Here is a 57,671-nt window from a genome sequence, read left to right on the forward strand (position 1 = left end):
TTACAAAAGAATGAGCTAGACGAAGCGACTTGGAAAGGTCTGCCATAGCAGGTAATAGCCCTGTAGTCAAAAGTTCATTCCCTCTTGAATGTATCCTGAGTACGGCGGAACACGTGAAATTCCGTCGGAATCCGGGAGGACCATCTCCCAAGGCTAAATACTACCTAGTGACCGATAGTGAACCAGTACCGTGAGGGAAAGGTGAAAAGCACCCCGGAAGGGGAGTGAAATAGATCCTGAAACCGTGTGCCTACAAGTAGTTAGAGCCCGTTAATGGGTGATAGCGTGCCTTTTGTAGAATGAACCGGCGAGTTACGATTACGTGCGAGGTTAAGTTGATAAGACGGAGCCGCAGCGAAAGCGAGTCTGAATAGGGCGAATTAGTACGTGGTCGTAGACCCGAAACCAGGTGATCTACCCATGTCCAGGGTGAAGGTGAGGTAACACTTACTGGAGGCCCGAACCCACGCACGTTGAAAAGTGCGGGGATGAGGTGTGGGTAGCGGAGAAATTCCAATCGAACCTGGAGATAGCTGGTTCTCTCCGAAATAGCTTTAGGGCTAGCCTCGTGATTGAGAATACTGGAGGTAGAGCACTGTTTGGACTAGGGGGGCATCTCGCTTTACCGAATTCAGACAAACTCCGAATGCCAGATATTTATACACGGGAGTCAGACTGCGAGTGATAAGATCCGTAGTCAAAAGGGAAACAGCCCAGACCACCAGCTAAGGTCCCAAAGTAATCGTTAAGTGGAAAAGGATGTGGCGTTGCTTAGACAACCAGGATGTTGGCTTAGAAGCAGCCATCATTTAAAGAGTGCGTAATAGCTCACTGGTCGAGTGACGCTGCGCCGAAAATGTATCGGGGCTAAACGATTCACCGAAGCTGTGGATGCATACTTTGAGTATGCGTGGTAGGAGAGCGTTCTAAGTGCGCTGAAGTCAGACCGGAAGGACTGGTGGAGCGCTTAGAAGTGAGAATGCCGGTATGAGTAGCGAAAGACGGGTGAGAATCCCGTCCACCGTATGACTAAGGTTTCCTGAGGAAGGCTCGTCCGCTCAGGGTTAGTCGGGACCTAAGCCGAGGCCGATAGGCGTAGGCGATGGACAACAGGTTGATATTCCTGTACCACCTCCTCACCGTTTGAGAAATGGGGGGACGCAGTAGGATAGGGTAAGCGCGCCGTTGGTTGTGCGCGTCCAAGCAGTAAGGTGTGTATGTAGGCAAATCCGCATACTTTAACATTGAGCTGTGATGGCGAGTCCGTATGGACGAAGTTCCTGATTTCACACTGCCAAGAAAAGCCTCTATCGAGGTGAGAGGTGCCCGTACCGCAAACCGACACAGGTAGTCGAGGAGAGAATCCTAAGGTGTGCGAGAGAACTCTCGTTAAGGAACTCGGCAAAATGACCCCGTAACTTCGGGAGAAGGGGTGCTCTTGAGCGTGTTAAAGCGCATGAGAGCCGCAGTGAATAGGCCCAGGCGACTGTTTAGCAAAAACACAGGTCTCTGCAAAACCGTAAGGTGACGTATAGGGGCTGACGCCTGCCCGGTGCTGGAAGGTTAAGAGGAGTGGTTAGCGCAAGCGAAGCTGCGAATTGAAGCCCCAGTAAACGGCGGCCGTAACTATAACGGTCCTAAGGTAGCGAAATTCCTTGTCGGGTAAGTTCCGACCCGCACGAAAGGCGTAACGATCTGGGCACTGTCTCAACGAGAGACTCGGTGAAATTATAGTACCTGTGAAGATGCAGGTTACCCGCGACAGGACGGAAAGACCCCGTGGAGCTTTACTGTAGCCTGATATTGAATTTTGGTACAACTTGTACAGGATAGGTAGGAGCCAGAGATCCCGGAGCGCCAGCTTCGGAGGAGGCGTCGGTGGGATACTACCCTGGTTGTATTGAACTTCTAACCCATGCCCCTTAGCGGGGTAGGAGACAGTGTCAGGCGGACAGTTTGACTGGGGCGGTCGCCTCCTAAAGAGTAACGGAGGCGCCCAAAGGTTCCCTCAGAATGGTTGGAAATCATTCGTAGAGTGTAAAGGCATAAGGGAGCTTGACTGCGAGACCTACAAGTCGAGCAGGGTCGAAAGACGGGCTTAGTGATCCGGTGGTTCCGCATGGAAGGGCCATCGCTCAACGGATAAAAGCTACCCCGGGGATAACAGGCTTATCTCCCCCAAGAGTCCACATCGACGGGGAGGTTTGGCACCTCGATGTCGGCTCATCGCATCCTGGGGCTGTAGTCGGTCCCAAGGGTTGGGCTGTTCGCCCATTAAAGCGGTACGCGAGCTGGGTTCAGAACGTCGTGAGACAGTTCGGTCCCTATCCGTCGTGGGCGTAGGAAATTTGAGAGGAGCTGTCCTTAGTACGAGAGGACCGGGATGGACATACCGCTGGTGTACCAGTTGTCTTGCCAAAGGCATCGCTGGGTAGCTATGTATGGACGGGATAAGTGCTGAAAGCATCTAAGCATGAAGCCCCCCTCAAGATGAGATTTCCCATTACGCAAGTAAGTAAGATCCCTCAAAGACGATGAGGTAGATAGGTTCGAGGTGGAAGTGTGGCGACACATGGAGCTGACGAATACTAATCGATCGAGGACTTAACCACATTATTACCGAATATTTTAACTTTCAATGAACCGTTTATCCAGTTTTGAAAGAATAATCTTTCAACAAAAGCACATCTATGTGCAAGTGAAGTGATGATGGCAAAGAGGTCACACCCGTTCCCATACCGAACACGGAAGTTAAGCTCTTTAGCGCCGATGGTAGTTGGGGGCTTCCCCCTGTGAGAGTAGGACGTCGCTTCGCAAATCAAAAAGCCTAAGCATTATGCTTAGGCTTTTTTTGTTATAGAGTAAATTATAAAATTTGCCTGTGAAAAACGTTTAAATAAGTAAATGCAACGTCTAGGCGCAAGACCCAACCATTGAAGTTCGCTTTGATTCCTTGGGAAAAGGCAAAGAGTGCCTTCACTTCGGATCCTCTAGCGCTTGTCTAGGCTAAGCAGGCGCTTTAGTGCTTCTGTTTTTTGCCTAGAAAATATAACCTCTCAACCAACGCTGCTCGTTTATATTGAAGTAAGGATGATACATTATGCAACATTGAACGCAAGGTATTTTGCGCCCTTTTCTTATTTTCCCCTAGTTTCGCATTTAGTAATATCCCCTAATGACCAATGAATATAAGTAGTCCATACTATTTAAATATACTAATTAAAACGCTAGGTTAGATACCCGTGTACCTTCAGTAACTCCTCCTAAAGGTACCAAATCCATATGTTGCGAAGTAGAAGTCAGCAACGAACCTAAAAGTATTTGGGGCATTTTTTATGACAGTAGGACGTATAAGCACACCTAAATTAAGCAGCTATAACTAATCTAAAGATAACTTCATATACACCTCGTAAGACTTAAAATAACAACAATGCTATAAGCACAGACTGTTTACAAAAGGTATAAAACAGTAAGTACTAATTAAACCTCTGAAAAAATATTTAAAACCCTTGATTGAAAGGATTGAGCTTTACTTATAATAGTATAGATTTAAAAGGCTTAAGTTCGTCCGTTAGTTCTTCCTGTCAATGAGAACAGTTCTTTAAAAACTAGTAAAAATTCTCTTGTTCAAGAATACACTCATTTATGTCACATAACCATTTAAATAAACAATATGTTTGCGCTTAACAGGGAAACAGCGTAGAATGACTATTTATACAATTAAACGACGATAAAGTATTTAACTCGAATAGTCTGAATTATTTTACTTTTTAGAGATTCTTGACACTTACATGCGACGTTGTTAACCTTACAATAATATTCTTTTACGTAGGAGGAATTTTTAAAATGTGGGAAACGAAATTTGCCAAAGAAGGTTTAACATTTGATGATGTACTATTAGTACCAGCACATTCAGAAGTATTACCTAAGGATGTAGATTTATCTGTACAGTTAACAAAGAAAATTAAATTAAATATTCCAATGATTAGTGCTGGGATGGATACAGTTACTGAGGCTAAAATGGCAATTGCGATGGCTCGCCAAGGTGGCATTGGGGTTATCCATAAAAATATGAGTATTGAACAACAAGCAGAAGAAGTTGAAAAAGTAAAGCGCTCAGAAAATGGCGTTATTACAAATCCATTCTTCTTAACACCAGAACACCAAGTATTTGATGCGGAGCACTTAATGGGTAAATACCGTATTTCAGGTGTTCCTATCGTAAACAATATGGACGATCAAAAATTAGTAGGGATTATTACAAACCGTGACCTACGTTTTATCTCTGATTATTCTTTAAAAATTGATGATGTAATGACGAAAGAAGATTTAATTACAGCAGCGGTTGGTACGACGCTAGAAGATGCGGAAAAGATTCTTCAACAATATAAAATTGAAAAATTACCAATCGTTGATGAAGACGGTAAATTAACAGGGTTAATTACGATTAAAGATATTGAAAAAGTAATCGAATTCCCTAATGCAGCAAAAGACAAACATGGTCGTTTAGTAGTTGGAGCAGCTGTTGGTGTATCTAAAGATTCAATGCCACGTATTGCGAAACTTGTAGAAGCTCAAGTAGATATTATCATCATCGATACAGCTCACGGCCACTCACAAGGTGTACTTGATACAATTAAATCAATCCGAGCAGCTTACCCAGAACTTGAAATTATTGCAGGTAACGTAGCGACGGGCGAAGGTACTCGCGCATTATTTGAAGCAGGTGCAGACGTCGTTAAAGTAGGAATTGGACCTGGTTCTATTTGTACAACACGTGTTGTTGCAGGTGTTGGGGTTCCTCAAATTACAGCCATTTATGACGCAGCAACTGTTGCTCGTGAATACGGCAAATCAATTATCGCAGATGGTGGTATTAAATACTCAGGCGATATCGTAAAAGCTCTTGCAGCTGGTGGACATGTTGTCATGCTTGGTTCACTTCTTGCAGGTACTTCTGAATCTCCAGGAGAAACTGAAATCTTCCAAGGACGTCGTTTCAAAGTTTATCGTGGAATGGGTTCACTTGGCGCAATGGAAAAAGGTTCAAAAGACCGTTACTTCCAAGAAGATGCAAAAAAATTAGTTCCTGAAGGTATTGAAGGACGTTTACCTTACAAAGGGCCTTTAGCTGATACAGTTCACCAATTAATTGGTGGTATTCGTGCAGGTATGGGGTACTGTGGTACAGGTAACTTACAAGCTTTACGTGAAGAATCACAATTTATTCGTATGACGGGTGCTGGTCTTCGTGAATCTCATCCGCATGACGTTCAAATTACAAAAGAATCACCAAACTACTCAATCCAATAATTACATGCAACTTCAGCATGCTACTATCGTCTAAATTAGGTGATAGTAGTGTGTTTTTTATTTGGAACAACGCGCCACTTATCTGCTTTGTATGATAAAATGGCGGAGATGAGAAAAATTAAATGAATTTGGAGGTAGCTTTGTGAAAAAAGTGAGCAAAAAGTCGATTATTAGCCTTTTTATAATTCCGATGATGTTACTAAGCATGTTGGCGATAGCACCTGCTACAACAAATGCGGAAACAGATTTAGGCTTAACAGTAGATGCAGCGATATTAATTGATGCAGACTCTGGAAAAATTTTATATGAACAAAATGCAGGAACGCCTTTAGGAATTGCTAGTATGACGAAAATGATGACTGAATACTTATTACTTGATGCAATTAAGGCGGGAACAATCACTTGGGAGCAACAGTATCGTGTAACAGAGTATACATACAAGATGTCACAAGATCGTGCACTTAGTAATGTACCGCTTCGTACTGACGGGACCTATTCAATCCGTGAATTATATGAAGCAATGGCGATATACTCTGCGAATGCTGCTACTGTAGCAATTGCTGAAACAATTGCAGGAACAGAAACAGAATTCCTTAAATTAATGAATAAAAAAGCAGAAGAGTTAGGGCTTGAAGGCTTTAAATTTGTTAACTCAACTGGTTTAAATAACGCAAATCTTTTCGGTATGCATCCAACTGGCACAGGTGAAAAAGACGAAAATGTTATGCCAGCCCGTTCAGTAGCGAAATTAGCTTACCACTTATTAAAAGATCACCCGGAAGTATTAGATACCTCAAGTATTACAAAGAAAACATTCCGTGAAGGAACAGAAGATGCGATTAATATGTCAAACTGGAACTTCATGCTACCAGGTCTTGTATTTGAGTACGAAGGTGTAGACGGGTTAAAAACAGGAACAACAGATTTTGCAGGACATAACTTCACTGGTACAGCAAAACGCAATGATACACGCTTAATTGCAGTAGTAATGAAAGCCGTTGATTCAAAAGGTGTCGGCTCTTATAAAGCGCGTTTTGATGCGACAGCTAAACTATTCGACTACGGGTTTGGGCAATTCTCGAAACAAGAAATTATGCCAGCAAACTATACATTTGACGATACAAAAACATTACCTGTAATAAAAGGTAAAGAAAATAATGTAAAGATTGCAGTAAAGGATCCGATTTCATTTATGGTTAAAACAAATGAAAAAGATTTATATGCACCAAAGCTTGCGCTGGATGTAGAAAAAGTTGAAGCTGAAGTAGAAGAAGGCACTGTGGTTGGTAAAGTAGTAATTGAACGCTCAGAAGGCACAGATTACGGTTTTATTGATGGTTCTGAATTTACAGCAGATGTTGTAACAACAGAGAAAGTAGAACGCGCTAGCGGCATTTCGTTATTCTTCCAAGGGATCGGCAGTTTCTTCGGTAATCTATGGAATGGCATTTTTGGATTTGTTGGCGGTATGTTTTAATTATTATCTAAAAATAGGAAACACATAATTCTCAAATTGAGAGTTATGTGTTTTTTTTATTGGACAAAATATTCACGTATCTAAAACGTCATACAGTAGTTTGAGGGAGTGAGTACATGTGTGGAATAACAGGATGGGTAAATGTTGCGCATCCATTAAGCGCTACGGATGACATTGTTCGTATGACGAAAGCTTTGGGGCATCGTGGACCAGATGATCAGCAAATATGGGCGAGCTCCCATGTGCAACTTGGACATCGGCGATTAGCCGTTATTGATTTAGAAGGTGGAAGGCAGCCAATGCACAAGTCCGTTGCACAAAAAAACTACACCATTGTATATAACGGGGAGCTATATAATACAAGTGAGGTGCGGGAAGAGCTTTTAAAACGGGGCCATACATTTACGACAGTGTCTGATACGGAGGTATTACTGACGGCGTTTATTGAATGGAAGGAACGCTGTATGGATTTCATTAATGGTATTTTCGCATTTGCTGTGTGGGATGAAGCTGAAGAGACGTTGTATATGTTCCGGGATCGGCTTGGGGTAAAGCCGTTTTTTTATACACAGCTCGGGGAAGGGTTATTATTTGCTTCTGAAATAAAGGGGTTACTAGCGCATAGACAGGTGCAACCTACAGTGGATCATTTTGGTTTAGCAGCATTACTTAGTTTAGGACCATCACGTCAGCCAGGTCATGCCATTTTTAAAGGCATACATGAACTCAAGCCTGCGCATGGGATGAAGTATAACCGAGACGGGCTCAAGATTTGGCGCTACTGGGACGTCCCGGTACAGAAGCATTCACATAGTGAGGAAGAAACGATTGTAATGGTTCATGATTTAGTGACGGATGCAGTGATGCGACAATTAGTAAGTGATGTACCGCTATGTACACTGTTATCAGGAGGCCTTGATTCGTCTATTATTACTGCAATTGCGTCAAAGCACTATGAAACGCAACACAAAAATCTGCATACGTATTCGGTTGATTATGAAGGCAATGAAAATTATTTCTCAAAAAATGCCTTTCAAACATCGCAGGATGCGTACTGGATTAGTATTATGCAGCAGGCGTTTAAAACCGTTCATCATGATGTTGTATTGCAACAAAAGGATCTGCTTGCGTTGTTACAAGAGGCGATGCGTTTTAAAGATTATCCAAGTATGGCGGATATTGATAGCTCCCTACTACTGTTTTGTCGTGAAATTAAAAAGGATTTTACGGTGGCACTATCGGGGGAATGTGCAGATGAATTATTTGGTGGGTATCCTTGGTTTCATGCACAGACGGGGGGATTCCCCTGGATTCGTTCTATCGATGAACGACAAGCAATTCTACGCCCCGTATGGCAAAAGCGTTTACAGTTGAAGACATTTATGCATGACCGATACGAGGAAGCGAAACGGGGAATGCCTGAATTTGGGGAGGATATTGCCCGCCAGCAGTTATTTTATTTGAATCAGCAGTTTTTTATGCAGACATTGCTAGAGCGTAAGGACCGCATGAGTATGGCAACCGGGTTAGAGGTCCGTGTGCCGTTTGCAGACCACCGATTAGTTGAATACGTATGGAACATCCCGTGGGAGATGAAATGTGTTGGTGGGCAGGAGAAGGGGATTTTACGGCGTGCGTTTGCGGGAGTATTGCCCAAAGAAATTATTGAACGTAAAAAAAATCCGTATCCTAAAACATATCACCCTGCGTATACAAAGGGTGTCCAGCAATTGTTAGCAAATGCGTTACAAGGAGAATCTATTTTATATGAGTTATTCAACAAACAGCAGCTGCTAGACCTAATGGATTCAGGTGGCAAAACGTTTGGCATTCCTTGGTTTGGCCAATTGATGGCTGGCCCGCAGCTGCTTGCTTATTTTGTTCAGCTTCACCATTGGTTTGAAGATTACAACATTCAGCTTATTGAATGATGTAAGCTCTTATTCCGCAGCAAAGCAGGCCATGAGCGTATGAATGGCTTGTTCAATTTCCTCAAGTAGAATGCCGCCAAAACCAATCAGGAACGTCGGGTGCTCGTAATGAATGGGTTTAATTAAATAATCATCAATGGAATATAAATGAATACCAGCTTCTTTTGCGCGCTGTTTCAGTTCGGTACTTGATTTTTCATGTGGTACCGAAATTAAAATATGCATGCCGGCTACATCCCCCGTAATCGTAATACTAGGATAATTTTTTGTTAATACTTGAATCAGTTTGTCATGCTTTTTACGATAAATTTTACGCATACGATTTAAATGCTTTGAAAAATGTCCGTCTTGCATGAAATTGGCTAAAATATGTTGATCAAAGCGGGGCACTGTTGCCGAATAATAGCTAAAAATTTCTTTATATCTCGGAATGAGTGCAGCAGGTAGCACAAAATAGGCAACGCGAAGTGAAGGCATTAAGGACTTCGTAAAGGTGCTCATGTAAATCACTTTATCGTTTTGATCTAAGCCTTGCAGTGCTGGAATTGGTTTACCTATATACCGAAATTCACTATCATAATCATCTTCAATAATGTAGCGATTGTCTAGCCCAGCTGCCCATTTAAGGAGCTGGGTTCTTCGCGCTGCGGATAACACAGCCCCAGTAGGGAACTGATGAGAAGGTGTAATATACACAAGGTTGGCCGCTGTTTGCTCAAGCTCATCAACTACAAGTCCATCCTCGTCAACAGCAACCGGTAGTGCACGGTTATTTAAATGGATGCGGGGAATAGCCGAGTAGCCAGGATTTTCGATTGCAAGTTTAGAATCATCATCAAATAGCCGTAAAATCATGGGCAGTAAATGTTCCGTCCCAGAACCAATAACAATTTGTTCTGGGGTACATAAAATACCACGGGACTGGTATAGATACATCATAATTTGCTGGCGCAGTTCACGTTCCCCTTGGCGGTGCCCAACTTGCAGCAGCTCTTTAGAAGATTCATCAATGACCTCTTTAGCATATTTTCGCCAAATTGCAAAAGGAAAAGCGTCTTCATCAATTTTACCAGGCGTAAAATCATAAACGTACTGTTCGACTAGTGGTGAGGCAGTAATCGAGAGCGGTGCTGCTTTTTCGACATAAGGGAGCTCGTCTAAAGCCTCTACGAAAAATCCGACGCGTGGTTTGGAGCTTATATATCCTTCAGCAAGGAGCTGCGCATAGGAAAGCTCTACGGTCGTTTGACTAATATTTAAAAAGTCCGCGAGCTGACGTTTTGATGGGAGTTTCGTACCCATCGCAAGTTGCTGATGGATAATCGCTTCTTTAATGCCGATATAGAGCTGCTCGTATAGTGGTTTATTATTATTTTTATCAAGTGTTAGTAAAAATGAGTTCATGATACCTTCTCCTGACCATGATATTTTAAATCAAATATACCCTTCTAAAGAGGTCAGTGCAACAGTAGAAATGAATGAATACTTGCAAAAATAAGTACCTTATAGTACAGTATGGTTAAATTTATAAGTGAATTCGATGATAGGAAGTAGTAACAAGCGCGTTTTTTTTAGAGAGTCAGCGGGTGGTGGAAGCTGATAAAAACACTTGCGAATCCGCCCTGGAGTTGCCTGACTGAATTTGTAGTAGGTCGTGGCCGGTTGAAAAGCCGTTATGTGATAAGTGGAATAGGCAGCAGTCTATTCAATTAGGGTGGCAACGCGGGTAGCTCTCGTCCCTTTCCAGGGGATGGGGGCTTTTTTGTGTTTTATTCCACTAGCACATTACTGTACGAAAGTATCGGAAGTATCATCAAATCAAAACCATTGGAGGAATGTAATATGTTAGACATTAAACGTGTCCGAGACAATTTTGAAGAAGTTAAAAATATGCTTCTTACGCGTAACGAAGACTTAGGAAACTTAGATGATTTCGAAGGGTTAGATGCAAAACGTCGCGAGTTAATCGCAAAAACAGAAGAGTTAAAAGCGGAGCGCAATAAAGTATCTGAGCAAATTTCAGTAATGAAACGTAACAAAGAAAACGCGGACGAAGTAATTGCTCGTATGCGACAAGTTGGGGATGAAATTAAAGAGCTAGATGCGCAGTTAAATGAAGTAGAAGACCGTTTCAAAGATATCATGATGCGTCTTCCAAACATTCCACATGCGTCTGTTCCAGTTGGTACAACGGAAGATGATAACGTAGAAGAATATACATGGGGCGACGTGCCGACATTTGATTTTGACATTAAAGCGCACTGGGATATTGCAACAGATCTTAATATTGTTGATTTTGAGCGCGGCGCAAAAGTAACAGGTAGCCGCTTCTTATTCTACCGTGGTCTAGGTGCACGTTTAGAGCGCGCATTAATGAGCTTTATGATGGATTTCCATTCTGATGAGCACGGCTACACAGAAATGCTACCGCCGCAAATCGTGAACCGCGCTAGCTTAACCGGGACAGGACAATTACCAAAGTTTGAGGAAGATGTATTTAAACTAGAAGGGTTAGATTACTTCATGATTCCAACAGCGGAAGTACCTGTAACAAACTACTACCGTGATGAAATTTTATCAATTGACGACTTACCACAAGCATTCACTGCTTACAGTGCAAACTTCCGCTCTGAAGCAGGTTCTGCAGGTCGTGATACACGTGGGCTTATCCGTCAGCACCAATTCAATAAAGTGGAATTGGTACGCTTTGTAAAACCAGAAGAATCTTATGAGCAATTAGAGTTACTTACTGGTCACGCAGAAAAAGTATTACAACTTTTAGGCTTACCATACCGCAAGCTAAAAATGTGTACAGCGGACTTAGGTTTCACTGCTGCGAAAAAATATGATTTAGAAGTATGGATTCCAGCGCAAAATATGTACCGCGAAATCTCTTCTTGTTCAAACTTTGAAGATTTCCAAGCACGTCGAGCAAACATTCGCTTCCGTCGTGAGCCAAACGCAAAACCAGAATACGTGCACACATTAAACGGTTCAGGTCTTGCTATCGGACGTACAGTGGCTGCCATTTTAGAAAATTATCAACAAGCAGACGGTTCTGTAGTCATTCCAGAAGTACTGCGACCATATATGGGCGGAAAAGAAGTAATCGTAGCGCCAGTAAAATAATAATGTAAAAAGTCTCGGATACGTATCATGGCTATTGTATTTGAATAGCGTCTGGCACGAGGCATTTAAACCAAATCAAGTGAAAGTAATCGGTGTAGTGGCACCGGCTACTGGTATAAGTTTCAAACCTGCAACGGGTGAAAATCCTTTTGGAAAAATTAAGCCAAAATAAAAGATGCTGCATGTAGTTAGTCTACGCGCGCATCTTTTTTCGTATAAAACGGTATGTACATAACGAGCCAAACAAGGATCATTACGCCAGCTAGTCCTTATAAAAATGCCAATACGGCATAAATGAAGCGATGGACTCCATTAGGAATAAGCATCCATCACTAATAAAAACAACTGCTTTAATAGCTCTAGCAGTAGTAACACATAAAAAATGATTTTTTGTGTTTTCTTTTGCCAAGCATCCACCATATGTTAATAACAATAGGTTAGCAAGATGGTGGCAAAAATTATGCCAATTACCCAGGAAATATGCACACCATCAAACATTGAAAAGCCGCTTCTTTCCATTAGCTACACCTCATATAGATAGATTTTGTTATTCTGTTTTAGAATCTTCGAAACTTTGAGCTAATTTACGTGCTTTTTTTTCTGCTTTTTTCCGTTCGCGTAATGCACGGAAAAAGTCGGTTAACACTTGCCCGCATTCATCCGCTAGCATACCTTCCATTACATCACATTCATGATTAAAACGGGAGTCGTTTAGTAGGTGGTAGAGTGAATCAACACAGCCAGCTTTGCTATCCCGTGCTCCGTACACAACGCGCGGCACACGGGATTGTAATATTGCTCCAGCGCACATCGGACAAGGTTCAAGTGTTACATAAAGCGTCATTTCCTCCAAGCGCCAGCTTCCAATTTTTTTGCAGGCTTCCTGAATTGCCATTAACTCGGCATGCATCACAGCATTTTGGGTTGTTTCTCGTAAATTATGTGCTCTTGCTATAATTTTATCGTTATAGATAATGACTGCGCCAATCGGAACTTCACCGAGTGCACCGGCCTTTTTTGCCTCTATCAATGCCTCTTGCATAAAAAGGCGATCTTTCTCAAAAATATTCATATTCACCGCTCCTTACATGCTAGTGTAGCATCTCATTTTGCGAGAAGCGAGAGGCAGACGTATTATAGGGTGTATTGACTATAAAAGGGGTCAATGGAGTAAGCGGGTTAGTTATACTAGAGCCCTATGTATGAACAGCAGCATTAACGATGTACAGAGAGAATGAATTAATAATAGCTAATAATTTTGCGTTTTTGGAGTAACAAGGAATTGTGGTAATTTAAATTGTTTGTTTTGTTGTCGAATTCCTACTGTGTTACAATGAAAAGCATTGATTAAATAAAGATTGGGAGGGCTTCTGTTGTCTGTTCCATTTATTACAGTAGAAGGTCCGATTGGAGTTGGCAAAACGTCATTATCAAAGGCGGTTTCCGAAACATTTGAGTACCATCTGTTAAAAGAAATTGTTGATGAAAATCCGTTTTTAGGGAAGTTTTATGAAAACATTGATGAGTGGAGCTTTCAAACAGAAATGTTCTTCCTTTGCAATAGATACAAGCAACTATCGGATATTAAACATTTAATTTTAGGTCAGCAGTCGCCTGTCGTAGCTGATTATCATATTTTCAAAAACTTAATTTTTGCGAAGCGTACATTAAAGCCTTCCGAATATGACAAGTATGAAGCGATTTATAAAATTTTAACGGCGGATATGCCTCGACCGAATATGGTCATTTACTTGCATGCTAGCCTAGATACATTAATGCAGCGTATCGCCATGCGTGGCCGTGAATTTGAAAAATTGATTTCATGGGAATATATGGAACAGCTAGCTGCAGATTACCACGAATTTATTCAGCATTTTGAGAAGATGCATCCAGAAATCCCAGTTATCCAGCTAAATGGAGATGAGCTAGATTTTGTGAAAAACTCACAAGATTTACAATCCGTTTTACAAGTAGTAGAAGAAACGTTACAACAAAGGAGTTTGCGTTAACAATGAATTTACGAGAAAAGTATGGTATCCCTGCTAACGCAGTCATTACCATTGCGGGAACGGTAGGGGTCGGAAAATCAACCATGACAAAGGCGCTTGCAGAAGGGTTAAACTTCCGCACATCGTTTGAAAAGGTGGATACAAATCCATATTTAGATAAGTTTTATGATGATTTTGAGAAGTGGAGCTTCCACCTGCAAGTATATTTTCTAGCAGAGCGCTTTAAGGAGCAAAAACGTATTTTTGAATACGGTGGTGGATTTATTCAAGACCGCTCCATTTATGAAGATACAGGCATTTTTGCAAAAATGCATTTTGATAAAGGGACAATGAGCCCAACGGATTATGAAACCTATACAAATCTTTTTGAAGCAATGGTGATGACACCTTACTTCCCGCACCCTAATTTACTTGTATACTTAGAAGGTCCTGTAGAGGATATTATCGGCCGTATTCAAGAGCGTGGACGTGAGATGGAGCAGCAAACACCACATGACTACTGGTATGAAATGCACAGTCGTTACGAGGAATGGATTAATAACTTTAATTCTTGCCCAGTACTGCGTATTGATATTAATGATTACGATCTAATGAAAAATCCAGAACAAGTGGAATCAATTATTGAGCGTATTGGCTACATGCTGGCGCAAACATCGCATTTACGAAAATAGGATGTAAAAATAAATGTTTAGCACATAAAAACGCTGTAAGGAAAATTTTATAACTTGCATCGAAATCCAAGCGGCAAACTTTAGATCAACCACTTATGTATATAATTTACAAGCTCACTAATATTATTGTTAGTGGGTTTCTTTTTATTTGTGGATAAGAAAGTATACCTTTCCCATCCACATAAGTAAGGACACCCACTCGACCTATTTTGAGTGAGTTGTGTCTTTCTAATATACGTAAAAGAAAAGGGGGCGCTTAATATGAACGTAGCGATTTACTGTGGATCACGAGTAGGTAAAAAGGAAATATATCGGACCGCGGCAGCGGAGTTAGGAAAAGAACTTGCAAGGGCGGGGCATGGGATTGTGTATGGCGGATCTAATGTAGGTCTGATGGGCGCGGTGGCTGATGCAGCATTAGAACATGGTGGCCAAGTAATTGGCGTGATGCCGGAGTACTTACAAAAACGTGAGATTGCGCATCTAGGTCTTACTGGGATCCATTTTGTGGATTCAATGCATACGCGCAAACAGAAAATGGTTGATTTATCTGATGCCTATATCGCACTTCCGGGGGGCTGCGGCACGCTAGACGAATATTTTGAAGTATTTACGTGGGCGCAAATTGGTCTACACTACAAACCAGTTATTTTATATAATATTGACGGTTTTTATGATGCGCTCATTTTGCATTTTGAGAAAATGATTAATGACGGGTTTGTGGAGCCAGAACATCGAGTACTTTTACATGTTGCGACAAGCGCAGAAGAAGTACTGAACATACTTGTATAAAAGAGAAAAGGCTGCATTAAAAGTAGGGAATTCACTTTTTGATGCGGCCATTAACGCATTTATTTTACAATCCACATAACAACAAGAAGAGGCAGAGAGACCAGTAGTAACACCCAAAAACTCCATAAAATTTGTTTGCCGGTCGACATATTTTTCGGTTTTAGGCTAATAGACTCGTATAACTCGTTCATCGCGCGTTGCTCTTTCTGAAATAGCATTATCTGAAATTTCGTGTAGTCTTCGATATAGGATGCGGGATTTTCGTAATGAAAGCGAATGGCGCGAATATCATCTGTTACCTCCCGTTCTTTATGCATGTAAATAATTGTTGGGGCTAAACCTCCAGTTAACTTAGCAATTACATCAATCTCAAAAGTTGCCATTTTATAAATCGTTTTCCCGTCTTCATTAATTTCTTCTTTAATCAATCGATTATTCATACCTCTACCCCTTTCCAACGCAAATATAGTATTCCCTAAATGGTTAAATATGTAACCTATAAGCGAAAAAAACATTGCCATGAAAAAGTGTTATCCTATATTATTTTAATAATTACAAATTTTTGTTCATTTGTAAAAGAATATGAATAGGGGATGGAGAATTGACGACAACAATAATTGAAGAACGTTTTTTAGCATTGCCAACAACGGCAATTTCCGATGCAACGGGCGGTCATACAAATGTATCCGCGGGAATTAAACCACTGGCAGATCATTTTAAAATTGCGGGTCGTGCGTTAACGGTGCGTTTACCAGACGGGGAGAATGGTGCGGTACTAGAAGCGATTAGCAAGGCAAATAAAGGGGAAATATTAGTTATAGATGCAAAGGGCAATACAAACCGCGCCGTAGCAGGGGATTTTGTTATGCAACTAGCACAAGGGGTAGGAGTACAAGGCTTTATCGTAGACGGGGTTATTCGTGATTTAGCAGCGGCGCGGGCTATTGATTTTCCTGTTTTTTCACTCGGGACAACGGTAGCAGCAGGCAATAAATTCGGCGGTGGTGCAGTAGGTGTACCTGTTTCTGTTGGCGGTGTTGTCGTGCATCCTGGTGACCTTATCATAGGTGACATTGACGGAGTAATCGTAATACCTCAGGCAGACGCTGAAAAAGTAGCGGTAGCAGCAGAGGCCAAGGTAGCAAAGGACGAAGCGCGCGAGCAGGAAGCGCTCCATAATGGTGAACAATCAATTCGTGCTTATCTAGCAAAAGTTGTGAAATAATAAAAAACGTGAGACCGCACGAGCGATCTCACGTTTTATTTTATGCTTTTTGGCCAAGTTCTTCGGCTACGTAAGCATCAAATTTCTTCTCGTCAAAGCGTTTTTCCCATTTCGCCATAACAAGTGCTGATAATGTATTACCAACAACGTTAACAACAGTACGCATCATGTCGAGGATACGGTCGATCCCTGCGATAAACGCAAGACCTTCTATTGGAATTCCTACTGTGCCTAATGTTGCAAGCAGTACAACGAATGATACGCCTGGAACACCAGCAATCCCTTTAGAAGTAACCATTAAAACAAGCATTAACGTAATTTGATCCATAATCGAAAGATCAATGCCATACATTTGCGCAATGAATAATGCAGCAATTGCTTGGTAAAGTGTTGAACCATCTAAATTAAATGAATAACCTGTTGGAATAACGAAAGAAACGATATCTTTCGGTGCACCCATTTTTTCTGTTTTTTCCATCAAACGTGGAAGTACAGCTTCAGAACTTGCTGTTGAGTAAGCTAGAATAAGCTCGGCTTTAATTAATTTAATCATTGTTAAAATATTTATACCAAAAATACGCGCTGTTATTCCGAGTATTACAAAAATGAAGAAGAACATTGCTGCGTATACTAAGATGGCTAATTTACCTAAAGGAATTAAGGATGCTAAACCGAATTTAGACACCGTTACTCCGATTAAGGCGAATACACCAAATGGAGCAAATTTCATTACTACATTTGTAACGTAGAACATTGCATCTGCAACGCCCTGGAAGAATGCTAAAACTGGTTTCCCTTTGTCACCAATGGCTGCAACACCTAGACCGAATAATACCGAGAAGAAGATGATTTGTAGCATATTCCCACTTGCCATCGCCTCGATCACGTTTGTTGGTACGATGTCTACTAAAATATGGAATGGACCTTGATCTCCAACCGTTTCCGATGTGCTCACATAACTTGAAATATCACCTTCTGATAATTCATTCATGTTAATACCAGCACCTGGCTGGAATAGGTTTGCTGCTAATAAACCGACAATAATAGCAATTGTCGTAATGACTTCAAAATAAAGTAGTGTTTTTCCGCCTAATCGACCTAGTTGCTTCATATCCCCCGTGCCAGCAACTCCGACAATTAATGTCGAAACAATAATCGGTACAACAATCATTTTTATTAAATGAAGGAAGACATCCCCGATAGGTTGTAAATAGGTTGAGACTGCGGCGTTACCATAGAAGATGGCGCCGACAGTAATCCCTAATACAAGCCCGATTACTATTTGGACCGCTAAACTAAGTTTAATCTTTTTCAAAATTTAATTCCCCCTAACTTAAATTTAGGACTAGCCTAATTTCAGTATAAACAAACATTACAAAATCCGACAAAATCCGACTAATCTGCTTTGCTAATTATTTCAGAATATAAAACTTGAATGAATTTTTTGATGTTTACTTTTGCCTTACGATGCTCGTTTTTTTCTATTTGATGCATTAAATGACGAATATCTGTAAAGTCAAAATAACGTGGTGCATAGTATTCAAACTCGGAATTTGTATAGTCTACAATGCCAAGGTTAGCTAAGTTAATCATCCCTGCTAAAATCGTGCGACGTATACGCTGTTCAATCGCCTTACTTTCCTTCACAAGTTCATCGGGTGTTGTTTTTGTGAGCATCGCCACTTTTTCATAAATTTCCTTTAACGGAGGAAGTGGTGCAATTTTATGTTTTTCGAGCAGTAGGTGCTCGATTATTGTAATAATGTCTTCACTGCCAACCTCTCCAACAATTCCGATATCATTTAGGATGGACTGAATATGATCGCGTGTCGTTTTTTTCGTATGCTTCACATCCGGTACCTCAAAAAGTGTAAGTGACTGGCGAATGGCTTTAATAGAATTTTTCAAACGATGCTGTTCTTCTGTTTTTTGTAGTACCATTTGCACTTCAATTTTATTTATAGGCTTATGAATAAAAAATTCGACCCCTTTTTCATAACTTTCTGCGACCATTTCTTTATTTACTACTTGTGAGATCATAATAAAATTTCCTTCGAAACGGTTTTCATGCAATCGTTCTATTGTTTCTATGCCGTCCAGTTTCGGCATGAGTAAATCAATCAACACGAATTCAGGCTGAGTCATCAGAATTTGTGGAATGGCGTCTTGTCCGTTCTTTGCTTCGCCGATGACTGTCCCGAGTGCGCACTCATTAATAATATTAGCTAGCATTATGCGACTTGCGCGGTCATCGTCTACGATAAAATAGCGCATTACTTAGTTGCCTCCTTAGAACATAATTTTTTCGTTGGGACCGTCACGGTAAAGGTTGTCCATTCAGCGCTTATGACAGTAATATTCCCTTGAAGTCTTGAAATAATCGTTTGGACATGTGAAAGGCCAATTCCTGTAGAAGCGATACCTGCTTCGTTAAATTTAGATGTAAATCCAGGGTCAAAAATAACCGACAGCATAGATGCCTTAATCCCTTGTCCGTCATCCTTTACAACAAAGGTCGTCTTCTGCGGTGTAGAATGGATGGTTAGTTCAATCGAACCTACTTGCTCAATCGCTTCTACTGCATTTGCCACTAAATTATTCAACAAGGCTAGTAAGGCAATGTGTTCGTGTGTTCGCATATCTGTAGAACAAGCTGTCGTAAATGAAATTCGTTTATTTAACAGGTTCGCATAGTTTTCGTTTGCTTCAACAACAAAACGAATTAAATCTGACAATAAAAAAGTATCGGAGCGTTTAGTAGTAACAATTTTAGAAAGTCCTGCATAAATCCGTTCGGTGTCTTTTTTTATTTCGTGAATTTCTTGAGAAATGCGCAGGAGTTCACTGCTAAAACTAGTGTCAACCGGCTTTAACTGTTTATATAATTGAAAACTGTCGGCCGTAATTTGTTCAATTTGCGCCATCGATTTTTGTAAATATAAAGATTCCACATATAATTCGGAGTGAATATTAAGTAGCTGTTGCATCTGCTTCTTTTGTTCAGAAACGGTAATCGTGCTATAAAAGCCAACGACGAAAAAGCTTCGTAAAAAAGCAACTGCTACAAATAATAAAAATTCATCGTAAGTAGCCCGCTGCTGCGTGATAAAGAGTGTCATCGTTAATTGTTCCATCGTATTTGCTAGTACTTCAAAGGCAATGCCGTAAAGTCCAAGCATAAACGGATGTGATTTAATTTGCTCAATATTGATTGTTTTTAAGCAGACTGCAAAAACAATATAGAACAATGCGGCCGGGAAATGCTCTACCCACTGTTGGGAGATTGGGTTTCCGGTATAAAGCGTATCGACAAGGGCTCGAAAAGCAACGACGGTGAACCCTGTAATAATACCTGTTTTTATAATGGGGACTGGTTGGATGAGTAATGCCAAAAAGAATATAATGCTCCCTAGTCCAAATCGGAAAGGGGCATCCTCAAATGGCATAATCTTTAACTCGCTTCCAAGGGCAGTTAATAAAGCAATAAATAAGATAATAACTAAAGTGCGAGAGGATTTTGAGATTGGCTGTTTTGTTTCCAGTGTAAATTCCTCCCTTAATAGCATCCAAATATCTTTATTTTAAATAATCAAACATCGTTTTGTACAAGCAAAGCACTTGGGAATGCAAAAAAGTACTATAACCGATGAAGGTTATAGTACTTTTATTGAATGTTTCATTTTTTGCAATAAAAAATCCGTTACTTAGGCAACGGTTACGATTCTAAACTATGCGCTTTTGAAAAAATGGAGGAGGTAGAGGGATTCGAACCCCCGCGCGGTTTAACCCGCCTGTTAGTTTTCAAGACTAATCCCTTCAGCCGGACTTGGGTATACCTCCAAAATGTCTTGCTTATGTCTTATCGACTTGTATTAATTTATCATGGATTAAAAAGTGAGTCAAGACTATTTCAAGACTTTTTAAAAAAAAATTATTATTTTGTTTTGCTTCTATGTAATAGTAATTCCAAGGCAATAATGGGGGGATATTATTAATAAATGGAATGTTTTTATGATTGTTGTGACATTTCATTGCATTTTTAGAGCACACTTAGTATACTAAGTATTGCCGTGCTAGATGGGGAGGTAGCGGTGCCCTGTAACTTGCAATCCGCTCTAGCAAGATTGAATTCCTTTTCTGAGGCTGTCCGTATTGTTTGGTCTGCCTTTTGCACGTAGTGTTGACGGTTGGGTCCTGCGCAATGGGTACCCACGAACCATGTCAGGTCCGGAAGGAAGCAGCATTAAGTGGTTTAACCCATGTGCCGCGGGGTCGCCTAACTTGAGCTGGCGACAAGAGTTACGCTTATGTGCGGCTGTCGAAGAAAGGTGCACGGCATTAAATTGCCAATTCAAAGCGCGTCCACCAAATTTGGTGGACGCGCTTTTTTTAGTGGTTAAGAAAGAATAACGTCCTTAACTGAATAATGAACATCTTCTCGCCCTATTTTAGAGCGGGATGTGTCCTTCAAATGGTCTTTACAAAAGAGTTTAGACACTGTTTATGGTATAATTAAGCTATTGAATTTATTTAAAGAATGGGGAGATAACAGTTGACGTACCAAGCATTTTATCGCGTTTATAGACCGCAATCTTTTCGTGAAATGTCCGGTCAAACACATGTGAAAAGAACGCTTCAAAATGCTCTCCTAGCTAGTAAAACGACGCACGCCTATCTATTTTCCGGTCCGCGTGGAACAGGGAAAACGAGTACAGCTAAAATTTTCTCAAAAGCATTAAACTGTGAGAATGCACCAGCGAGTGAGCCGTGTAATGAGTGCGCAACGTGTAAAAGCATTGCAGATGGTTCGCACACGGATGTAATCGAGTTTGATGCGGCGTCTAATTCACGGGTAGAAGAGATGCGTGACATTATCGAAAAGGTACGCTTTGCCCCGGCAAGCGCGCGTTTTAAAGTGTATATTATTGATGAGGTGCATATGCTTTCTACAAGTGCATTTAATGCGCTTTTAAAAACTTTAGAAGAACCCCCAGAGCATGCGGTATTTATTTTGGCGACAACAGAGCCCCATAAGCTACCCGCAACAATTATTTCTCGTTGCCAACGCTTCGACTTTAAGCGACTTTCTTCTGCCGATATTTTAGATCGTATGAAAATTGTATTAGAAGATATTGCGCTTCCCTATGAGGAACAGGCGTTAAAAGTGATTGCGCAATCTGCTGCTGGTGGGATGCGTGATGCGCTAAGTTTACTAGATCAGGTAGTATCATTTAGTGGTGACGCACTGCAACTAGAGGATGCACTCCTTGTCACGGGTTCAGTTAGCCAAGATGTATTTTATGACATTATAACATCCTTGCAAAATAAGGATGTGGCGCAAGTAATTTCCTTATTAGAAGGTTTAATTGCGGATGGTAAGGAACCACTCCGTTTGGCGGAAGATTTAATTACATTTTTCCGCGACTTACTCCTTATGCAAACGAGTGGGGATTTAGAGGAATTACTAGAGCTAGTAGCACCAGAGGAAAAATTTACGCAGCTTGCGCATGGATTTTCGGCGGATACATTGTACGGGTTTATCGATATTTTGGCGAAAACGCAACAAGAAATGCGTTTCTCGCACCATACAAAGATTTATTTAGAAACCGCGTTATTGAAAATGGCTCAGCATTCGAGCGCGGGGAACGTTTTGGTAGGTGTTGTCGGTGCGAATCCTGCACTCGAGGAAAAAGTTATAGCGCTTGAAAATATGGTGCGCCAGTTAACGCAACAACTTCAGAACGGGGTGTCGTCAGTCGCGCAGGCAAAGGAAGCACCACGTCCGCGTTCAAAATCACCGAACGGCTATAACCCGCCGTCTGGTCGTATTCAAGAAGTACTGAAGACAGCGACTAAGTTAGATATTAAAAAAATTAAATCCGCGTGGGCGATGGCGCTAGGTCAAATGCAAAAATCACAATCCGCGTTACTAGCCGAAGCGGAACCAGTTGCCGCATCTACAAGTGCTTTTGTGTTAAAATTCAAGTATGATATTCATTGTCAAATGGTAGCTGAAAACAAAGCACTGACATCGCTGTTTACGCAAATTTTATCAGCGGAGCTCGGTACCTTATATGAAGTACTTTGTATTCCGGAAGGTGCATGGTTAACGTTACGTGAAAGTTTTATCCGTGACAATGGCTTGGATCAAAGAAAAGCCCAGCAGGCACCGCAAGCTGATGGAAGTGTGGACATAAGTGAACCTCTTTACGAAGAGCCGTTTATTGATGATGTACAGCAACTAGCCTCACAGGACCCGATTGTGCTTGAGGCCGAAAAAATGTTCGGTAAAGATTTTGTTGACGTTGTCGAAGATTAATTTAACTATTTTGAGGAGGAATTGAACTATGCGTGGTATGGGGAATATGCAAGGTATGATGAAAAAAATGCAAAAGATGCAAAAAGAAATGATGGAAGCACAAGAAGCGTTAAACGAACAACAATTTGAAGGTACAGCTGGCGGCGGTATGGTGAAAGTGGTCATGAACGGTCAACGCCAAGTACTTAATGTAAACTTAGATGAGTCTGTAGTAGACCCTGAGGATATCGAAATGCTACAAGATTTAATTGTTGTAGCAACAAACGAAGCGCTGAAAAAGGTAGAGGACACTACTGCTTCAACTATGGGTAAATTCACTCAAGGGATGAATCTGCCATTCTAGGGGGCAACACGTTATGCACTATCCTGAACCAATATCAAAGCTAATTGATAGCTTTATGAAATTGCCAGGCATTGGACCAAAAACAGCTGCCCGTTTAGCTTTTTTTGTTTTAAAAATGAAGGAAGATACAGTACTTTCTTTTGCAAAAGCTTTAGTTGATGCAAAACGTAATTTGATGTATTGCTCGCAATGTGGTCATATTACAGATATTGATCCGTGCCATATTTGTTCGGATAAGCAACGAGACGTTTCAACAATTTGTGTCGTACAAGATCCGAAAGATGTCATTGCGATGGAGAAAATGCGTGATTATCATGGGCTATACCATGTACTTCACGGTGCAATCTCGCCGATGGACGGGGTAGGGCCGGAGGATATTAATGTAGCTGCTTTACTAACGCGTCTTCATGATGAACGTGTACAAGAATTAATTTTGGCAACGAACCCGACAATTGAAGGGGAAGCGACGGCTATGTATATTTCACGTCTAGTAAAACCTTCTGGTATTCGTACAACGCGGATTGCGCACGGATTGCCTGTAGGTGGCGACTTAGAATATGCGGATGAAGTAACGTTGTCAAAAGCGTTAGAAGGCCGACGTGAATTATAAGGTGAGGGAATTACATGTTATTTTCTCGTAAAGGTAAGTTAAAGAAAGAATTCGACGAAAGACTCGTCGCAACGATTAAAGAGACAAAAGATGAATGGAATAACGCTAAGGTTATTGAAGAACTAATGGATGATTATAGTTTAGATGTAATCTCAGAACGAAAAAAAGCGGAAAGCATTCACTTTTACTTATTTAAAGAAGCACGTATTCGTCGCGTACTAATTAAATAGAAATAAGAGCAACAACAGTAGCATATGCTCCATTAGGAAGTAAGGAAAGGATGGCGTGATGCAGACACTTATCGTAAGTGGAATCTGTTTGTTGCTCTTTTTGATTATTATAATAGGAAGAAACGTTGGATTCGGCGTGCTTGTTGAAAGATTTGCTGTGCTTTGGTTTAAGGTTGCGTGTGCAATTGTGTTACTGTATGTCGCTAATTTGAGCTTAAGTAACTACGGTTTTATTGTACCGATAAATGGATTTTCTACTTTGACAATAGCTTTTCTAGGGCTCCCAGGTGTTCTGTGTGTATTTTCTTTAGTAATTATTAATAAATAAGTTCGATAAGTTATTGACAACAACCATTCAATTTGATAAGATATAAAAGTTGCAGTTGAGAAACACAACGAAAAACATTTTTAAAAAAGTTGTTGACACAACGTTTAACAACGTGATATACTAAAGAAGTTGTCGCCGATAAGATGATAACGAAATGAACCTTGAAAACTGAACAAGCAAAACGTTAATTAAAACAACGTTTCGACGCACTGACATCTGTTAGTGGAGATCGAAACAAAAACATAGATATCAACTTTTAGTTGATACGCTAGCAAAGCAAATGAGCTTTCAAACTAACTTTTATGGAGAGTTTGATCCTGGCTCAGGACGAACGCTGGCGGCATGCCTAATACATGCAAGTCGAGCGAATGATGAAGAAGCTTGCTTCTTCTGATTTAGCGGCGGACGGGTGAGTAACACGTGGGTAACCTACCCTATAGATTGGGATAACTCAGGGAAACCTGGGCTAATACCGAATAATACATTTCCTTTCATGAGGAGATGTTAAAAGATGGTTTCGGCTATCACTATAGGATGGGCCCGCGGCGCATTAGCTAGTTGGTGAGGTAACGGCTCACCAAGGCAACGATGCGTAGCCGACCTGAGAGGGTGATCGGCCACACTGGGACTGAGACACGGCCCAGACTCCTACGGGAGGCAGCAGTAGGGAATCTTCCACAATGGGCGAAAGCCTGATGGAGCAATGCCGCGTGAGTGAAGAAGGATTTCGGTTCGTAAAACTCTGTTGTAAGGGAAGAACAAGTAGCGTAGTAACTGGCGTTACCTTGACGGTACCTTATTAGAAAGCCACGGCTAACTACGTGCCAGCAGCCGCGGTAATACGTAGGTGGCAAGCGTTGTCCGGAATTATTGGGCGTAAAGCGCGCGCAGGTGGTTCCTTAAGTCTGATGTGAAAGCCCACGGCTCAACCGTGGAGGGTCATTGGAAACTGGGGAACTTGAGTGCAGAAGAGGATAGTGGAATTCCAAGTGTAGCGGTGAAATGCGTAGAGATTTGGAGGAACACCAGTGGCGAAGGCGACTATCTGGTCTGTAACTGACACTGAGGCGCGAAAGCGTGGGGAGCAAACAGGATTAGATACCCTGGTAGTCCACGCCGTAAACGATGAGTGCTAAGTGTTGGGGGGTTTCCGCCCCTCAGTGCTGCAGCTAACGCATTAAGCACTCCGCCTGGGGAGTACGGTCGCAAGACTGAAACTCAAAGGAATTGACGGGGGCCCGCACAAGCGGTGGAGCATGTGGTTTAATTCGAAGCAACGCGAAGAACCTTACCAGGTCTTGACATCCCATTGACCATTATGGAGACATAGTTTTCCCTTCGGGGACAATGGTGACAGGTGGTGCATGGTTGTCGTCAGCTCGTGTCGTGAGATGTTGGGTTAAGTCCCGCAACGAGCGCAACCCTTATTCTTAGTTGCCATCATTTAGTTGGGCACTCTAAGGAGACTGCCGGTGACAAACCGGAGGAAGGTGGGGATGACGTCAAATCATCATGCCCCTTATGACCTGGGCTACACACGTGCTACAATGGACGGTACAAACGGTTGCCAACCCGCGAGGGGGAGCTAATCCGATAAAACCGTTCTCAGTTCGGATTGTAGGCTGCAACTCGCCTACATGAAGCCGGAATCGCTAGTAATCGCGGATCAGCATGCCGCGGTGAATACGTTCCCGGGCCTTGTACACACCGCCCGTCACACCACGAGAGTTTGTAACACCCGAAGTCGGTGAGGTAACCTTTATGGAGCCAGCCGCCGAAGGTGGGATAGATGATTGGGGTGAAGTCGTAACAAGGTAGCCGTATCGGAAGGTGCGGCTGGATCACCTCCTTTCTAAGGATAATTACGGAAGATTTCATCTTGGATGAAATCACAATTAACGTTTTGCTGTTCAGTTTTGAAGGTTCATTCTTAAATGAATGATATACTTCAAAACTTGTTCTTTGAAAACTGGATAAAACGACATTGAAAGCAATGAAATAAATCAAGTAATAAACTGTAAGTTCTTAAGTCTTACCTTCGGGTAAGCAGTAACTAATCTTTATGGTTAAGTTATTAAGGGCGCACGGTGGATGCCTTGGCACTAGGAGTCGATGAAGGACGGCACTAACACCGATATGCCTCGGGGAGCTGTAAGTGAGCTTTGATCCGGGGATTTCCGAATGGGGGAACCCACTATGTTTAATAGCATAGTATCTACGCGTGAATACATAGCGCGATGAGGACAGACGCAGGGAACTGAAACATCTAAGTACCTGCAGGAAGAGAAAGAAAATTCGATTCCCTGAGTAGCGGCGAGCGAAACGGGAATAGCCCAAACCAAAGAGCTTGCTCTTTGGGGTTGTAGGACATTCTATACGGAGTTACAAAAGAATGAGCTAGACGAAGCGACTTGGAAAGGTCTGCCATAGCAGGTAATAGCCCTGTAGTCAAAAGTTCATTCCCTCTTGAATGTATCCTGAGTACGGCGGAACACGTGAAATTCCGTCGGAATCCGGGAGGACCATCTCCCAAGGCTAAATACTACCTAGTGACCGATAGTGAACCAGTACCGTGAGGGAAAGGTGAAAAGCACCCCGGAAGGGGAGTGAAATAGATCCTGAAACCGTGTGCCTACAAGTAGTTAGAGCCCGTTAATGGGTGATAGCGTGCCTTTTGTAGAATGAACCGGCGAGTTACGATTACGTGCGAGGTTAAGTTGATAAGACGGAGCCGCAGCGAAAGCGAGTCTGAATAGGGCGAATTAGTACGTGGTCGTAGACCCGAAACCAGGTGATCTACCCATGTCCAGGGTGAAGGTGAGGTAACACTTACTGGAGGCCCGAACCCACGCACGTTGAAAAGTGCGGGGATGAGGTGTGGGTAGCGGAGAAATTCCAATCGAACCTGGAGATAGCTGGTTCTCTCCGAAATAGCTTTAGGGCTAGCCTCGTGATTGAGAATACTGGAGGTAGAGCACTGTTTGGACTAGGGGGGCATCTCGCTTTACCGAATTCAGACAAACTCCGAATGCCAGATATTTATACACGGGAGTCAGACTGCGAGTGATAAGATCCGTAGTCAAAAGGGAAACAGCCCAGACCACCAGCTAAGGTCCCAAAGTAATCGTTAAGTGGAAAAGGATGTGGCGTTGCTTAGACAACCAGGATGTTGGCTTAGAAGCAGCCATCATTTAAAGAGTGCGTAATAGCTCACTGGTCGAGTGACGCTGCGCCGAAAATGTATCGGGGCTAAACGATTCACCGAAGCTGTGGATGCATACTTTGAGTATGCGTGGTAGGAGAGCGTTCTAAGTGCGCTGAAGTCAGACCGGAAGGACTGGTGGAGCGCTTAGAAGTGAGAATGCCGGTATGAGTAGCGAAAGACGGGTGAGAATCCCGTCCACCGTATGACTAAGGTTTCCTGAGGAAGGCTCGTCCGCTCAGGGTTAGTCGGGACCTAAGCCGAGGCCGATAGGCGTAGGCGATGGACAACAGGTTGATATTCCTGTACCACCTCCTCACCGTTTGAGAAATGGGGGGACGCAGTAGGATAGGGTAAGCGCGCCGTTGGTTGTGCGCGTCCAAGCAGTAAGGTGTGTATGTAGGCAAATCCGCATACTTTAACATTGAGCTGTGATGGCGAGTCCGTATGGACGAAGTTCCTGATTTCACACTGCCAAGAAAAGCCTCTATCGAGGTGAGAGGTGCCCGTACCGCAAACCGACACAGGTAGTCGAGGAGAGAATCCTAAGGTGTGCGAGAGAACTCTCGTTAAGGAACTCGGCAAAATGACCCCGTAACTTCGGGAGAAGGGGTGCTCTTGAGCGTGTTAAAGCGCATGAGAGCCGCAGTGAATAGGCCCAGGCGACTGTTTAGCAAAAACACAGGTCTCTGCAAAACCGTAAGGTGACGTATAGGGGCTGACGCCTGCCCGGTGCTGGAAGGTTAAGAGGAGTGGTTAGCGCAAGCGAAGCTGCGAATTGAAGCCCCAGTAAACGGCGGCCGTAACTATAACGGTCCTAAGGTAGCGAAATTCCTTGTCGGGTAAGTTCCGACCCGCACGAAAGGCGTAACGATCTGGGCACTGTCTCAACGAGAGACTCGGTGAAATTATAGTACCTGTGAAGATGCAGGTTACCCGCGACAGGACGGAAAGACCCCGTGGAGCTTTACTGTAGCCTGATATTGAATTTTGGTACAACTTGTACAGGATAGGTAGGAGCCAGAGATCCCGGAGCGCCAGCTTCGGAGGAGGCGTCGGTGGGATACTACCCTGGTTGTATTGAACTTCTAACCCATGCCCCTTAGCGGGGTAGGAGACAGTGTCAGGCGGACAGTTTGACTGGGGCGGTCGCCTCCTAAAGAGTAACGGAGGCGCCCAAAGGTTCCCTCAGAATGGTTGGAAATCATTCGTAGAGTGTAAAGGCATAAGGGAGCTTGACTGCGAGACCTACAAGTCGAGCAGGGTCGAAAGACGGGCTTAGTGATCCGGTGGTTCCGCATGGAAGGGCCATCGCTCAACGGATAAAAGCTACCCCGGGGATAACAGGCTTATCTCCCCCAAGAGTCCACATCGACGGGGAGGTTTGGCACCTCGATGTCGGCTCATCGCATCCTGGGGCTGTAGTCGGTCCCAAGGGTTGGGCTGTTCGCCCATTAAAGCGGTACGCGAGCTGGGTTCAGAACGTCGTGAGACAGTTCGGTCCCTATCCGTCGTGGGCGTAGGAAATTTGAGAGGAGCTGTCCTTAGTACGAGAGGACCGGGATGGACATACCGCTGGTGTACCAGTTGTCTTGCCAAAGGCATCGCTGGGTAGCTATGTATGGACGGGATAAGTGCTGAAAGCATCTAAGCATGAAGCCCCCCTCAAGATGAGATTTCCCATTACGCAAGTAAGTAAGATCCCTCAAAGACGATGAGGTAGATAGGTTCGAGGTGGAAGTGTGGCGACACATGGAGCTGACGAATACTAATCGATCGAGGACTTAACCACATTATTACCGAATATTTTAACTTTCAATGAACCGTTTATCCAGTTTTGAAAGAACAATCTTTCAATATAAGCACATCTATGTGCAAGTGAAGTGATGATGGCAAAGAGGTCACACCCGTTCCCATACCGAACACGGAAGTTAAGCTCTTTAGCGCCGATGGTAGTTGGGGGCTTCCCCCTGTGAGAGTAGGACGTCGCTTCGCAAATCAAAAAGTCTAAGCATTATGCTTAGGCTTTTTTTGTTGTAGAGTAAATTATATAGGTCCAATACTAAATGTTAAAATATTGATATAATTTGACAAAAAAGAACGTTACACCCAAAGGTCTTATACTTTAGTTGCTGAAACAAAAGGTAAGATGGGGTTACATGTACATGCATTCTATCATCAGTTCCCCAGGAGTTGAAGACACGATAATTTTAAAGACAGAGGTGTGTGGGGGGCGGTATCTGTTCCAGCTTAGTCAAAGGTCAGTTCCTTAGGACATGGCTAAACCCAATTTGGATAGTTGATACTACGCACATTCGTACAAAGCAAGAATGGCTGTATTGAGCGAGTGTGGGGGAATTAAACTGAAGTAAGTTCGTTGTGTGGAAAATAGATCAATTGAAAAGGAAGTGGGTTCTAAAGGCAATAAAAGATGCCCTTATTTCATTGTCTATTCCTTACTCTTTCTCACTAAGTAGCTTCAATATTTGTTTCAGATTCAAAGCGAATATTATTGTAGCACCTTGAATTTCCATGCCAAATAAACCCGCTGATTGGGCCGTATTGTACTCGAGGGAATTTTTCAATTCACTATTTTTTGCTTCAATTTTATACTGATTTCGGGCATGCTCTTTAAATTCCTCTGTCTCTTGGTAAGCAGCTTGTTCTTCGTATCCAGTCGATTTGATGGTGATGGAATACGATTTGCTATTGGCGATTCCTTATAACAGTCCTCCTTCAATGGACCCATTTTATACTTTTTGATGTCAAAATAAAACGTCAGCGATTGCTTCGTATTTTGACCTTTCTTCGCTGTACGCGCTTTTCTCGTCGCCATGTGACCTGTTGGACATACAAACATGCCGAAATCTTTATTAAAATCAAATTCTTTTTGTTTCGTACGTCCTCTGGTTATAAGGATTGGATTTAGTTTTGCGATTAATTGAGGCTGTTCTTGATTTGTATCAACTAAGTTATCTTTTTCTTAATAGGCATTGTCACCAATTACTATCTAAACTTTCATTCCAGTTGCTTTACGTTTCTTGATTAATTCTTGTAAATAATGTCCATCACTTTTTTCAACTGTTGTAATAGTTGCTGCTGTAAAATTCGTTCATCACTCCTCGCAATATGCGTTTTGTAGCCAAAGAAAGACAAATCGATTGCTGTATGACCAACACGTGTCTCTGTATCTGCCGAGTATTAGAGTTGATATTAATAGTCATCCACAATTTCTTTTAATGTATTGAGACGTTCTTTCGCAGCTGGTACTTGTGCTGCTTATGGTTCTTTTTCAAGCATTTTTTCAATTATCAAGTCGAATAAGCCCACATCTTTTTGACGCAGCCGCCAGAATTTTGTGAGAGAGCTTGAATTAATGACGTCATCTTCTAGCGCTAAATCTAAGAAATATTTAAAGGACATATCGTATCTAGAACGCTCTACTAAATCAACGTCTGATGCATCATGAATCGCTTTCAATAATAGGTATTTAAACATATTGATCGGCGGGATCGCATTTCCACCGTTATCCAAATAGTATTTAGTTTTCAGCTCCCCTAGAATAAATGAAACATCCACGAGTTCATTAATTTGGCGCAGCATGTGATCTTTTGGCACGACGATTTCATAAATCGGCATGTATGGACTTAGGTTAAGGGTTTCTTGATTTAAAATTATGGGGCGCACCACCTGTCTTCACTTTATTTTAGTATACAGAAAAAGGGTGTTTCTTAGAGAGGAAAAGAAAGTTATCTTCCTAGTAAGCAGATACTAGTTGATTGGAGTGGAAGGCGGCGACTCCAGGTTTAAAGTAGGATGGACGAATTGCTGGGAATTTTGAAGCTAAACGTTTTAATCTTTTTTTCTGATTACGCCTATTTTTACATATCGGTAAATTTAAATAATACGTAAAAAGGCAGCAACAGTTTGACTTACTTGTAATAGATAATGTTCATTTGAACCGTAAAAAGTCATTCAAGGCAGTTTTGCTAAGGATTTACATGTGCCCGCTGATGTATCCTGCGGGTCCGATACGCCATAAAAGCAAATGGAAAAACGTCGTCGCGTCAACCAATTTACGGATTAAGAAGGTAGGGAAATAAGTTCTCATAATTTTACTAGACACCACAGCTGAAGAAATGGGTAGAATGTAAAAACCACGTTGGATAATGGAATCACTTTTTCTTTGGATTAAGTAAGCTTTAAACTAAACCGAGTTATTTAGTACGACTACAAATGTGGTGTTTAATCTCCTGATTTATAGCTAAGATTTCCTTGGAGGAGCAAATCTATATTTTAATGCTATAAATTTCTTTGTTATGCTCATGTTTAAAATAATAGTATTCATATTCATCAATCCCTCAATTACTTAAATAAACAACTTGTTCACTTTTCATAAAATTAATCGAACTTCCCTTCGGATACTTGTGGAGGACCCTATACGTTATCTTGATGATTAAAATGTACAGGAGGGAGTTCGTTTATATTTGGTATAAAAAGAACAAAAAAGCATTGACGTTTAGTAGAGTCGATGATAAGATATAAAAGTTGCAGTTGAAAAACACAACGAAAAACATTTTTAAAAAAGTTGTTGACACAACATTTAACAACGTGATATACTAAAGAAGTTGTCGCCGATAAGACGATAACGAAATGAACCTTGAAAACTGAACAAGCAAAACGTTAATTAAAACAACGTTTCGACGCACTGACACCTGTTAGTGGAGATCGAAACAAAAACATAGATATCAACTTTTAGTTGATACGCTAGCAAAGCAAATGAGCTTTCAAACTAACTTTTATGGAGAGTTTGATCCTGGCTCAGGACGAACGCTGGCGGCATGCCTAATACATGCAAGTCGAGCGAATGATGAAGAAGCTTGCTTCTTCTGATTTAGCGGCGGACGGGTGAGTAACACGTGGGTAACCTACCCTATAGATTGGGATAACTCAGGGAAACCTGGGCTAATACCGAATAATACATTTCCTTTCATGAGGAGATGTTAAAAGATGGTTTCGGCTATCACTATAGGATGGGCCCGCGGCGCATTAGCTAGTTGGTGAGGTAACGGCTCACCAAGGCAACGATGCGTAGCCGACCTGAGAGGGTGATCGGCCACACTGGGACTGAGACACGGCCCAGACTCCTACGGGAGGCAGCAGTAGGGAATCTTCCACAATGGGCGAAAGCCTGATGGAGCAATGCCGCGTGAGTGAAGAAGGATTTCGGTTCGTAAAACTCTGTTGTAAGGGAAGAACAAGTAGCGTAGTAACTGGCGTTACCTTGACGGTACCTTATTAGAAAGCCACGGCTAACTACGTGCCAGCAGCCGCGGTAATACGTAGGTGGCAAGCGTTGTCCGGAATTATTGGGCGTAAAGCGCGCGCAGGTGGTTCCTTAAGTCTGATGTGAAAGCCCACGGCTCAACCGTGGAGGGTCATTGGAAACTGGGGAACTTGAGTGCAGAAGAGGATAGTGGAATTCCAAGTGTAGCGGTGAAATGCGTAGAGATTTGGAGGAACACCAGTGGCGAAGGCGACTATCTGGTCTGTAACTGACACTGAGGCGCGAAAGCGTGGGGAGCAAACAGGATTAGATACCCTGGTAGTCCACGCCGTAAACGATGAGTGCTAAGTGTTGGGGGGTTTCCGCCCCTCAGTGCTGCAGCTAACGCATTAAGCACTCCGCCTGGGGAGTACGGTCGCAAGACTGAAACTCAAAGGAATTGACGGGGGCCCGCACAAGCGGTGGAGCATGTGGTTTAATTCGAAGCAACGCGAAGAACCTTACCAGGTCTTGACATCCCATTGACCATTATGGAGACATAGTTTTCCCTTCGGGGACAATGGTGACAGGTGGTGCATGGTTGTCGTCAGCTCGTGTCGTGAGATGTTGGGTTAAGTCCCGCAACGAGCGCAACCCTTATTCTTAGTTGCCATCATTTAGTTGGGCACTCTAAGGAGACTGCCGGTGACAAACCGGAGGAAGGTGGGGATGACGTCAAATCATCATGCCCCTTATGACCTGGGCTACACACGTGCTACAATGGACGGTACAAACGGTTGCCAACCCGCGAGGGGGAGCTAATCCGATAAAACCGTTCTCAGTTCGGATTGTAGGCTGCAACTCGCCTACATGAAGCCGGAATCGCTAGTAATCGCGGATCAGCATGCCGCGGTGAATACGTTCCCGGGCCTTGTACACACCGCCCGTCACACCACGAGAGTTTGTAACACCCGAAGTCGGTGAGGTAACCTTTATGGAGCCAGCCGCCGAAGGTGGGATAGATGATTGGGGTGAAGTCGTAACAAGGTAGCCGTATCGGAAGGTGCGGCTGGATCACCTCCTTTCTAAGGATAATTACGGAAGATTTCATCTTGGATGAAATCACAATTAACGTTTTGCTGTTCAGTTTTGAAGGTTCATTCTTAAATGAATGATATACTTCAAAACTTGTTCTTTGAAAACTGGATAAAACGACATTGAAAGCAATGAAATAAATCAAGTAATAAACTGTAAGTTCTTAAGTCTTACCTTCGGGTAAGCAGTAACTAATCTTTATGGTTAAGTTATTAAGGGCGCACGGTGGATGCCTTGGCACTAGGAGTCGATGAAGGACGGCACTAACACCGATATGCCTCGGGGAGCTGTAAGTGAGCTTTGATCCGGGGATTTCCGAATGGGGGAACCCACTATGTTTAATAGCATAGTATCTACGCGTGAATACATAGCGCGATGAGGACAGACGCAGGGAACTGAAACATCTAAGTACCTGCAGGAAGAGAAAGAAAATTCGATTCCCTGAGTAGCGGCGAGCGAAACGGGAATAGCCCAAACCAAAGAGCTTGCTCTTTGGGGTTGTAGGACATTCTATACGGAGTTACAAAAGAATGAGCTAGACGAAGCGACTTGGAAAGGTCTGCCATAGCAGGTAATAGCCCTGTAGTCAAAAGTTCATTCCCTCTTGAATGTATCCTGAGTACGGCGGAACACGTGAAATTCCGTCGGAATCCGGGAGGACCATCTCCCAAGGCTAAATACTACCTAGTGACCGATAGTGAACCAGTACCGTGAGGGAAAGGTGAAAAGCACCCCGGAAGGGGAGTGAAATAGATCCTGAAACCGTGTGCCTACAAGTAGTTAGAGCCCGTTAATGGGTGATAGCGTGCCTTTTGTAGAATGAACCGGCGAGTTACGATTACGTGCGAGGTTAAGTTGATAAGACGGAGCCGCAGCGAAAGCGAGTCTGAATAGGGCGAATTAGTACGTGGTCGTAGACCCGAAACCAGGTGATCTACCCATGTCCAGGGTGAAGGTGAGGTAACACTTACTGGAGGCCCGAACCCACGCACGTTGAAAAGTGCGGGGATGAGGTGTGGGTAGCGGAGAAATTCCAATCGAACCTGGAGATAGCTGGTTCTCTCCGAAATAGCTTTAGGGCTAGCCTCGTGATTGAGAATACTGGAGGTAGAGCACTGTTTGGACTAGGGGGGCATCTCGCTTTACCGAATTCAGACAAACTCCGAATGCCAGATATTTATACACGGGAGTCAGACTGCGAGTGATAAGATCCGTAGTCAAAAGGGAAACAGCCCAGACCACCAGCTAAGGTCCCAAAGTAATCGTTAAGTGGAAAAGGATGTGGCGTTGCTTAGACAACCAGGATGTTGGCTTAGAAGCAGCCATCATTTAAAGAGTGCGTAATAGCTCACTGGTCGAGTGACGCTGCGCCGAAAATGTATCGGGGCTAAACGATTCACCGAAGCTGTGGATGCATACTTTGAGTATGCGTGGTAGGAGAGCGTTCTAAGTGCGCTGAAGTCAGACCGGAAGGACTGGTGGAGCGCTTAGAAGTGAGAATGCCGGTATGAGTAGCGAAAGACGGGTGAGAATCCCGTCCACCGTATGACTAAGGTTTCCTGAGGAAGGCTCGTCCGCTCAGGGTTAGTCGGGACCTAAGCCGAGGCCGATAGGCGTAGGCGATGGACAACAGGTTGATATTCCTGTACCACCTCCTCACCGTTTGAGAAATGGGGGGACGCAGTAGGATAGGGTAAGCGCGCCGTTGGTTGTGCGCGTCCAAGCAGTAAGGTGTGTATGTAGGCAAATCCGCATACTTTAACATTGAGCTGTGATGGCGAGTCCGTATGGACGAAGTTCCTGATTTCACACTGCCAAGAAAAGCCTCTATCGAGGTGAGAGGTGCCCGTACCGCAAACCGACACAGGTAGTCGAGGAGAGAATCCTAAGGTGTGCGAGAGAACTCTCGTTAAGGAACTCGGCAAAATGACCCCGTAACTTCGGGAGAAGGGGTGCTCTTGAGCGTGTTAAAGCGCATGAGAGCCGCAGTGAATAGGCCCAGGCGACTGTTTAGCAAAAACACAGGTCTCTGCAAAACCGTAAGGTGACGTATAGGGGCTGACGCCTGCCCGGTGCTGGAAGGTTAAGAGGAGTGGTTAGCGCAAGCGAAGCTGCGAATTGAAGCCCCAGTAAACGGCGGCCGTAACTATAACGGTCCTAAGGTAGCGAAATTCCTTGTCGGGTAAGTTCCGACCCGCACGAAAGGCGTAACGATCTGGGCACTGTCTCAACGAGAGACTCGGTGAAATTATAGTACCTGTGAAGATGCAGGTTACCCGCGACAGGACGGAAAGACCCCGTGGAGCTTTACTGTAGCCTGATATTGAATTTTGGTACAACTTGTACAGGATAGGTAGGAGCCAGAGATCCCGGAGCGCCAGCTTCGGAGGAGGCGTCGGTGGGATACTACCCTGGTTGTATTGAACTTCTAACCCATGCCCCTTAGCGGGGTAGGAGACAGTGTCAGGCGGACAGTTTGACTGGGGCGGTCGCCTCCTAAAGAGTAACGGAGGCGCCCAAAGGTTCCCTCAGAATGGTTGGAAATCATTCGTAGAGTGTAAAGGCATAAGGGAGCTTGACTGCGAGACCTACAAGTCGAGCAGGGTCGAAAGACGGGCTTAGTGATCCGGTGGTTCCGCATGGAAGGGCCATCGCTCAACGGATAAAAGCTACCCCGGGGATAACAGGCTTATCTCCCCCAAGAGTCCACATCGACGGGGAGGTTTGGCACCTCGATGTCGGCTCATCGCATCCTGGGGCTGTAGTCGGTCCCAAGGGTTGGGCTGTTCGCCCATTAAAGCGGTACGCGAGCTGGGTTCAGAACGTCGTGAGACAGTTCGGTCCCTATCCGTCGTGGGCGTAGGAAATTTGAGAGGAGCTGTCCTTAGTACGAGAGGACCGGGATGGACATACCGCTGGTGTACCAGTTGTCTTGCCAAAGGCATCGCTGGGTAGCTATGTATGGACGGGATAAGTGCTGAAAGCATCTAAGCATGAAGCCCCCCTCAAGATGAGATTTCCCATTACGCAAGTAAGTAAGATCCCTCAAAGACGATGAGGTAGATAGGTTCGAGGTGGAAGTGTGGCGACACATGGAGCTGACGAATACTAATCGATCGAGGACTTAACCACATTATTACCGAATATTTTAACTTTCAATGAACCGTTTATCCAGTTTTGAAAGAACAATCTTTCAATATAAGCACATCTATGTGCAAGTGAAGTGATGATGGCAAAGAGGTCACACCCGTTCCCATACCGAACACGGAAGTTAAGCTCTTTAGCGCCGATGGTAGTTGGGGGCTTCCCCCTGTGAGAGTAGGACGTCGCTTCGCAAATCAAAAAGTCTAAGCATTATGCTTAGGCTTTTTTTGTTCTGGAAAATATAACGCCTCAATCCACAAGTATCGGTTTTATTAAGTTGTAAATGTTACATTTCTAACTTAAGATAGTTTGATTTGATTTAACAGAATAAAGATTAATATCTGGTGAATTAAATTACTTTCTATATCGTAGAGCGCTTTATTATTTCCCAGTAAATAATGAAAGAACATTGAAATAAGTGGTATAAGTAAAGACCCATACATAGCTTATATAGGGTACGCGAATAGACTTAATTAAGGTTATATTATATAACAAAAGATCCAACTGTATTAACACATTGAGGTATTTGCTGTATTAGAAACGTAACATTATTTCTCTTAGGTAGTCAGATGATTTGGTATGTAAGTCAAGTAGATACACAGTAGAAGAAGTAGGTTATTTAACAAGTCGTAAATAGTGATGGTCAACATACATCTTGTAATAAGATGCCTATACGTAACACATCTTAGTGTCAAAAATAAAGTAAGAAAAAGGAGACGGGGGTACCGTTTCCTTTTTCTGTTATTTACTTAATCCAACTGAAGTATTTTCGTATGTCGCATCTGTTAGTGCTTTTAACATAAAATGTGCTACGCTTGCACGAGCGATGGAACGAGAAGTACCAGACACACTATCTAATGATTCGCTATATGAAGTGGATAATGGCTCATCTTTTAAGCCCATTGGACGAGCGGTTGAATACGTAAATTTTTTTGATTTATAATAGTCTAGTGCAGCGCGGTGATCTTTTAATGGGTTTGTGAGTATTTTCATTATAACTTTACCAGCGATGCCTGGAATTTCTCCGTCTACTCCAGCAGAGGCACAGTATACAAAGCGCTTAATACCAGCTGCTTCCATTCCGTCAACAATGTTTTTCCCCATACGTTCTAACTCATCAGATTTTTTCATACCGGCTCTAGAGTTTAAGCGTGAAATAAACGCTTTATGTTCTTTAACAGCTTCCGCTACAGCAGTTGAATCGAAGGCGTCTCCTTGAAGGATTGTAACCTCCTCTGCTGTACGACCATTTTAAACAAAATGTTGTCCTACGCCACCAGTCGCATTGAAAACGATAATTTTTATTTATGAATTCCTTCGTGTAACTAAGATGGTTGTATTATAGCGTGGTTTGAATTGGACCTGATAACGTATAATAGTTATAGAATAGTAAACGGGGTGAGACGATGAAAAATGAACGACCAATCGTTGAAGCATTACAAAAATTTGTGGCAAGTGAACCACAGTCTTTACATGTACCGGGACATAAGCATGGGGTTCTGTCAGCACTACCAAATGAACTAAAAACAGCACTTACATATGATGTGACTGAGCTATCAGGACTTGATGATTTCCATCATCCGGAAGAGGCAATAGCCAGTGCAGAGTTGCTTCTTACTAAAACGTATGGTGCGGACCGAAGTTTCTTTTTAGTGAATGGTTCAACTGTCGGTAATTTGGCAATGATTTATGCGACGTGTCAGCGAGGCGATATCATTATTGTACAGCGAAATGCACATAAATCAGTATTTCACGGGATTGAATTAGTCGGAGCAAAACCAGTATACGTGACACCACAATGGGATTTGCAGAGCGGTACAGCAGGAAGTGTTTCTACGGAAGTACTGAAGGAGGCACTTCAACGTTACCCAAATGCGAAAGCGGTAATACTGACATACCCGACCTATTACGGCATTGTATCTCAGCAGTTAGCGCAACAAATTGCATTGTGCCACGAAAAACATATCCCGGTTTTAGTAGACGAGGCACATGGCGCTCACCTGATCGCAAGTAAGGCATTTCCGGTATCAGCGTTAAATTTAGGAGCAGATGTCGTAGTGCAGTCTGCGCATAAAACATTGCCAGCAATGACGATGGCTTCGTTTTTACATATAAAATCGAGTTTAATTCAACCAGAAAAAATTAATGGTTATTTACGCATGCTACAATCTAGTAGTCCCTCCTATTTATTGCTTGCTTCATTAGATGATGCAAGGCACTATGTATCGACATATCTTGAGAGTGATAGTATGTATTTAATGGACAAGCGCCAGCAATTAGTGGAATCTCTACGTTCGTTGCCTGGGCTAGTGGTTGTTGAAGTAGATGATCCGCTAAAGTTATTACTACGTGCACCAGGTTATACTGGTTTCCAACTTAAGGATGCGTTTGAGAATAATCAGCTGTATGTGGAACTTGCCGATGCAGAACAGGTACTCATCATTTTGCCATTATTAAAACATGGTCAAAGCTATCCATTTGGAGAAATGTGCATTCGTATAAAGGATGCCGTAGCCGAGTTGAAAAAACAAAAAGGTGAGGCAGTTGAGCAAATGGGTAAACAATATGAAATGGCACACATTACAACCTCGGAATACACATTTGCAGAAATCGGATTGATGGACAAGGAATGGATTCCATATATGCGTGCAATTGGCCGAGTTGCCGCCAGCATGCTCATCCCATATCCGCCAGGCATTCCGTTATTTGTACCAGGAGAGAAAATTACGGTTGCTAAACTGAGTCAGCTAGAGGAGCTTTTAGCAATGGGGGCAGCATTCCAAGGAGTGCATCGTCTACAGGAAAAATTGATTTATGTCATAAAGCATTAGTTGGAGGAATATAAATAATGGTAGGAAATTTATTTATTACGTTTGAAGGTCCTGAAGGTGCAGGGAAGACTTCTGTTTTGAAAATTATTCATGAGCGCCTGAAGGAAAATAACATAGATGTACTCATGACGCGTGAGCCAGGTGGGATTGAAATAGCAGAGAAGATTCGCGGTATCATATTGGATCCAGCACACACAAATATGAATGAACGTACAGAAGCACTTCTTTTTGCAGCAGCACGCGCCCAACATTTTTTTGAAAAGGTCGTACCAGCACTTGAAGCCGGGCAACATGTATTATGTGACCGCTTTATCGATTCATCGCTTGCTTATCAAGGATTTGCTCGTGGTCTAGGGGTAGATGAAGTGCTTAGCATTAATCAGTTCGCGATTGGCCAGCGTTTACCAGACTTGACGATTTTATTTGATCTAGCGCCAGAAATTGGGTTAGCCCGAATTCAAGCTGGTCGTGTAGAAGAAATTAACCGTTTAGATGAGGAAGGTTTGGCGTTTCATAAGCAAGTACGGGCCGGCTATAAGGAAGCGGTTCGACGTTATCCAGAGCGTATTCGCATTATCAATGCTGAGCAGCCAATGGACAATGTTGTGGAAGATGTTTGGTCGATTTTAAGTGAGGTATTGGGGTAAAAGTAAATGAAGTGCATATCCTACATGTGGTATAATGGAGGCACCTATTCAATGAAGGGGTGAGTGCGGATGAAGTTAGTAGTAGCAGTTGTTCAAGATCAAGATAGCAATCGTTTGTCGAACGCTTTAACAAGAAATAATTATCGAGCTACAAAATTAGCGAGTACGGGTGGTTTCCTACGTTCAGGAAATACGACATTTTTAATCGGTACTGATGACTCTCTAATTCCGAAGCTATTGGATATTATTCGTGAGAACTGCAGGTCGCGTGAACAAATGGTAGCGCCCGTTTCGCCAATGGGTGGGAATGCAGATTCTTATATTCCATACCCCGTTGAAGTTGAAGTAGGAGGAGCTACAGTATTTGTATTACCAATTGATCAGTTCCACCATTTTTAAAAAGATAAGAAAGTACAGTTTTTGAATTTGTCTAGGCATTCGCGCCACATCCTCAAGGTTGCATCAATTCCTTCCCATGCAAGTCCGTTCTACGCGAAAGCGAAGCCATAGGAGCAAGCATACTTAGTCAGGAACCTCCAGCGCTTGAAGCGGACACGATATCAGTCATATCGACAATGCTATATGGACGCAGTGATAGGGGTGTAAACGGACGCGAACGCGCTTTTCTTATTTTGTGGAGGCGAAAGGTAATTGAAGATAAATCAAGATTTACGTATGGGTATGAATGCGAATCGAAATGATTTACGATCGAATAATCAAGGCGGCAATCGCTTCGGTGAGATGATCGTAAAGCAAGGCTCTAAAATGCAAACTGAACAACTTACAAGATTGCTTGGTGATATTTCAGCAGCCGGTGATCGCGTTGCCAGATCTCGAAACTTACGTGAACTAGCTCGTTTCAAAATGCTCGTGAAGCGTTTCCTACAAGAAGCCGTAGATTACGGAATGGAAATGAAGCAATCACATACTTGGAATCGTTTTGGTGAAGGTAGACGCTTAAAGATTGTTGAAACGATTGATGAGCGGCTAGTCGAGCTTGCAGAAAATCTTCTAAATGAAGAAAAAGAGTCCATCGATTTATTAGATAAAATTGGTGAAATTAAAGGATTATTAATTAATCTTTATATGTAAAACCCGTGTCTTCGTCGTGCATTAGACACGGGATTTTTTCTAAAATAGCAATATCTGAAAAAGGTGAACGAAATGGTACGTACAGTGGACGAGCTAAAAACACTACAGCCTGTAGTCATGAAGCAGCTGCAAACGATTATTGAAAAGAATAGAATGGCACACGCATACATTTTTGATGGCGAAAAAGGGACCGGTAAACGTGATGTAATGACATTTTTTGTTAAGCTCGTTTTATGCGAAAATCCGTCGGGAAATGTTCCATGTGAAACATGTCGAAATTGCAAACGTGTCGATTCAGGTAACCATCCGAATATTCAACAAATTGAACCGGACGGGCAGTTTATTAAAATCGACCAAGTTCGGGACCTTATTGCTGAAATGATGATGACTGGTGTAGAGGCAGGGAGAAAAATTTACGTACTGCATCATGCAGACCGTTTAAATGTCGCTTCTGCTAATATGTTACTGAAGTTTTTAGAAGAACCAGATGGCGAAGTAACAGCGATTTTGCTTACTGAACAAATTCAATCAATTTTACCGACGATTCGTTCACGCTGCCAGCATATAAAGTTTGCTAAAATGCCAAGGCCACTACTCGTAGAATATTTAGTCGGGAACGGTGTAACCAATTCAATGGCGTGCACAGTAAGTATGGTCACGAATGAGCTCGAAACAGCGATTTCTTTAGCAAATGACGAGCAGTTTGCACATGCGAGAAAAACAGTGTTAAAATTAGTAGAGACACTTCATAAAAATGTTCATGAAGCTATGCTTATTATCCACGAGGAATGGCTTCCTACATTTAAAGAAAAAAGCAATATGGAGCAAGCACTGGATTTATTATTGTTTGCTTATCGTGACATGGTGGCGATTAAAGCCAACCCTGAAGCAATTTGTACATATCCTGATATGTATCAACGTTTCAATGAAATGGCCCTGCGCTCGACTTATGAACGTTTGTCTAGTCAAATGCAAGCCGTTTTACAAGCGCGTGCGTCTCTGCAACGTAATATGAATCGCACGTTATTGATGGAGCAGCTAATGCTGAATCTGCAGGAGGGATATACATTTGTATAATGTAGTCGGAGTTCGCTTTAAAAAGGCGGGTAAAATATATTATTTTGATCCAGCAGCATATATACTCGAGGTAGGTGAGTATGTCATTGTTGAAACGGCTCGCGGTATTGAATACGGGAAAGTCGTCGTTCCAATGAGACAAGTAGGAGAAAACGATGTTGTTTTACCGTTAAAACATGTAGTTCGCCCTGCTGATGAACGCGATCGTATTCAAGTAGATGAAAATCAATCCGAATCAAGGCGTGCCTTTGATTTAGCGAATACTAAAATTATCGAGCATAAATTAGAAATGAAGCTCGTTGATGTGGAATATACATTTGACCGAAATAAAATTATTTTCTATTTCACAGCTGAGGGACGCGTTGACTTCCGTGAATTAGTAAAAGATTTAGCATCGGTCTTTCGAACACGTATTGAACTGCGTCAAATTGGTGTACGCGATGAGGCCAAGTTATTAGGTGGCATTGGACCATGTGGCCGTATGTTATGTTGCGCAACATTTTTAGGCGACTTCGATCCAGTATCGATTAAAATGGCGAAGGACCAAAACTTATCATTAAACCCAACGAAAATTTCGGGTCTTTGTGGTCGTCTAATGTGCTGTTTAAAGTATGAAAATGATGATTACGAAATTGCTAAAGAAGGCATGCCGGATATTGGAGAGAAAACAATGACGCCGGACGGATTTGGTAAAGTCGTCGGCATCAATGTATTAGAGCGTTTAGTTCAAGTATATTTACAAGAACAAGAGCGTACAGTTGAGTATACGTTAGAAGAACTGTTACAATGTGAAAAAAATCTTATATAGATAGAGATTGATGGGGTGGCTTGAGTGAAGGACCGTAATTTCTTAGACACTGTTATGGAGTTCGAACAACAGCTTGAATCAATGCAGCAACAATTTAGTACGTTGAAACAATTTGTTGCGCATATGATGGAGGAACATCAGACACTTCAAACAGAAAACCTACACCTGCGTACGCGCTTAGAGGTGCTTTTAGCTAATGACACTGCGATATTAGAGAAAGTAGTAGAGCAGAAGAAAGCGTCGTTAGATATAGGAGAAGGATATGACAATTTGGCACGTCTTTATCATGAAGGCTTCCACGTTTGTCATGTACATTTCGGCGGCTCGCGTAAAGGTGAGGATTGCTTGTTTTGTCTATCATTTTTAAATAAACAAAATGGTTAAATACAAAGGCTGAATCCGAGGTTGTGGGTTTCAGTCTTTTGTTTTGGAGCATTGGAGGAAATAAATATGGAACAATGGTTACAGGGCGACGAACGACTTGACTATTTATTAGCAGAAGATTTACGTATTATTCAAAGTCCGTCTGTCTTTTCATTTTCATTAGATGCGGTATTATTATCGCGATTTGTACAAGTACCGAAGCAACGAGGACATATTGTAGATCTTTGTTCAGGAAACGGCGTAATTCCTTTGTTCTTGAGTGCGCGTACAAAGGCTAAAATTACGGGTGTTGAATTGCAACCACGCTTATATGATATGGCACAGCGTAGTATTGCTTATAATAAGTTAGAACAGCAAATTGATATGGTACTCGGTGACGTGAAAGACATTCCGAATACGCTAGGTATTGAAAAATACGAAGTAGTGACATGTAATCCTCCATACTTTTTGGCGAATGAGCTGAGTGATAAAAATGTGAGTGAGCATTATGCAATTGCACGTCACGAAATCCATCTTACACTAGAAGAAGCAATTGCTTCCTCCAGCCGTTTGTTAAAGCAGGGAGGGAAAGCTGCATTTGTCCACCGGCCTGGTCGCCTGCTGGATATCGTTACTGCAATGCGTGCGAATCGACTTGAACCAAAACGTATTCAATTTGTGTACCCAAAGCAGGGAAAAGAGGCGAATACCCTTTTAATAGAAGCAATTAAAGATGGCAAGCCAGATTTAAAAGTATTACCGCCATTATATGTGTATGCTGACAATGACGAATACACAGCTGAAGTGAGGGCGTTATTATATGGAAACAAAGAGTAGCCATTATTTTTATGTGCTCGAATGTAGTGATAGCACGTATTATGCTGGTTATACGAATAACTTAGAAAAACGTGTTGCAACACATAATGCAGGTAAAGGTGCTAAATATACAAGGGCGAGAAGTCCAGTTACCTGTGTTTACTACGAGACATTTGAAACAAAGCAAGAAGCAATGCGTGCCGAGTATGCATTTAAGCAACTACAACGCAGTGAAAAAATCCAGTATATGAGGAGGCAGAGTGTATGAAATCACAAAAAAGTAGCCAACATGAGCAAGGTAGCTGTTTATATTTAGTTGCAACACCAATAGGAAATTTAGAAGATATGACGGTGCGCGCGCTGCGAATTTTAAAAGAAGTAGATGTTATTGCCGCAGAAGATACGCGAAATACGAAAAAGCTTTGCAATTATTTTGAGATTTCAACCCCGCTTGTAAGTTATCATGAACATAATATTGAATATGGTGGGGAGAAGCTACTATCATATTTACGTGATGGGAAGTCGATTGCGCTCGTTAGTGATGCAGGACTGCCTTGTATTTCAGATCCGGGTGCTGATATCGTCGTGAAAGCAATTGAAGAAGAGTTTGCGGTTGTACCAATTCCGGGTGCGAATGCGGCATTAACAGCACTTATTGCCTCTGGTTTAGTTCCGCAGCCATTTTATTTCTTTGGGTTTTTAAATCGCAGTAAAAAAGAACGCCGCGCACAGCTAGAAAAGTTAGCGAAGCGTGAGGAAACAATGGTGTTTTACGAAGCACCGCATCGTATAAAGGAAACGTTAAAGGATTTAGAACTGGTTCTTGGCGACCGTAAAATTACACTGGCTCGTGAATTAACAAAGAAATTTGAGGAATTTCTGCGCGGTACGATTAGCGAAGCAATTTCATGGACAAATGAAAGCGAGATCCGCGGCGAATTTTGTATTGTACTGGAAGGAAATACATCAGGTGAAATCGAAGAAGATGAGATTGCCTACTGGACGGATATGACATTAGAAGAGCATGTGGACTATATAATAGAAGAAACTGCAATGAATTCCAAGGATGCCATTAAAGAAGTAGCAAAATTACGTAGTTTACCGAAGCGTGACGTCTACCAGGCATATCACCAATAAAGGTTAATAAGATTCATCTCGCCCCCAAAAAGGGTGAGAGGATGTCCTTTATTGCGTATTTAAGAAAGTTGGACTTGCTTAAATATCAAAAAAGGGGCTGCGCCAAAGAGAGATTTCTACTTTTAGCGCAGCCCTTTAATTGAAAAAAGGTGATACCTCAAAACGAGGTATCTCTTTTATACTGAAAAGTGCTTATTTTTTAAGGTTTGTTTGAATTTCTTTAACTAACATTTCTGCGCCTTCTGGGCTTAAAATTAATTTGCCCCCAACAAGACGGAAATTGTCATCAGAAACTTCGCCAGTTACAGCACAAGTCATATTGGGCATGTATTTTTTAAGAATGATTTTATCATCATCAACGTAAATTTCTAATGCATCTTTTTCAGCAATGCCTAGTGTGCGACGAAGCTCGATTGGAATAACTACACGACCTAACTCATCGACTTTACGAACGATACCTGTTGATTTCATGACAATGTTTCCTCCTAATTTTGGTGTTATAATAATTCGTCAAATTTCGACATCAAATCCTTGTCTATTTGGAATCATACCAAGTAATGACATAAACGTCAATAAATTAGCACTGATATATCCTAAAAGATAGAAATTTTTTTGTTATTAACCATTCAATAATAGATAAAAATAAAGATTTTTAATAATTTTAAGATGCAATAGTCTAAAAGTTCGAACAATTTACCAACAATTTGTTTGTTTATTTTTCGACAAAGGTATATTGTAATAATCTTTGATTGAAACAAATTTCGGACTTCGTTAGAATAAGAATTATACTGTGAAACAAATGGAGGCAGTTTACGTGAACGAACAAAAAACATTTTATATAACAACCCCGATTTATTACCCGAGTGGTAAGTTCCATATCGGAACGGCTTATACAACGGTAGCATCGGATGCGATTGCACGTTACAAACGATTACAAGGATTTGATGTACGTCTACTTACAGGTATGGATGAGCATGGACAAAAGATTCAAGAGAAAGCTGCTGAAGTTGGCAAGCATCCACAAGAATATGTGAATGAAATTGCAGATGCAGCGAAGCAACTTTGGGAACTAATGGATATTTCTTATGATGACTTTATCCAAACAACAGAAGCTCGTCATACAGCGAACGTTGAAAAGATTTTCCAAAAGTTTTTAGATAACGATGACATTTATAAAGGTGAATATGAAGGCCTTTATTGTGTACCTTGTGAGTCTTACTATACTGAGACGCAATTAGTTGATGGAAAGTGCCCGGATTGTGCTCGAGAAGTACAAACTGTTAAAGAAGAGTCCTACTTCTTTAATATGAAAAAATATGCGGATCGATTACTAGAATATTACGAAAATAATTTAGAATTTATTGAGCCAGAATCTCGTAAAAACGAAATGATCAATAACTTCATTAAACCAGGTCTTGAAGACTTATCGGTTTCTCGTACATCTTTCGATTGGGGGATTAAAGTTCCGGGTGATCCAAAGCATGTAATTTACGTATGGGTAGATGCATTATCAAACTACATTACATCACTTGGCTATGGTTCAGATAACGAGGAGCTATTTAATAAGTACTGGCCTGCAGATGTGCATGTAGTCGGCAAAGATATCGTCCGCTTCCATACAATTTACTGGCCAATTTTCTTAATGGCGCTAGACCTACCATTACCGAAGAAAATTTTCGCACATGGTTTCATTATGATGAAAGACGGCAAAATGTCTAAATCTAAAGGGAATGTTGTCTATCCAGAAATGCTAGTAGAGCGTTATGGCTTAGATGCAACTCGTTACTTCTTACTGCGCGAGCTACCATTCGGTCAAGACGGCGTGTTCTCACCAGAATCATTTGTAGAGCGTACAAACTTCGATTTAGCAAACGATTTAGGGAATTTATTAAATCGTACCATTTCCATGATGAACAAGTATTTTGACGGGGTGATTCCATCCGAAAATCTACAAGAAACAGAATTTGATGCAATGCTAAAAGCGCATGCAGAAAATGTCCGTACTAAATATGAAGAAAGTATGGAAAAGATGCAATTTAGCGTTGTGCTTGGCGAGCTGTGGTCACTGATTTCACGTACGAATAAGTACATTGATGAAACATCGCCGTGGGTACTGGCAAAAGACGAAGCGGATCAACCAAAATTAGCAGCAGTTATGGCCAATCTAGCCGAAAGCCTACGCCATATTGCAGTCATGTTACAACCATTTATGACAGCTACACCGAAGCGTATTATGGAGCAATTAGGATTAGATAATAAATTATTAGCATGGAATACAATTGAAACATTCGGAAATACTATACCAGTAAACATAAAAGTGGTAGAAAAAGGAGTTCCAATCTTCCCTCGTCTTGAAAATGAAGTCGAAATTGCTTATATTCGTGAGCAAATGCAAGCTTCTGTGAAAACACCGCAAGTGGAAGACAAAAAAGAACAAAAATTAACAGTTGAAACACCTGACACACCGGAAATTTCAATTGATGATTTTATGAAGATTGACCTGCGTGTAGCAACAGTAACTGCATGTGAACCAGTACCAAAAGCAAAAAAATTACTAAAGCTACAAGTGAATTTAGGGTATGAGCAACGCCAAGTTGTATCAGGCATCGCAGAGCATTACACACCCGAGCAATTAGTAGGTCAAAAAGTAATTGTGGTAGCGAACTTAAAACCTGTGACATTACGCGGAGAATTGTCTCAAGGGATGATTTTAGCGGGTTCTCATGATGGTATTTTAACGCTTGCAACAGTCGACTCAAACCTTGAAAATGGTGCCAAAATAAAATAAAATTCTACAAAAGCCTGTTGGACAACAACTGTTCAACAGGCTTTTCATTCTAAATATGAGAACAGCAGAATAAAATTATATCAACATAATATAACGTAAAATGTATTTAAATGGGAATGTAATAGTTATCCAGCATTATAAGTGGAAGTCATATGCGGATATAATGACAGATAAGATATAGTTTGTAATAGATTTGTAATAATACTGACAACTATGAAATGTTATTATCCAATACAATACCAGGTAGGAGAATGAAGTATGAGTACATTTATTGATACGCATGTGCATTTAAACGCAGATCAGTACGACGAGGACTTACAAGAAGTTATTGCGCGTGCTTTAGCAGCCAAAGTAGAAAAAATGGTCGTTGTTGGGTTTGACCGAAAAACGATTGAAAGAGCCATGAAACTCGCAGATGAATACGACTTTATTTATGCAGTGATTGGGTGGCACCCAGTAGATGCAATTGATTGTACGGACGAGGATTTACGCTGGATTGAGGAGCTAGCGGCTCATCCAAAAGTTGTCGGCATTGGTGAAACGGGACTAGATTATTACTGGGATAAATCACCAAAGGACATCCAGCAATTTTGGTTCCGTAAGCAAATTCATTTGGCCCAAAAATTAAATTTACCCATCATCATTCATAATCGTGACGCAACAGGTGATGTTGTGCGTATTTTACGTGAAGAAAATGCGGCAATTGTTGGTGGTATTATGCATTGTTACGGTGGAAGTGTTGAAACGGCACGCGAATGTATCGATATGAATTTCATGATTAGTTTAGGTGGGCCAGTAACATTTAAAAATGCAAAAATGCCAAAAGAAGTCGCAAAGGAAATTCCGCTCGAGCATTTATTAATCGAGACAGACGCACCTTATCTTGCACCTCATCCATACCGCGGAAAACGCAATGAACCATCATTTGTCCCACTAGTGGCAGAGGAAATTGCGCGGTTAAAAGAGTTGCCAGTTGAAGAAGTTGCTAAAGCTACGACTGAAAATGCGATTCGTTTTTTGGGTCTTTAAGTTAGCTGGAATTGCTTAAAGACATAAGTAAGCTATCATCTCGTCCTATTTTGGGTGAGATGAGTCTTTTTGAAAATAAATGTTTAGTGTGTGAAAGTGCCTCCAATACGAGCATCCAGCAGATTTTGTATACAAAGCTGTATTTTTTGGAAATAGCAAAACGGTTGACAGTATGAAAAGTAGTCCGTATAATCCAACGAGTATTAAGGAGGTGTTTTTCATGCCAAATAATTCCATGAAAAACTTGTCCCTAGGATCATTGAGGAGTAAGCAAACAGGTATAAGAATCGTATCTTTTGTCCTGTTTGTTTCAGTAATTACATTCGTTCTATTCCAGGGAACGAAAACTCCAATTGCGCTTTCTGCAAACGGAGAAATAACCGAGCTATCAACTCACGCAAACACGGTAGGCGAGCTTTTAGAAGCCCAAGACATAACCGTATCGAACTATGATAAATTATCACCCTCACTGAGCACCACGATCGTTAGTGGAATGACGATTGAATGGGAACAGGCAAAAGAAGTTACAATTTCAGTTGACGGAAATCAGTCAAATATATGGACAACTGAAAGTCTAGTGAAGAACATTTTGGAAGAAGCAAATATTGACGTAGCAGAGCATGATTTAGTATCACAGAGCTTAGGTACAGAGGTAGGAGCAGATAACAAAATCGATATTCAAAAAGCGTTTCAGTTAACGCTTGTCGATGGATTAAAAGAGAGACAAGTATGGTCCACTTCGACTACGGTCGCTAACTTTTTAAAACAACAAGGAATTCAGCTTCATGAATTTGATCGTGTCGAGAATAATTTGGAGGATGTTATCACTCCGAATGATAAAATCGCAGTTGTTCGCGTAGAAAAGGTTACCGATGTAGTGGAAGAATCAGTCGATTTCGCAGTTGAGAAGAAAAATGATTCTTCATTGCTAAAGGGCAAAGAAAAAGTAGTGACAAAAGGTAAAAATGGTATCGTTTCTCGCACATATGAGCTTGTGAAAGAGAACGGGAAAGTTGTTAAAAAAACATTAACAGCTGAAAAAGTAGTGATAGAACCAACAACAAAAGTAGTAGCAGTTGGAACAAGAGTAGTAACGGCAAGTGTATCTCGTAGTAATTCTGAATCCACATCGGGTGGCAAAGAATTTTATGTGACGGCTACTGCGTATACGCCATATTGTACAGGATGCTCAGGGATATCGGCGGCCGGTGTGAACTTACGCGCGAATTCGGATATAAAACTAATTGCGGTAGATCCAAATGTGATTCCTTTAGGAACAAAAGTATGGGTTGAAGGCTATGGCTATGCAGTTGCAGGCGATACTGGTGGCGCCATTAAGGGCAATAAAATCGATATTCTAGTACAAACGAAGACGCAGGCCCAAAGCTGGGGTCGTAAAAAAGTACGAATTAAAGTATTAAATTAGGTGGAAATTGGTGTTGTTGTTTCGCTGAATTTCACATGTGTTTTCCAAAATGTATAGTATGTCTTCCTGCTGTAGACTGACAGTAGGGAGGCTTTTTTTGTTTTCAAGATGAAGGTATACATAGAACGCTTAGCTCGGGATGAATCGGGTTAGTTATGGTAAAATGGCTGAAGACAGGTGAAGAAAAGAGGAACGGCTTTTGGATATACGAGAAATTATTGTGGTAGAAGGAAAAGACGATACAACTGCAATTAAACGTGCAGTTGGCGCAGATACTATTGAAACTAATGGCTCTGCTATTTCAGACGAAACACTACGTCGTATCGCTCATGCACAGGAAAAGCGAGGCGTCATAGTATTTACTGATCCGGACTATCCTGGCCGTCGAATTCGTGCCATTATTGAGGAACGTGTGCCGAGCGTAAAGCACGCGTTTTTAGCGAAAGCAAAAACAATCGCTAAAAACGGTAAAGGTTTAGGCATTGAGCATGCAAGTGATGCAGATATTCGTGAAGCATTGAAAAATGTTTATACACTGAATGAATCAAGTGTGTTTGCAGAACAAATCACTTTAGAAGATTTAATGATGGCCCGTCTTATTGGGCACCCGCAATCAAAAGCCCGCCGCACACGCATCGGGGAACTATTAAATATTGGTATAACGAACGGAAAGCAGCTGCATAAACGTCTAATTATGTTCCAAATTACAGTGAAGCAATTTGCCGATGCCGTTATGCAGTTAGATCAGGAGGAACAACATGTATAAAGATATCGCAACACCAATTCGAACGAAGGAAATTTTAAATAAATATGGCTTTGCATTTAAAAAGAGCCTAGGCCAGAATTTTTTAATTGATCCGAATATTTTACGTAATATTGTTAGTCATGCACAGTTAACAGAAGGCAGTGGAGCAATTGAGGTGGGTCCAGGCATTGGTGCATTAACAGAACATTTAGCGCGTATTGCAAAAAAGGTTGTCTCATTTGAAATTGATCAACGCTTATTACCGGTGCTTGAAGATACATTAAGTCCGTATAATAACGTGAAAATTGTACATTCTGACATTTTAAAAGCAGACGTTGAAAAGGTGATTGCTGAAGAAATGCCAGGTATTGAAGATATTATGGTTGTCGCAAACTTACCGTACTATGTCACGACGCCAATTTTAATGAAATTATTAAATGACCGTCTTCCAATCCGCGGCTTTGTCGTGATGATGCAAAAAGAAGTAGCAGACAGAATTACAGCAAAGCCAGGCACAAAAGCGTATGGTTCACTTTCAATCGCAATTCAGTATTATGTAACAGCAGAAATTGCAATGGTCGTGCCAAAAACGGTATTCATGCCGCAGCCAAATGTAGATTCCGCTGTCATTCGTTTAATTAAGCATGATGCACCACCTGTAACGGTGATTGATGAGGACTTCTTATTTGAGGTAACGCGTGCATCATTTGCACAGCGCCGTAAGACAATATTGAATAATTTACAAACAGGGTTACAAAACGGTAAAAAAGAGAAGCAACTTGTTTTAGCTGCACTTGAAGCTAGCGGAATTGACCCGACTCGCCGTGGCGAAACATTATCTATTCAAGAATTCGGAAAATTGGCTGATGCATTATACCCAAATTTTTGCAAACGTCAATAATAAGAACGTTAATTCACGATAATAAAAAAAACAAATTTTTTTTTACTAAAAAAAAGTTGACGCGTTATTTATGTGGTGATAAAATATTATATTTTATTGACAAATACCCAAATTGAGTGTACACTGTTAATTAGTGAGGTGTATGCGAAATGCCAAAAACGTTAGCTGACATTAAAAAGTCGTTAGATTGTCATTTGGGTAAACGTTTGCAATTAAAAGCAAACGGTGGTCGCAAGAAAACGGTTGAGTGTGAAGGTGTCCTAAGCGAAACCTATCATGCAGTATTCGTCGTTGAACTTAATCAAGAAGATAACGCATGTAAACGCGTTTCTTACAGCTACACAGATATATTAACAGAAGCAGTAGAGATTACTTTTTTAGATGATGTAGTTGCTATCGTCAAATAGTTTCTAGTACTTATTTATAATTTTTGAAAACACTCATCTAGGTGAGTGTTTTTCGTTTTCTAGTGCATACTAATGGTGTCAACCGATCTTTTGTAAATTGTTTAGGCACGCGCTCTACACCTTCGAGCGAAAGGTTAAATGACACTTTCATTTCGATCCCGTAAGTAGCGGTTAGGTGTAAATGAGCGCAAATACCTTTTCATATGAAGGAGGTTCTCTGCATGGCGAAAAAAGGAATCATGTCGAATCGTCTGAAGGAAGAGATAGCAAAAGAACTCGGATTTTATGATGTCGTCGAACGTGAAGGCTGGGGCGGTATTAAAGCTCGTGATGCAGGAAATATGGTCAAGCGTGCAATTGAATTGGCCGAGCAAGGCTTAGCGCAACAATCAAACCGACAGAAATAACAAAAGTAGGTTGACGCATAGAGCGATAAAATTCGACTACTTCGGATTTTATCGTTTTTCTTTGTGGATAAGCTAGTGTAACTTTTCTATCCACATAAGTAAGGACTTCAACGCGCCATATTTTGGGCCAGGTGTGTCTTTCTAATCATTAAAATTTCCCCCCTGCTACAAAAAAATCAAATAGTTTGAGCAAGATGTCATCACTTTACTGTGGTAAAATAGGGGACAATAACATTGAAAGTGCATTCGTAGTGCGCGCCTTAATATAGGGGGAAATGACATGCTTTACGTAAAAGCGCCAGCAAAAATTAATTTAACATTAGATGTATTATATAAACGTCCAGATCATTATCACGAAGTTGAAATGATTATGACGACAGTTGACTTAGCGGATCGAATTGGTTTAGAGCCGCGTAAAGACGGCTTAATCAAAATCATTTCAGCGGATCGATTTGTGCCAGATGATGAACGAAACTTTGCATACCAAGCAGCTAAGCTATTAAAAGATACATACGGCATTGACGAAGGTGTATCGATTACAATCGAAAAAGAAATTCCGATTGCTGCCGGACTTGCTGGGGGAAGTAGTGATGCGGCAGCGACATTACGCGGATTAAATGAGCTCTGGGAGTTGAATTTATCTGTAGATGAGCTGGCCGAGCATGGGGCGAAAATTGGTTCAGATGTTCCGTTCTGTGTATATGGTGGAACAGCGCTAGCAACAGGGCGCGGCGAAAAGATTCAAAAGCTACCAGCACCGCCTACTTGTTGGGTTGTGCTTGCAAAGCCAAAAATCGGCGTATCGACGGCGGACGTATATGGCGGTTTAAAGCTAGAAGGGATCGAACATCCAAACACTAAGCAAATGATTCAAGCAATTAAAACGAATAGCTACGAACAGCTTTGCCAATCATTGGGAAATGTTCTTGAAACTGTAACATTTAATTTGCATCCCGAAGTAATTATGATTAAAGAACAAATGCACCGTTTCGGAGCAGATGCTGTTCTTATGAGCGGTAGCGGTCCGACGGTATTTGGACTTGTTGATAACGAGGCAAGGGTTGGCCGCATTTATAACGGATTACGCGGTTTTTGTGAAGAAGTTTATGTAGTACGCATGTTAGGGGATCGAAATCCACTTGCCTAAATGCGTACATTTATGGTAATTTACCTAATAAATATTCGTGTTTTATCTAGACATTCGCGTCACATCCATGAATCGGGGCTAAACGATGTTAGCTATGTTGCCTTTATGACTAGGGTACGTCGTTTTTGCCAATTAGGTGTTATTCAGCGCGAATGCACTTTTACTATAATTTTTTTAGGAGAGGGTCACATGAAATGGAAGCGTAGTGAACGCCTTGTTGATATGACTTATTATTTACTTGAGCATCCACACCAACTGATCCCGCTAACTTATTTTTCTGATCAATATCAATCGGCAAAGTCTTCTATTAGTGAAGATTTAACGATTGTGAAAGAAACATTTGAAGAAAAAGGAATAGGGCTGTTAATAACAGTACCAGGAGCAGCAGGTGGCGTAAAATATATTCCGAAAATGGCTGAAGGAGAAGTACGTGAAATTATCGAGGAGCTAAGTATAGAGCTTGGTCACGCGGAACGTTTACTTCCTGGGGGTTATTTATTTATGACGGATTTACTAGGAAATCCGGATTTAATGAACCGTGTTGGTAAAGTATTTGCCAGCGCATTTTCCGATCAGCATATCGATGTTATTATGACGGTTGCAACAAAAGGGATTTCGATTGCCCATGCGATTGCGAGACATTTAAATGTACCAGTCGTGGTCGTACGCCGTGACAGCAAAGTAACAGAAGGTTCAACTGTAAGTATTAATTATGTATCTGGTTCTTCTCGTCGTATTCAAACGATGGTTTTATCAAAACGTAGTATGAAAAGCGGACAGCGTGTACTGATTACCGACGACTTTATGAAAGTGGGCGGTACGATGAACGGGATGAAAAACTTGCTTGAGGAATTTGATTGCAAGCTAGCTGGAATTGCCGTACTTGTCGAAGCGGAGCATGCCGACGAAACGTTAGTAGATGATTATTATTCTTTAGTAAAACTTCATGAAGTGAACGAGAAGGATCGTACTATCGCTTTAAGTGAAGGTAACTATTTTTCGAAGGGGAGAAAGTAACATGAAAGCAGTTTCAACAACAAACGCACCGGCAGCAATCGGGCCATACGCACAAGGAATTATCGTAAACAATATGTTTTATTCTTCAGGTCAAATCCCACTAACAGCAACAGGTGAGTTAGTAGAAGGGGATATTGAGGCACAAACAAATCAAGTATTCGAAAATTTGAAAGCGGTTCTTGCCGAAGCAGGCTCGTCACTAGATAGTGTTGTGAAAACAACCGTATTTATGAAAGATATGAATGACTTCGTAGCAATGAATGATGTTTATGCATCTCATTTTGGTGCGCATAAACCGGCTCGTTCTGCTGTGGAAGTCGCGCGTCTACCAAAAGATGTGAAAGTTGAAATTGAAGTTATTGCTCTAATTAAATTATAAGTCACCAATTTGTAAAGAAGCAGGCTCGATTTTTTCGAGTTTGCTTTTTTTTTTTAATAAATTAATAGAAAATTATGTAAATGTATTGTATTGTATATACAAACAGTTCTAATTTTTCAGAAAACTTTCTAAAATTAGAAGGGAAATAGGGATATTTTATAGAATAATAATATCTCTAAAGGCATCCGAGAAGAGAGGAGTGAGAGAATGGAAGTAACTGATGTAAGATTACGTCGTGTCCAAACTGACGGTCGTATGCGTGCGATCGCTTCCATCACACTAGACGATGAGTTTGTTGTTCATGATATTCGTGTGATTGATGGAAATACGGGTTTATTTGTAGCAATGCCAAGTAAGCGAACACCAGATGGAGAATTCCGCGATATTGCGCATCCAATTAATTCTGGTACACGTAATAAAATTCAAGAAATTGTTCTAGCCGCATATCATTCATCAAGTGAAGAAGAAGTATTAGAGCTAGAAGAAGCAAACGTTTAATATTGTGTAGATAAGAGTCGCTCAAATCGGAGTAGGCTCTTTTTTTATGGTTAAGAAAGTATAACTTCCATAACTACATAATAAAGTACATCATCTCGCCTTATTTTAGGGCGAGATGTGTCTTTCTAAAAAGATAAAAAAGTATATCCATTTCAGAATGTCTAGGCACTTGTGCCGCACAATCGAAGTCGCGGTCTACCCTCGGGCGAAAGTGGTGAAGCGTTTACTTGCGCTTAGGGCTCGTAAGCAGCTTGTCGCGAATGCACTTTTCTTATTTTTTAGCATGGAAGAAACGTTGCGAGAGGATTTGGGGCGCAAGCGAGAGGGTGCAAAATTGAAGGTTATTTGCATGATTTGTCAAGTCTGAATACCTTGAAAATAAAGCGAATTTACTATATAGTCAGAAGAGAAAATGAGCTAAATTGGAGGACTTAAAGATGACGAACATTTTTGCGGTAATTTTGGCTGCTGGTCAAGGAACACGCATGAAGTCCAAATTATATAAAGTGCTCCACCCCGTATGTGGAAAGCCCATGGTCGAACATGTTGTCGATCACATTCAATCAGTTAATGTGGATCGGATCGTAACAGTGGTAGGGCACGGAGCAGAGCTTGTGAAGGAAACGCTTGGCGAAAAAAGTGAGTACGTATTACAAGCAGAGCAGCTTGGTACAGCGCATGCAATTCAACAGGCAGAACCGATTTTAGGAAAGCTTGAAGGTACAACATTAGTTGTATGCGGAGACACACCCTTAATTCGTCCGGAAACAATGCAAGCATTGTTCGAGCATCACGCGAAGCAAAATGCCAAAGCGACAATTTTGACAGCGGTTGCAGAAAATCCAACAGGTTATGGTCGTGTATTACGCGATACTGACGGAAAAGTAGCGCAAATCGTTGAACAAAAAGATGCAACAGAACAACAAAAACTTGTGACAGAAATCAATACAGGTACATACTGTTTTGATAACAAAGCATTATTTGAAGCGCTAAAGCTCGTAAATAATCATAATGCACAAGGGGAGTATTACTTACCAGACGTGATTGAAATTTTACAACAGCAAGGTGAAAT

Annotated in this window: 42 protein-coding genes, 1 tRNA gene, 8 rRNA genes, 1 other RNA gene, 2 pseudogenes and 1 other annotated feature (2 of these 55 cut by a window edge); of the genes and pseudogenes, 44 read left to right on the plus strand and 10 right to left on the minus strand. The window is 41.8% G+C overall.

What is annotated here, in order from left to right; genetic code table 11:
- From MHH87_RS00045 to asnB, 5 genes are all read left to right on the plus strand, one after another.
- A 23S ribosomal RNA gene (locus MHH87_RS00045) occupies positions 1–2,612 on the plus strand; it begins 318 nt to the left of the window's first position.
- A gap of 87 nt (positions 2,613–2,699) precedes the next feature.
- Positions 2,700–2,815: ribosomal RNA gene (gene rrf / locus MHH87_RS00050) — 5S ribosomal RNA — on the plus strand.
- A 1,031-nt stretch (positions 2,816–3,846) separates the two neighbouring features.
- Positions 3,847–5,313 carry an IMP dehydrogenase gene (guaB, locus tag MHH87_RS00055; protein ID WP_340747332.1) on the plus strand — a complete coding sequence of 489 codons (1,467 nt, stop codon included), beginning with the start codon at positions 3,847–3,849 and terminating at the stop codon, positions 5,311–5,313.
- Positions 5,314–5,455: 142 nt separating this feature from the next.
- Positions 5,456–6,790 carry a D-alanyl-D-alanine carboxypeptidase family protein gene (locus tag MHH87_RS00060; RefSeq protein WP_340747333.1) on the plus strand — a complete coding sequence of 445 codons (1,335 nt, stop codon included), beginning with the start codon at positions 5,456–5,458 and terminating at the stop codon, positions 6,788–6,790.
- Between the two features lie 116 nt (positions 6,791–6,906).
- The gene (gene asnB / locus MHH87_RS00065; RefSeq protein WP_340747334.1) at positions 6,907–8,721 is read left to right on the plus strand and encodes an asparagine synthase (glutamine-hydrolyzing); all 1,815 of its coding nucleotides are present in this window, start codon (positions 6,907–6,909) and stop codon (positions 8,719–8,721) included.
- A 9-nt stretch (positions 8,722–8,730) separates the two neighbouring features.
- Here asnB and pdxR read toward each other — a convergent pair whose 3' ends face one another.
- Entirely contained in the window at positions 8,731–10,125 is a 1,395-nt protein-coding gene (gene pdxR / locus MHH87_RS00070) for a MocR-like pyridoxine biosynthesis transcription factor PdxR (RefSeq protein WP_340747335.1), read from the minus strand.
- Between the two features lie 127 nt (positions 10,126–10,252).
- Positions 10,253–10,465: a binding site (T-box leader), on the plus strand.
- A 98-nt stretch (positions 10,466–10,563) separates the two neighbouring features.
- Here pdxR and serS point away from each other — a divergent pair.
- A complete protein-coding gene (gene serS, locus MHH87_RS00075) occupies positions 10,564–11,850 on the plus strand; it encodes a serine--tRNA ligase (protein WP_340747336.1) in 1,287 nt (428 codons plus the stop codon).
- Positions 11,851–12,397: 547 nt separating this feature from the next.
- Here serS and tadA read toward each other — a convergent pair.
- Entirely contained in the window at positions 12,398–12,922 is a 525-nt protein-coding gene (gene tadA, locus MHH87_RS00080) for a tRNA adenosine(34) deaminase TadA (RefSeq protein ID WP_340747337.1), read from the minus strand.
- A 301-nt stretch (positions 12,923–13,223) separates the two neighbouring features.
- Here tadA and MHH87_RS00085 point away from each other — a divergent pair, with 301 nt between their 5' ends.
- The 3 genes from MHH87_RS00085 to MHH87_RS00095 all read left to right on the plus strand — a co-directional run bounded on the left by MHH87_RS00085 (position 13,224) and on the right by MHH87_RS00095 (position 15,322).
- Positions 13,224–13,859, plus strand: a complete 636-nt coding sequence (locus tag MHH87_RS00085; RefSeq protein WP_340747338.1) for a deoxynucleoside kinase — start codon at positions 13,224–13,226, stop codon at positions 13,857–13,859.
- 2 nt (positions 13,860–13,861) lie between these two features.
- Positions 13,862–14,530 carry a deoxynucleoside kinase gene (locus MHH87_RS00090; protein ID WP_340747339.1) on the plus strand — a complete coding sequence of 223 codons (669 nt, stop codon included), beginning with the start codon at positions 13,862–13,864 and terminating at the stop codon, positions 14,528–14,530.
- A gap of 261 nt (positions 14,531–14,791) precedes the next feature.
- Positions 14,792–15,322: an LOG family protein gene (locus MHH87_RS00095; RefSeq protein WP_340747340.1), complete on the plus strand. Its 531-nt coding sequence runs from the start codon at positions 14,792–14,794 to the stop codon at positions 15,320–15,322.
- Positions 15,323–15,381: 59 nt separating this feature from the next.
- Here MHH87_RS00095 and MHH87_RS00100 read toward each other — a convergent pair whose 3' ends face one another.
- On the minus strand, positions 15,382–15,762 hold the full coding sequence (locus MHH87_RS00100) for a sodium:proton antiporter (RefSeq protein WP_340747341.1): 381 nt from the start codon (positions 15,760–15,762) through the stop codon (positions 15,382–15,384).
- Between the two features lie 161 nt (positions 15,763–15,923).
- Here MHH87_RS00100 and MHH87_RS00105 point away from each other — a divergent pair, with 161 nt between their 5' ends.
- A complete protein-coding gene (locus MHH87_RS00105) occupies positions 15,924–16,547 on the plus strand; it encodes an RraA family protein (protein WP_340747342.1) in 624 nt (207 codons plus the stop codon).
- A 40-nt stretch (positions 16,548–16,587) separates the two neighbouring features.
- Here the strand turns inward: MHH87_RS00105 and MHH87_RS00110 are convergent, their stop codons facing one another.
- From MHH87_RS00110 to MHH87_RS00125, 4 genes are all read right to left on the minus strand, one after another.
- A complete protein-coding gene (locus tag MHH87_RS00110) occupies positions 16,588–17,865 on the minus strand; it encodes a cation:dicarboxylate symporter family transporter (RefSeq protein ID WP_445683109.1) in 1,278 nt (425 codons plus the stop codon).
- Between the two features lie 77 nt (positions 17,866–17,942).
- Positions 17,943–18,821: a response regulator gene (locus MHH87_RS00115; protein ID WP_340747344.1), complete on the minus strand. Its 879-nt coding sequence runs from the start codon at positions 18,819–18,821 to the stop codon at positions 17,943–17,945.
- Positions 18,821–20,113, minus strand: coding sequence for an ATP-binding protein (locus MHH87_RS00120; protein ID WP_340747345.1), 1,293 nt, complete (start codon positions 20,111–20,113; stop codon positions 18,821–18,823). The genes MHH87_RS00115 and MHH87_RS00120 overlap by 1 nt, the downstream gene beginning before the upstream one ends.
- Positions 20,114–20,294: 181 nt before the next feature.
- Positions 20,295–20,387, minus strand: a tRNA-Ser gene (locus MHH87_RS00125).
- 228 nt (positions 20,388–20,615) lie between these two features.
- On the opposite strand from MHH87_RS00125, the gene ffs reads away from it, so the two are divergent.
- From ffs to rrf (MHH87_RS00165), 9 genes are all read left to right on the plus strand, one after another.
- Positions 20,616–20,883: signal recognition particle sRNA large type (gene ffs / locus MHH87_RS00130), an RNA gene on the plus strand.
- 216 nt (positions 20,884–21,099) lie between these two features.
- Positions 21,100–22,866, plus strand: a complete 1,767-nt coding sequence (gene dnaX, locus MHH87_RS00135) for a DNA polymerase III subunit gamma/tau (RefSeq protein ID WP_340747346.1) — start codon at positions 21,100–21,102, stop codon at positions 22,864–22,866.
- Between the two features lie 28 nt (positions 22,867–22,894).
- Positions 22,895–23,209, plus strand: coding sequence for a YbaB/EbfC family nucleoid-associated protein (locus MHH87_RS00140; protein ID WP_340747347.1), 315 nt, complete (start codon positions 22,895–22,897; stop codon positions 23,207–23,209).
- A gap of 13 nt (positions 23,210–23,222) precedes the next feature.
- Positions 23,223–23,819 carry a recombination mediator RecR gene (gene recR, locus MHH87_RS00145; RefSeq protein ID WP_340747348.1) on the plus strand — a complete coding sequence of 199 codons (597 nt, stop codon included), beginning with the start codon at positions 23,223–23,225 and terminating at the stop codon, positions 23,817–23,819.
- Positions 23,820–23,833: 14 nt separating this feature from the next.
- Complete coding sequence (locus tag MHH87_RS00150) at positions 23,834–24,049, plus strand: YaaL family protein (RefSeq protein ID WP_340747349.1); 216 nt, start codon at positions 23,834–23,836, stop codon at positions 24,047–24,049.
- A 58-nt stretch (positions 24,050–24,107) separates the two neighbouring features.
- A complete protein-coding gene (locus MHH87_RS18830; RefSeq protein WP_445683064.1) occupies positions 24,108–24,377 on the plus strand; it encodes a pro-sigmaK processing inhibitor BofA family protein in 270 nt (89 codons plus the stop codon).
- A gap of 299 nt (positions 24,378–24,676) precedes the next feature.
- Positions 24,677–26,229, plus strand: a 16S ribosomal RNA gene (locus MHH87_RS00155).
- 212 nt (positions 26,230–26,441) lie between these two features.
- Positions 26,442–29,371: ribosomal RNA gene (locus tag MHH87_RS00160) — 23S ribosomal RNA — on the plus strand.
- A gap of 87 nt (positions 29,372–29,458) precedes the next feature.
- Positions 29,459–29,574, plus strand: a 5S ribosomal RNA gene (gene rrf / locus MHH87_RS00165).
- Together the 16S, 23S and 5S rRNA genes form the textbook arrangement of a ribosomal RNA operon.
- Positions 29,575–30,035: 461 nt before the next feature.
- Here the strand turns inward: rrf (MHH87_RS00165) and MHH87_RS00170 are convergent.
- Positions 30,036–31,257: pseudogene (locus MHH87_RS00170) on the minus strand (transposase).
- A 1,120-nt stretch (positions 31,258–32,377) separates the two neighbouring features.
- On the opposite strand from MHH87_RS00170, the gene MHH87_RS00175 reads away from it, so the two are divergent.
- From MHH87_RS00175 to rrf (MHH87_RS00185), 3 genes are all read left to right on the plus strand, one after another.
- Positions 32,378–33,930: ribosomal RNA gene (locus tag MHH87_RS00175) — 16S ribosomal RNA — on the plus strand.
- A gap of 212 nt (positions 33,931–34,142) precedes the next feature.
- Positions 34,143–37,072, plus strand: a 23S ribosomal RNA gene (locus MHH87_RS00180).
- Between the two features lie 87 nt (positions 37,073–37,159).
- Positions 37,160–37,275, plus strand: a 5S ribosomal RNA gene (rrf, locus tag MHH87_RS00185).
- A 550-nt stretch (positions 37,276–37,825) separates the two neighbouring features.
- Here rrf (MHH87_RS00185) and MHH87_RS00190 read toward each other — a convergent pair.
- A pseudogene (locus MHH87_RS00190) lies at positions 37,826–38,311 on the minus strand (NAD(P)-binding oxidoreductase); the annotation flags it as partial.
- A gap of 179 nt (positions 38,312–38,490) precedes the next feature.
- On the opposite strand from MHH87_RS00190, the gene MHH87_RS00195 reads away from it, so the two are divergent.
- The 10 genes from MHH87_RS00195 (at position 38,491) to rsmI (ending at position 45,855) form a co-directional block, all read left to right on the plus strand.
- The gene (locus MHH87_RS00195; RefSeq protein ID WP_340747350.1) at positions 38,491–39,915 is read left to right on the plus strand and encodes an aminotransferase class I/II-fold pyridoxal phosphate-dependent enzyme; all 1,425 of its coding nucleotides are present in this window, start codon (positions 38,491–38,493) and stop codon (positions 39,913–39,915) included.
- A 17-nt stretch (positions 39,916–39,932) separates the two neighbouring features.
- Entirely contained in the window at positions 39,933–40,562 is a 630-nt protein-coding gene (gene tmk / locus MHH87_RS00200; protein WP_340747351.1) for a dTMP kinase, read from the plus strand.
- Between the two features lie 69 nt (positions 40,563–40,631).
- Positions 40,632–40,961 (plus strand): cyclic-di-AMP receptor, encoded by a 330-nt coding sequence (locus tag MHH87_RS00205; RefSeq protein WP_340747352.1) that lies wholly within the window; start codon positions 40,632–40,634, stop codon positions 40,959–40,961.
- Positions 40,962–41,213: 252 nt separating this feature from the next.
- Positions 41,214–41,654, plus strand: a complete 441-nt coding sequence (locus tag MHH87_RS00210; RefSeq protein WP_340747353.1) for a YaaR family protein — start codon at positions 41,214–41,216, stop codon at positions 41,652–41,654.
- Between the two features lie 72 nt (positions 41,655–41,726).
- Positions 41,727–42,731, plus strand: a complete 1,005-nt coding sequence (gene holB, locus MHH87_RS00215) for a DNA polymerase III subunit delta' (protein ID WP_340747354.1) — start codon at positions 41,727–41,729, stop codon at positions 42,729–42,731.
- Positions 42,724–43,539: a PSP1 domain-containing protein gene (locus MHH87_RS00220; RefSeq protein ID WP_340747355.1), complete on the plus strand. Its 816-nt coding sequence runs from the start codon at positions 42,724–42,726 to the stop codon at positions 43,537–43,539. Before holB ends, MHH87_RS00220 begins: the two co-directional genes overlap by 8 nt.
- A 24-nt stretch (positions 43,540–43,563) precedes the next feature.
- A complete protein-coding gene (gene yabA, locus MHH87_RS00225) occupies positions 43,564–43,923 on the plus strand; it encodes a DNA replication initiation control protein YabA (RefSeq protein ID WP_340747356.1) in 360 nt (119 codons plus the stop codon).
- Between the two features lie 66 nt (positions 43,924–43,989).
- A complete protein-coding gene (locus MHH87_RS00230) occupies positions 43,990–44,739 on the plus strand; it encodes a tRNA1(Val) (adenine(37)-N6)-methyltransferase (RefSeq protein WP_340747357.1) in 750 nt (249 codons plus the stop codon).
- The gene (locus MHH87_RS00235; RefSeq protein WP_340747358.1) at positions 44,723–44,986 is read left to right on the plus strand and encodes a GIY-YIG nuclease family protein; all 264 of its coding nucleotides are present in this window, start codon (positions 44,723–44,725) and stop codon (positions 44,984–44,986) included. The genes MHH87_RS00230 and MHH87_RS00235 overlap by 17 nt, the downstream gene beginning before the upstream one ends.
- Positions 44,983–45,855, plus strand: coding sequence for a 16S rRNA (cytidine(1402)-2'-O)-methyltransferase (gene rsmI / locus MHH87_RS00240; RefSeq protein ID WP_340747359.1), 873 nt, complete (start codon positions 44,983–44,985; stop codon positions 45,853–45,855). The genes MHH87_RS00235 and rsmI overlap by 4 nt, the downstream gene beginning before the upstream one ends.
- Positions 45,856–46,047: 192 nt before the next feature.
- Here rsmI and MHH87_RS00245 read toward each other — a convergent pair whose 3' ends face one another.
- Entirely contained in the window at positions 46,048–46,332 is a 285-nt protein-coding gene (locus MHH87_RS00245; RefSeq protein WP_340750836.1) for an AbrB/MazE/SpoVT family DNA-binding domain-containing protein, read from the minus strand.
- Positions 46,333–46,654: 322 nt separating this feature from the next.
- Between MHH87_RS00245 and metG the strand changes: the two genes are divergently transcribed.
- The 12 genes from metG to glmU form a co-directional block, all read left to right on the plus strand.
- Positions 46,655–48,643, plus strand: a complete 1,989-nt coding sequence (gene metG / locus MHH87_RS00250; protein WP_340750838.1) for a methionine--tRNA ligase — start codon at positions 46,655–46,657, stop codon at positions 48,641–48,643.
- 258 nt (positions 48,644–48,901) lie between these two features.
- Positions 48,902–49,672, plus strand: a complete 771-nt coding sequence (locus tag MHH87_RS00255; RefSeq protein WP_340747360.1) for a TatD family hydrolase — start codon at positions 48,902–48,904, stop codon at positions 49,670–49,672.
- A 220-nt stretch (positions 49,673–49,892) separates the two neighbouring features.
- Positions 49,893–51,098, plus strand: coding sequence for a ubiquitin-like domain-containing protein (locus MHH87_RS00260; RefSeq protein ID WP_340747361.1), 1,206 nt, complete (start codon positions 49,893–49,895; stop codon positions 51,096–51,098).
- A gap of 199 nt (positions 51,099–51,297) precedes the next feature.
- A complete protein-coding gene (rnmV, locus tag MHH87_RS00265) occupies positions 51,298–51,864 on the plus strand; it encodes a ribonuclease M5 (protein WP_340747362.1) in 567 nt (188 codons plus the stop codon).
- Complete coding sequence (rsmA, locus tag MHH87_RS00270) at positions 51,857–52,744, plus strand: 16S rRNA (adenine(1518)-N(6)/adenine(1519)-N(6))-dimethyltransferase RsmA (protein WP_340747363.1); 888 nt, start codon at positions 51,857–51,859, stop codon at positions 52,742–52,744. The genes rnmV and rsmA overlap by 8 nt, the downstream gene beginning before the upstream one ends.
- 149 nt (positions 52,745–52,893) lie before the next feature.
- Complete coding sequence (gene veg / locus MHH87_RS00275; protein ID WP_340747364.1) at positions 52,894–53,151, plus strand: biofilm formation stimulator Veg; 258 nt, start codon at positions 52,894–52,896, stop codon at positions 53,149–53,151.
- Between the two features lie 221 nt (positions 53,152–53,372).
- On the plus strand, positions 53,373–53,558 hold the full coding sequence (locus MHH87_RS00280) for a small, acid-soluble spore protein, alpha/beta type (protein ID WP_340747365.1): 186 nt from the start codon (positions 53,373–53,375) through the stop codon (positions 53,556–53,558).
- Positions 53,559–53,838: 280 nt separating this feature from the next.
- Complete coding sequence (gene ispE / locus MHH87_RS00285; RefSeq protein ID WP_340747366.1) at positions 53,839–54,705, plus strand: 4-(cytidine 5'-diphospho)-2-C-methyl-D-erythritol kinase; 867 nt, start codon at positions 53,839–53,841, stop codon at positions 54,703–54,705.
- 189 nt (positions 54,706–54,894) lie between these two features.
- Complete coding sequence (gene purR, locus MHH87_RS00290; RefSeq protein ID WP_340747367.1) at positions 54,895–55,722, plus strand: pur operon repressor; 828 nt, start codon at positions 54,895–54,897, stop codon at positions 55,720–55,722.
- A 1-nt stretch (position 55,723) separates the two neighbouring features.
- Positions 55,724–56,101, plus strand: coding sequence for a RidA family protein (locus MHH87_RS00295; protein ID WP_340747368.1), 378 nt, complete (start codon positions 55,724–55,726; stop codon positions 56,099–56,101).
- A gap of 207 nt (positions 56,102–56,308) precedes the next feature.
- Positions 56,309–56,599 carry a septation regulator SpoVG gene (spoVG, locus tag MHH87_RS00300; protein ID WP_340747369.1) on the plus strand — a complete coding sequence of 97 codons (291 nt, stop codon included), beginning with the start codon at positions 56,309–56,311 and terminating at the stop codon, positions 56,597–56,599.
- Positions 56,600–57,036: 437 nt separating this feature from the next.
- On the plus strand, positions 57,037–57,671 hold the beginning of the coding sequence (glmU, locus tag MHH87_RS00305) for a bifunctional UDP-N-acetylglucosamine diphosphorylase/glucosamine-1-phosphate N-acetyltransferase GlmU (protein WP_340747370.1). The gene runs 736 nt beyond the window's last position; only the first 635 of its 1,371 coding nucleotides appear in the window; the start codon lies at positions 57,037–57,039; its stop codon lies off the right edge, out of view.

This window comes from Solibacillus sp. FSL H8-0538, assembly GCF_038003525.1.
Taxonomy (GTDB): domain Bacteria; phylum Bacillota; class Bacilli; order Bacillales_A; family Planococcaceae; genus JBBOPI01.

Bases quoted from the DNA above. Each gene is read 5' to 3' on its own strand.
- metG (WP_340750838.1), top strand. From the start codon at position 46,655: ATGGAGGCAGTTTACGTGAACGAACAAAAAACATTTTATATAACAACC.
- asnB (WP_340747334.1), top strand. From the start codon at position 6,907: ATGTGTGGAATAACAGGATGGGTAAATGTTGCGCATCCATTAAGCGCT.
- MHH87_RS00235 (WP_340747358.1), top strand. From the start codon at position 44,723: ATGGAAACAAAGAGTAGCCATTATTTTTATGTGCTCGAATGTAGTGAT.
- rsmA (WP_340747363.1), top strand. From the start codon at position 51,857: ATGTATAAAGATATCGCAACACCAATTCGAACGAAGGAAATTTTAAAT.
- guaB (WP_340747332.1), top strand. From the start codon at position 3,847: ATGTGGGAAACGAAATTTGCCAAAGAAGGTTTAACATTTGATGATGTA.
- recR (WP_340747348.1), top strand. From the start codon at position 23,223: ATGCACTATCCTGAACCAATATCAAAGCTAATTGATAGCTTTATGAAA.
- ispE (WP_340747366.1), top strand. From the start codon at position 53,839: ATGCTTTACGTAAAAGCGCCAGCAAAAATTAATTTAACATTAGATGTA.
- MHH87_RS00140 (WP_340747347.1), top strand. From the start codon at position 22,895: ATGCGTGGTATGGGGAATATGCAAGGTATGATGAAAAAAATGCAAAAG.
- spoVG (WP_340747369.1), top strand. From the start codon at position 56,309: ATGGAAGTAACTGATGTAAGATTACGTCGTGTCCAAACTGACGGTCGT.
- MHH87_RS00150 (WP_340747349.1), top strand. From the start codon at position 23,834: ATGTTATTTTCTCGTAAAGGTAAGTTAAAGAAAGAATTCGACGAAAGA.
- pdxR (WP_340747335.1), bottom strand. From the start codon at position 10,125: ATGAACTCATTTTTACTAACACTTGATAAAAATAATAATAAACCACTA.
- rsmI (WP_340747359.1), top strand. From the start codon at position 44,983: ATGAAATCACAAAAAAGTAGCCAACATGAGCAAGGTAGCTGTTTATAT.
- MHH87_RS00280 (WP_340747365.1), top strand. From the start codon at position 53,373: ATGGCGAAAAAAGGAATCATGTCGAATCGTCTGAAGGAAGAGATAGCA.
- MHH87_RS00255 (WP_340747360.1), top strand. From the start codon at position 48,902: ATGAGTACATTTATTGATACGCATGTGCATTTAAACGCAGATCAGTAC.
- MHH87_RS18830 (WP_445683064.1), top strand. From the start codon at position 24,108: ATGCAGACACTTATCGTAAGTGGAATCTGTTTGTTGCTCTTTTTGATT.
- purR (WP_340747367.1), top strand. From the start codon at position 54,895: ATGAAATGGAAGCGTAGTGAACGCCTTGTTGATATGACTTATTATTTA.
- tadA (WP_340747337.1), bottom strand. From the start codon at position 12,922: ATGAATATTTTTGAGAAAGATCGCCTTTTTATGCAAGAGGCATTGATA.
- MHH87_RS00295 (WP_340747368.1), top strand. From the start codon at position 55,724: ATGAAAGCAGTTTCAACAACAAACGCACCGGCAGCAATCGGGCCATAC.
- MHH87_RS00100 (WP_340747341.1), bottom strand. From the start codon at position 15,762: ATGAATAATCGATTGATTAAAGAAGAAATTAATGAAGACGGGAAAACG.
- MHH87_RS00095 (WP_340747340.1), top strand. From the start codon at position 14,792: ATGAACGTAGCGATTTACTGTGGATCACGAGTAGGTAAAAAGGAAATA.
- MHH87_RS00115 (WP_340747344.1), bottom strand. From the start codon at position 18,821: ATGCGCTATTTTATCGTAGACGATGACCGCGCAAGTCGCATAATGCTA.
- MHH87_RS00120 (WP_340747345.1), bottom strand. From the start codon at position 20,113: ATGCTATTAAGGGAGGAATTTACACTGGAAACAAAACAGCCAATCTCA.
- MHH87_RS00205 (WP_340747352.1), top strand. From the start codon at position 40,632: ATGAAGTTAGTAGTAGCAGTTGTTCAAGATCAAGATAGCAATCGTTTG.
- veg (WP_340747364.1), top strand. From the start codon at position 52,894: ATGCCAAAAACGTTAGCTGACATTAAAAAGTCGTTAGATTGTCATTTG.
- tmk (WP_340747351.1), top strand. From the start codon at position 39,933: ATGGTAGGAAATTTATTTATTACGTTTGAAGGTCCTGAAGGTGCAGGG.
- serS (WP_340747336.1), top strand. From the start codon at position 10,564: ATGTTAGACATTAAACGTGTCCGAGACAATTTTGAAGAAGTTAAAAAT.
- MHH87_RS00230 (WP_340747357.1), top strand. From the start codon at position 43,990: ATGGAACAATGGTTACAGGGCGACGAACGACTTGACTATTTATTAGCA.
- holB (WP_340747354.1), top strand. From the start codon at position 41,727: ATGGTACGTACAGTGGACGAGCTAAAAACACTACAGCCTGTAGTCATG.
- MHH87_RS00260 (WP_340747361.1), top strand. From the start codon at position 49,893: ATGCCAAATAATTCCATGAAAAACTTGTCCCTAGGATCATTGAGGAGT.
- MHH87_RS00195 (WP_340747350.1), top strand. From the start codon at position 38,491: ATGAAAAATGAACGACCAATCGTTGAAGCATTACAAAAATTTGTGGCA.
- MHH87_RS00090 (WP_340747339.1), top strand. From the start codon at position 13,862: ATGAATTTACGAGAAAAGTATGGTATCCCTGCTAACGCAGTCATTACC.